The sequence below is a fragment of the Aquidulcibacter sp. genome (assembly GCF_049239865.1).
In the GTDB taxonomy this organism is placed as follows: Bacteria; Pseudomonadota; Alphaproteobacteria; order Caulobacterales; family Aquidulcibacteraceae; genus Aquidulcibacter.
This window is the reverse complement of the sequence record NZ_JBMLTR010000077.1, coordinates 1-51,108: the sequence shown is the minus strand read 5'-3', so window position 1 is coordinate 51,108 and position 51,108 is coordinate 1. Positions and strand designations below refer to the sequence as shown.

Annotated in this window: 50 protein-coding genes, 1 tRNA gene and 1 pseudogene; 39 read left to right on the top strand and 13 right to left on the bottom strand. The window is 57.7% G+C overall.

Annotated elements, in window-relative coordinates; all coding sequences use genetic code 11:
* Positions 1 to 1,013 (top strand): annotated as a pseudogene (locus ACOVRA_RS05530) (hypothetical protein); the annotation flags it as partial.
* A gap of 145 nt (positions 1,014 to 1,158) precedes the next feature.
* On the opposite strand, the gene ACOVRA_RS05525 reads toward ACOVRA_RS05530, so the two are convergent.
* The 3 genes from ACOVRA_RS05525 to aroA form a co-directional block, all read right to left on the bottom strand.
* Positions 1,159 to 1,234, bottom strand: a tRNA-Ala gene (locus tag ACOVRA_RS05525).
* Positions 1,235 to 1,502: 268 nt separating this feature from the next.
* Positions 1,503 to 2,051: a TIGR02300 family protein gene (locus ACOVRA_RS05520; RefSeq protein ID WP_298227094.1), complete on the bottom strand. Its 549-nt coding sequence runs from the start codon at positions 2,049 to 2,051 to the stop codon at positions 1,503 to 1,505.
* Between the two features lie 77 nt (positions 2,052 to 2,128).
* Positions 2,129 to 3,430, bottom strand: coding sequence for a 3-phosphoshikimate 1-carboxyvinyltransferase (gene aroA / locus ACOVRA_RS05515; RefSeq protein WP_421719425.1), 1,302 nt, complete (start codon positions 3,428 to 3,430; stop codon positions 2,129 to 2,131).
* A gap of 176 nt (positions 3,431 to 3,606) precedes the next feature.
* Between aroA and cmk the strand changes: the two genes are divergently transcribed.
* The 13 genes from cmk (at position 3,607) to ACOVRA_RS05450 (ending at position 16,775) form a co-directional block, all read left to right on the top strand.
* Positions 3,607 to 4,239: a (d)CMP kinase gene (gene cmk / locus ACOVRA_RS05510; RefSeq protein ID WP_290802602.1), complete on the top strand. Its 633-nt coding sequence runs from the start codon at positions 3,607 to 3,609 to the stop codon at positions 4,237 to 4,239.
* A 161-nt stretch (positions 4,240 to 4,400) separates the two neighbouring features.
* Positions 4,401 to 6,098, top strand: coding sequence for a 30S ribosomal protein S1 (gene rpsA / locus ACOVRA_RS05505; RefSeq protein ID WP_421719424.1), 1,698 nt, complete (start codon positions 4,401 to 4,403; stop codon positions 6,096 to 6,098).
* A 178-nt stretch (positions 6,099 to 6,276) separates the two neighbouring features.
* Entirely contained in the window at positions 6,277 to 6,573 is a 297-nt protein-coding gene (ihfB, locus tag ACOVRA_RS05500; RefSeq protein WP_290802608.1) for an integration host factor subunit beta, read from the top strand.
* 127 nt (positions 6,574 to 6,700) lie between these two features.
* Entirely contained in the window at positions 6,701 to 7,105 is a 405-nt protein-coding gene (mscL, locus tag ACOVRA_RS05495) for a large-conductance mechanosensitive channel protein MscL (protein ID WP_290802610.1), read from the top strand.
* A 66-nt stretch (positions 7,106 to 7,171) separates the two neighbouring features.
* Positions 7,172 to 7,810, top strand: coding sequence for a phosphoribosylanthranilate isomerase (locus ACOVRA_RS05490; RefSeq protein ID WP_421719423.1), 639 nt, complete (start codon positions 7,172 to 7,174; stop codon positions 7,808 to 7,810).
* A 19-nt stretch (positions 7,811 to 7,829) separates the two neighbouring features.
* Complete coding sequence (gene trpB, locus ACOVRA_RS05485; RefSeq protein ID WP_290802616.1) at positions 7,830 to 9,041, top strand: tryptophan synthase subunit beta; 1,212 nt, start codon at positions 7,830 to 7,832, stop codon at positions 9,039 to 9,041.
* The gene (trpA, locus tag ACOVRA_RS05480) at positions 9,041 to 9,856 is read left to right on the top strand and encodes a tryptophan synthase subunit alpha (protein WP_421719422.1); all 816 of its coding nucleotides are present in this window, start codon (positions 9,041 to 9,043) and stop codon (positions 9,854 to 9,856) included. Before trpB ends, trpA begins: the two co-directional genes overlap by 1 nt.
* Before the next feature lie 11 nt (positions 9,857 to 9,867).
* Positions 9,868 to 10,710: an acetyl-CoA carboxylase, carboxyltransferase subunit beta gene (gene accD, locus ACOVRA_RS05475; RefSeq protein ID WP_290802622.1), complete on the top strand. Its 843-nt coding sequence runs from the start codon at positions 9,868 to 9,870 to the stop codon at positions 10,708 to 10,710.
* 65 nt (positions 10,711 to 10,775) lie between these two features.
* Positions 10,776 to 11,432, top strand: coding sequence for a hypothetical protein (locus ACOVRA_RS05470; protein WP_298227074.1), 657 nt, complete (start codon positions 10,776 to 10,778; stop codon positions 11,430 to 11,432).
* Positions 11,433 to 11,444: 12 nt separating this feature from the next.
* Positions 11,445 to 13,028, top strand: a complete 1,584-nt coding sequence (locus tag ACOVRA_RS05465) for an FAD-binding oxidoreductase (protein ID WP_421719421.1) — start codon at positions 11,445 to 11,447, stop codon at positions 13,026 to 13,028.
* Positions 13,025 to 14,452: an aldehyde dehydrogenase family protein gene (locus tag ACOVRA_RS05460; RefSeq protein WP_421719420.1), complete on the top strand. Its 1,428-nt coding sequence runs from the start codon at positions 13,025 to 13,027 to the stop codon at positions 14,450 to 14,452. Before ACOVRA_RS05465 ends, ACOVRA_RS05460 begins: the two co-directional genes overlap by 4 nt.
* A gap of 31 nt (positions 14,453 to 14,483) precedes the next feature.
* A complete protein-coding gene (locus tag ACOVRA_RS05455) occupies positions 14,484 to 15,662 on the top strand; it encodes a thiolase family protein (protein ID WP_421719419.1) in 1,179 nt (392 codons plus the stop codon).
* 72 nt (positions 15,663 to 15,734) lie between these two features.
* Positions 15,735 to 16,775, top strand: a complete 1,041-nt coding sequence (locus ACOVRA_RS05450; RefSeq protein ID WP_421719418.1) for a C13 family peptidase — start codon at positions 15,735 to 15,737, stop codon at positions 16,773 to 16,775.
* Here ACOVRA_RS05450 and ACOVRA_RS05445 read toward each other — a convergent pair.
* Positions 16,772 to 17,101: a Rieske (2Fe-2S) protein gene (locus ACOVRA_RS05445; RefSeq protein ID WP_421719417.1), complete on the bottom strand. Its 330-nt coding sequence runs from the start codon at positions 17,099 to 17,101 to the stop codon at positions 16,772 to 16,774. The genes ACOVRA_RS05450 and ACOVRA_RS05445 overlap by 4 nt on opposite strands.
* 87 nt (positions 17,102 to 17,188) lie before the next feature.
* Here ACOVRA_RS05445 and ACOVRA_RS05440 point away from each other — a divergent pair, with 87 nt between their 5' ends.
* Entirely contained in the window at positions 17,189 to 18,043 is an 855-nt protein-coding gene (locus ACOVRA_RS05440; protein WP_421719416.1) for a sterol desaturase family protein, read from the top strand.
* On the opposite strand, the gene ACOVRA_RS05435 is transcribed toward ACOVRA_RS05440, so the two are convergent.
* On the bottom strand, positions 18,027 to 19,073 hold the full coding sequence (locus ACOVRA_RS05435; RefSeq protein WP_421719415.1) for a Leu/Phe/Val dehydrogenase: 1,047 nt from the start codon (positions 19,071 to 19,073) through the stop codon (positions 18,027 to 18,029). The two genes, ACOVRA_RS05440 and ACOVRA_RS05435, sit on opposite strands and share 17 nt — an antisense overlap.
* A 188-nt stretch (positions 19,074 to 19,261) precedes the next feature.
* Here ACOVRA_RS05435 and ACOVRA_RS05430 point away from each other — a divergent pair, with 188 nt between their 5' ends.
* From ACOVRA_RS05430 to ACOVRA_RS05410, 5 genes are all read left to right on the top strand, one after another.
* Positions 19,262 to 20,545 carry a hydrolase gene (locus tag ACOVRA_RS05430; protein WP_421719414.1) on the top strand — a complete coding sequence of 428 codons (1,284 nt, stop codon included), beginning with the start codon at positions 19,262 to 19,264 and terminating at the stop codon, positions 20,543 to 20,545.
* Positions 20,536 to 21,558 (top strand): arginine N-succinyltransferase, encoded by a 1,023-nt coding sequence (locus ACOVRA_RS05425; RefSeq protein ID WP_421719413.1) that lies wholly within the window; start codon positions 20,536 to 20,538, stop codon positions 21,556 to 21,558. Before ACOVRA_RS05430 ends, ACOVRA_RS05425 begins: the two co-directional genes overlap by 10 nt.
* Positions 21,551 to 23,017: a succinylglutamate-semialdehyde dehydrogenase gene (gene astD / locus ACOVRA_RS05420; protein WP_421719412.1), complete on the top strand. Its 1,467-nt coding sequence runs from the start codon at positions 21,551 to 21,553 to the stop codon at positions 23,015 to 23,017. Before ACOVRA_RS05425 ends, astD begins: the two co-directional genes overlap by 8 nt.
* Positions 23,018 to 23,035: 18 nt before the next feature.
* Entirely contained in the window at positions 23,036 to 23,932 is an 897-nt protein-coding gene (locus ACOVRA_RS05415; RefSeq protein WP_421719411.1) for a hypothetical protein, read from the top strand.
* 102 nt (positions 23,933 to 24,034) lie between these two features.
* The gene (locus tag ACOVRA_RS05410; RefSeq protein ID WP_290802657.1) at positions 24,035 to 24,688 is read left to right on the top strand and encodes a class I SAM-dependent methyltransferase; all 654 of its coding nucleotides are present in this window, start codon (positions 24,035 to 24,037) and stop codon (positions 24,686 to 24,688) included.
* 8 nt (positions 24,689 to 24,696) lie between these two features.
* Here the strand turns inward: ACOVRA_RS05410 and ACOVRA_RS05405 are convergent, their stop codons facing one another.
* Genes ACOVRA_RS05405 through ACOVRA_RS05395 form a run of 3 tightly spaced genes read right to left on the bottom strand, consistent with a single transcriptional unit; the run spans position 24,697 to position 27,361 of the window.
* Positions 24,697 to 25,368 (bottom strand): class I SAM-dependent methyltransferase, encoded by a 672-nt coding sequence (locus ACOVRA_RS05405; protein ID WP_421719410.1) that lies wholly within the window; start codon positions 25,366 to 25,368, stop codon positions 24,697 to 24,699.
* 8 nt (positions 25,369 to 25,376) lie between these two features.
* Positions 25,377 to 26,195: a CPBP family intramembrane glutamic endopeptidase gene (locus tag ACOVRA_RS05400; protein ID WP_421719409.1), complete on the bottom strand. Its 819-nt coding sequence runs from the start codon at positions 26,193 to 26,195 to the stop codon at positions 25,377 to 25,379.
* Positions 26,196 to 26,239: 44 nt separating this feature from the next.
* The gene (locus tag ACOVRA_RS05395) at positions 26,240 to 27,361 is read right to left on the bottom strand and encodes a DNA cytosine methyltransferase (RefSeq protein WP_421719408.1); all 1,122 of its coding nucleotides are present in this window, start codon (positions 27,359 to 27,361) and stop codon (positions 26,240 to 26,242) included.
* 174 nt (positions 27,362 to 27,535) lie between these two features.
* Here ACOVRA_RS05395 and ACOVRA_RS05390 point away from each other — a divergent pair, with 174 nt between their 5' ends.
* The 4 genes from ACOVRA_RS05390 to ACOVRA_RS05375 all read left to right on the top strand — a co-directional run bounded on the left by ACOVRA_RS05390 (position 27,536) and on the right by ACOVRA_RS05375 (position 30,822).
* Complete coding sequence (locus ACOVRA_RS05390) at positions 27,536 to 28,738, top strand: acetyl-CoA C-acyltransferase (RefSeq protein WP_421719407.1); 1,203 nt, start codon at positions 27,536 to 27,538, stop codon at positions 28,736 to 28,738.
* Between the two features lie 122 nt (positions 28,739 to 28,860).
* Entirely contained in the window at positions 28,861 to 29,397 is a 537-nt protein-coding gene (locus tag ACOVRA_RS05385) for a TlpA family protein disulfide reductase (protein WP_421719406.1), read from the top strand.
* 53 nt (positions 29,398 to 29,450) lie between these two features.
* Complete coding sequence (locus tag ACOVRA_RS05380; protein WP_421719405.1) at positions 29,451 to 30,032, top strand: TlpA family protein disulfide reductase; 582 nt, start codon at positions 29,451 to 29,453, stop codon at positions 30,030 to 30,032.
* Between the two features lie 139 nt (positions 30,033 to 30,171).
* Positions 30,172 to 30,822 (top strand): exopolysaccharide biosynthesis protein, encoded by a 651-nt coding sequence (locus tag ACOVRA_RS05375; RefSeq protein ID WP_290805063.1) that lies wholly within the window; start codon positions 30,172 to 30,174, stop codon positions 30,820 to 30,822.
* Here the strand turns inward: ACOVRA_RS05375 and ACOVRA_RS05370 are convergent.
* Entirely contained in the window at positions 30,813 to 32,138 is a 1,326-nt protein-coding gene (locus ACOVRA_RS05370) for an APC family permease (protein ID WP_421719404.1), read from the bottom strand. The two genes, ACOVRA_RS05375 and ACOVRA_RS05370, sit on opposite strands and share 10 nt — an antisense overlap.
* A 99-nt stretch (positions 32,139 to 32,237) precedes the next feature.
* On the bottom strand, positions 32,238 to 33,611 hold the full coding sequence (locus ACOVRA_RS05365; RefSeq protein WP_421719403.1) for a serine hydrolase domain-containing protein: 1,374 nt from the start codon (positions 33,609 to 33,611) through the stop codon (positions 32,238 to 32,240).
* Between the two features lie 167 nt (positions 33,612 to 33,778).
* Between ACOVRA_RS05365 and ACOVRA_RS05360 the strand changes: the two genes are divergently transcribed.
* Complete coding sequence (locus tag ACOVRA_RS05360; RefSeq protein ID WP_421719402.1) at positions 33,779 to 35,032, top strand: exo-beta-N-acetylmuramidase NamZ family protein; 1,254 nt, start codon at positions 33,779 to 33,781, stop codon at positions 35,030 to 35,032.
* Between the two features lie 50 nt (positions 35,033 to 35,082).
* On the opposite strand, the gene ACOVRA_RS05355 is transcribed toward ACOVRA_RS05360, so the two are convergent.
* Complete coding sequence (locus ACOVRA_RS05355) at positions 35,083 to 35,577, bottom strand: Hsp20 family protein (RefSeq protein ID WP_298227029.1); 495 nt, start codon at positions 35,575 to 35,577, stop codon at positions 35,083 to 35,085.
* A 340-nt stretch (positions 35,578 to 35,917) separates the two neighbouring features.
* Between ACOVRA_RS05355 and ACOVRA_RS05350 the strand changes: the two genes are divergently transcribed.
* The 5 genes from ACOVRA_RS05350 (at position 35,918) to ACOVRA_RS05330 (ending at position 40,883) form a co-directional block, all read left to right on the top strand.
* Complete coding sequence (locus ACOVRA_RS05350; protein WP_421719401.1) at positions 35,918 to 37,894, top strand: hypothetical protein; 1,977 nt, start codon at positions 35,918 to 35,920, stop codon at positions 37,892 to 37,894.
* A 143-nt stretch (positions 37,895 to 38,037) separates the two neighbouring features.
* Positions 38,038 to 38,922: a class I SAM-dependent methyltransferase gene (locus ACOVRA_RS05345; protein WP_421719400.1), complete on the top strand. Its 885-nt coding sequence runs from the start codon at positions 38,038 to 38,040 to the stop codon at positions 38,920 to 38,922.
* A 136-nt stretch (positions 38,923 to 39,058) separates the two neighbouring features.
* Positions 39,059 to 39,724: a hypothetical protein gene (locus tag ACOVRA_RS05340; RefSeq protein ID WP_421719399.1), complete on the top strand. Its 666-nt coding sequence runs from the start codon at positions 39,059 to 39,061 to the stop codon at positions 39,722 to 39,724.
* Between the two features lie 146 nt (positions 39,725 to 39,870).
* Complete coding sequence (locus tag ACOVRA_RS05335) at positions 39,871 to 40,407, top strand: response regulator (RefSeq protein ID WP_421719398.1); 537 nt, start codon at positions 39,871 to 39,873, stop codon at positions 40,405 to 40,407.
* Positions 40,404 to 40,883, top strand: a complete 480-nt coding sequence (locus ACOVRA_RS05330; protein ID WP_421719397.1) for a hypothetical protein — start codon at positions 40,404 to 40,406, stop codon at positions 40,881 to 40,883. Before ACOVRA_RS05335 ends, ACOVRA_RS05330 begins: the two co-directional genes overlap by 4 nt.
* 16 nt (positions 40,884 to 40,899) lie before the next feature.
* Here ACOVRA_RS05330 and metZ read toward each other — a convergent pair whose 3' ends face one another.
* A complete protein-coding gene (gene metZ / locus ACOVRA_RS05325) occupies positions 40,900 to 42,111 on the bottom strand; it encodes an O-succinylhomoserine sulfhydrylase (protein ID WP_421719396.1) in 1,212 nt (403 codons plus the stop codon).
* Between the two features lies 1 nt (position 42,112).
* A complete protein-coding gene (gene ftsY / locus ACOVRA_RS05320; protein ID WP_421719395.1) occupies positions 42,113 to 43,459 on the bottom strand; it encodes a signal recognition particle-docking protein FtsY in 1,347 nt (448 codons plus the stop codon).
* A gap of 208 nt (positions 43,460 to 43,667) precedes the next feature.
* Between ftsY and ACOVRA_RS05315 the strand changes: the two genes are divergently transcribed.
* The 9 genes from ACOVRA_RS05315 to hrcA form a co-directional block, all read left to right on the top strand.
* Positions 43,668 to 44,897 (top strand): NAD(P)/FAD-dependent oxidoreductase, encoded by a 1,230-nt coding sequence (locus tag ACOVRA_RS05315; RefSeq protein ID WP_421719394.1) that lies wholly within the window; start codon positions 43,668 to 43,670, stop codon positions 44,895 to 44,897.
* Positions 44,898 to 44,939: 42 nt separating this feature from the next.
* Positions 44,940 to 45,260 (top strand): 2Fe-2S iron-sulfur cluster-binding protein, encoded by a 321-nt coding sequence (locus ACOVRA_RS05310; protein ID WP_346381248.1) that lies wholly within the window; start codon positions 44,940 to 44,942, stop codon positions 45,258 to 45,260.
* 180 nt (positions 45,261 to 45,440) lie between these two features.
* Positions 45,441 to 45,842: a PTS sugar transporter subunit IIA gene (locus tag ACOVRA_RS05305; RefSeq protein WP_290802985.1), complete on the top strand. Its 402-nt coding sequence runs from the start codon at positions 45,441 to 45,443 to the stop codon at positions 45,840 to 45,842.
* Position 45,843: 1 nt separating this feature from the next.
* Entirely contained in the window at positions 45,844 to 46,125 is a 282-nt protein-coding gene (locus ACOVRA_RS05300; protein WP_421719393.1) for an HPr family phosphocarrier protein, read from the top strand.
* 221 nt (positions 46,126 to 46,346) lie between these two features.
* On the top strand, positions 46,347 to 47,876 hold the full coding sequence (gene ffh, locus ACOVRA_RS05295) for a signal recognition particle protein (protein WP_421719392.1): 1,530 nt from the start codon (positions 46,347 to 46,349) through the stop codon (positions 47,874 to 47,876).
* Between the two features lie 37 nt (positions 47,877 to 47,913).
* A complete protein-coding gene (gene rpsP, locus ACOVRA_RS05290; protein ID WP_290802992.1) occupies positions 47,914 to 48,414 on the top strand; it encodes a 30S ribosomal protein S16 in 501 nt (166 codons plus the stop codon).
* Positions 48,415 to 48,420: 6 nt separating this feature from the next.
* Positions 48,421 to 49,617 (top strand): serine hydrolase domain-containing protein, encoded by a 1,197-nt coding sequence (locus tag ACOVRA_RS05285; RefSeq protein ID WP_421719391.1) that lies wholly within the window; start codon positions 48,421 to 48,423, stop codon positions 49,615 to 49,617.
* 38 nt (positions 49,618 to 49,655) lie between these two features.
* Complete coding sequence (locus tag ACOVRA_RS05280; RefSeq protein ID WP_421719390.1) at positions 49,656 to 50,036, top strand: VOC family protein; 381 nt, start codon at positions 49,656 to 49,658, stop codon at positions 50,034 to 50,036.
* A gap of 57 nt (positions 50,037 to 50,093) precedes the next feature.
* The coding region (gene hrcA, locus ACOVRA_RS05275) for a heat-inducible transcriptional repressor HrcA (RefSeq protein WP_421719389.1) at positions 50,094 to 51,108 on the top strand (1,015 nt) is incomplete at its 3' end.

Genomic DNA, 51,108 nt, shown 5'->3' with positions numbered 1-51,108 from the left:
AGGACATGGACGCCTATGTGAAGGGCGTAATGGAGAAGGTCAGTCTCGATCTCAAGGAGCCGAATCTGGAGTGGGTGGCGGTCAACCATTATGATACGGATCAGCCCCATTCACACGTCATGATGCGGGGCAAAAGGGCCAATGGCCAAGATCTTGTTTTACCCAGATCGTATGTCAGTCACGGCCTACGAGAACGCGCGCAGGAGCAGGCTCAAGCCGTTCTAGGGGACAGTAGCCGCAGCGACGCAGAGAGAGGTCTATTCAACCGAAGTACAGCCAATCGCTGGACTGATATCGATATCCGGCTAACAGCCCTTGCCAAGAGCCATGACGGGCTTTTGCCTAAGGCGGAGCTTGGGCGTCGCGACACCGTAGGAGCGCTTGTGCGCGCCCGTGTAGGGCATTTGGAGAGCCTTGGACTGGCGAATAAGTCTAATCGCGGGGTTTCCTTTGCGGCTGATTTGAAGGCTCGCTTAGACGCCCTGCAGAAGTCGCAAGATATCATGCGTTCGCATTGGGAAGAGAAGCGGGTCGGTGCGGCTCTAACATCGCAAAAGGACCAAGCGGCTCAGCAGGGTCAAACCAACTTCAAGCGGGGCGCTCTAAACCTAGACCGTCTCACGCCTCACGATGTCGAGCTAGCGCGGTTGGGCCAGCTTCGAGGCGACAAAGACGCGGGTGGCTTGCGTGGTGATCCAGATCTTGGGGCACGTGCCGAATTCCTGATCAGCAAGGGTTACGGTATTTGCCAAGGCGAAGGCATCGGCTTCAAGCCTGACGCTTGGGCAAAGCTGCGCGATGCTGACGTTGCTCATGCGCTCGAGAAGGAGCTGGGCATTCCGGGCCGGGCAATCTCGCAAGGCCTAAGCGAGGGTGTTGTAATTGGCACCATCACGACGTCCTTAGGCCAGCAGACTGTTATCGATCGCGGGGTCGGGATTGCGATTGCTCCTGTCAGCAGCGGGCAGGAACTGGCCATGGGTCATGTGATTGGCGCAGGGCTTGAGCGCTAAAGCAAAACAAAAAGCAGTAAAACTGCATATCAAAAAGGCGCAAAACTGTTGCCAACTGATGCCCGCGAATTGCGTTTAGTTGGTATCGATACGGTATCGGCAACTTTTTTCCGGGGCGCTTCGATCCGCTAACCCCTTGTTTTAATGGTGGAGCCAAGGGGAGTCGAACCCCTGACCTCTTGAATGCCATTCAAGCGCTCTACCAACTGAGCTATGGCCCCATCTGGTTTGGATGTTTTGGTCCAAACGGATCGAGTTGTGGGCTCCACCGAACCCACAAGAGCGCCGCGTATAGACGTCTCGGCGGAGGGGATCAAGACGGGCGTCGCAGCGGCGCTGCAGCAAGCGGCGTGCGCGATCGCCACCAGCCTGCATTTCCCGCAATAGAGGTGTCAGAAACGCAAAAGGCCTGCCCTAGCCACATAAAGCGGTGAGGGCAGGCCTTTTTCAATCGCTGCGCGCCGGCGCAGGCAGCGCGGGCTTTAGGTCTTAGCGGGGGTCGACGTCATCATCGTCTGGACCAGGGATATCGCCCAGATCGTCGTCGATTAGGTCTTCGTCATCTTCCAAGAACGGCACTTCATCATCGCCGGCGGTTGGATCATCATCGTCCAATTCCTGCTCAGAGAAGCCTTCGGGCACATCTGCGCCGCCGGTGCCTTGGTTGATCGGGTCGGATTCTTCATCGTCATCGAGTTCGAGTGGGGCTTGATCGACGGCGGCTGCATCGAGCTCTGCCGTGACTTCTTCATGCTCCATTTCGTCCTCGTCCATATCGGGATCGATGACTTTTGCGGGTGCGTCTTCGTCGTCTTCTTCCGCGGCCGCAGCCAACTTGGGATCGAACGCGGTCAGACGTGCTTTGGCGCGACGGGCTTTGACGGCCTCATCATCGGGATCAAACACATTTGCACACTTGGGGCACTCTGCAGGCCGCTTGTGTAAGTCATAAAATTTTGCGCCGCAGGCGGGGCACAATTGTTTTTCGCCAAGGTCAATTTTAGGCACTGTTGGGGCTCCACTGGCCGATCGCCACATTGGGAAGGTAATCTAAGGGCGCAGCGCTTGCCACGTTAGAGGGACGCTGTCAAAACCTATGCTGCAGTCCAATGTATTTAGGCAGAAGATTGCGCGCGCAACTGGCCCAAAACATCGAAGAAAGTGGGGAAAGTTTTCGAGGTACAGGCAGGGTCCTCAATCGTTACCCCTTCATTGGCCAAACCCGCAATCGCCAGCGACATCGCCATACGGTGGTCGTCATAAGTGGCGACTTGAGCAGGCTGGAGTTTGGCAGGCCGGATTAGCAGGCCGTCTTGGCGTTCGTCCAAATCCGCACCCATGGCGCGCAATTGGGTGGCCATGGCCTTTACCCGGTCAGTCTCCTTCCAGCGCATGTGCTCAACTCCGGTAATCAGGACGGGGCTGGACGCATTCGAAGCGATGGCGGCGAGCGTGGGTGCTGTGTCGGAGATCGCATTCATATTGATCTCAAGGCCGTGGAGTTGGGCGGGGCCGGTCACGGTCAGGCCGTCAGCACTTTCTTCCACCTTCGCGCCCATGCCGGCCAAGGCATCGACAAAGAGCGCATCGCCTTGCAGCGCTTGCCGCGACAGCCCGGGGACGGTCACGCGCCCGCCGGTGACGGCGGCAGCGGCAAAGAAATAGGACGCGCTCGACGCATCAGGCTCTACCTGATAGCGCGCTTTGGCTTGATAGGTTTGGCCGGCGGCCACCCGCAATCTCTGCGGCTCTGGTCGCTCAACTTCAACGCCCCAATCGGCCATCATGTCGATGGTCATGGCGATATAGGGTTCAGAAACGATCGGGCCGGTCAGCACAAGGTCGGTATCCGCATTGGCAAAGGGGGCGACCATCAAGGCGGCGCTGACCTGTTGGCTAGAACGCTGCGGGTCCAACTCTAGACGGCCACCAGGAAGGCCAGAGCCCACAAGGCTTAGCGGGAAGTGGCCCGGCGTGCCTTCAAAGCTGATTTCAGCGCCTTGGGCCTTTAAGACATCTAATAAGTCGCCCATCGGCCGCTTGCGCATGGCGGCCACCCCGTCAAACCTTACAGGGGCTAGGCCAAGGGCGCTTAAAGCGAGCAGGAAGCGGGCGGCTGTGCCCGCATTGCCGACGAATAAGTCTGCTGCCCCGCCTTTGGGCGCGGGTAATTGACCGCCACAACCCGCGACTTCGAAGGTTGCTGCCTCTGGATCGTGGGAGACGTCAAAGCCCAAAGCGTTCAGGCAACTGGCGAAAATCCGCGTGTCGTCACTGTCGAGCGCGCCAGTCAAAACTGATTGGCCTTGTGCTAGAGCCGCCAGCAGCAAGGCCCGATTATTAATGCTCTTGGAACCTGGAACCGTCACGGTGCCGCGGGCAGGGGCTTTGAAGCTGGGGATGAACAAGGTTTCCATAAGCGCTTCTTAAAGTCGTGGGCACACAAAATAAAGGCGCATTGCGGCATGCGTGCTTTGCTAAAGCGAGTTCAGGCTCATCGGGTTGCATTTGCTGTTTGGCAGCAGCGGACAAGCTTGATAGGACCACGCCGGAAACCAAGCACCCCAATTCCTAGCCAACGGGCACCCTACATATGATTATTGCTGTCGATGGCCCCTTGGCTGCTGGAAAGGGTACAATCTCTAAGGCATTGGCTGCGCTTTATGGCCTGCCTCATATGGACACAGGCAAGCTCTATCGGGGCGTGGCCTATCGTCTCCTGTCTGCTGGTCACGCACCGCAGGATGCTGATACCGCAGCTGAGGTGGCGCGGAACTTGTCGATGGACGGGATTGAGGATGCAGATTTGCGCACCGCCCAAGTCGGTGCGGCGGCTTCCGTGGTAGCGGCCAACCAAGCTGTGCGGCAAGCTTTGTTCGACCTTCAACGCAATTTTGCTTTGCAAACCGGTGGGGCTGTCCTCGATGGCCGCGATATTGGCACGGTGGTATGCCCTGAAGCCGACATCAAGCTGTATGTCTCGGCCAGCCCAGAAGAGCGCGCGCGGCGCCGCCAGATGGAACTGGAAGCCCTCGGGGAAGTTATCTCCTTTGAGACGATGTTGGCCCAAACCCTCGAACGAGACGCCCGAGATTCAGGGCGTGCTGACGCCCCTTTACGGCCCGCTGAAGACTCCCACTTGCTCGATACGACTGGTCTGAGTATAGAGGCGGCTGTGGATAAAGCCCGATTGATCGTGGAACAGGTGCGTTTGGCCAAAAGCTAGACAAGCTTTCCTCGAAATTCCAACAATCGTGTGATCCACGTTTAACATGCTAAAATGATGCGTTGTAAGACGCGAGGCCCGAAGGCCGCAGGACCTTTCGGGCAAGACCGCCGGAGCCAACCGGCAGGCCTGCTTTCATCTATTCGGAGACTGATACACACATGAGCGACATGCTCCTTAACCCGAGCCGGGACGATTTCTCGGCACTACTAGAAGAATCCTTTGGTGCCCGTGGTGGCTTGACCGAAGGCAAAGTCATTTCCGCAACCGTTGTCTCGATCGAAAACGATTTCGTTCTGGTCGACATTGGTTTGAAGACCGAAGGCCGCATTCCAGTGCGCGAATTTGGTCTTGAAGGTTCGTCCTTGAAGGTCAATGACACTGTTGAAGTTTACCTCGACCGGATTGAGAACGCGCTTGGTGAAGCCGTTGTCAGCCGCGAGAAGGCCCGCCGTGAAGAGGCTTGGGGCCGTCTTGAGAAGCTGTTTGCAACCGGCGAGTCGGTTGATGGTGCGATTGTTGGCCGCGTGAAGGGTGGCTTCACGGTTGACCTCGGTGGCGCAAACGCCTTCTTGCCAGGTTCGCAAGTCGACATCCGCCCCGTGCGCGACGTCGGTCCTTTGATGAATATCGTCCAGCCTTTCTGCATCCTGAAAATGGATCGCCCACGTGGCAACATCGTTGTTTCGCGTCGTTCGATCCTCGAACTCGACCGTGCGGAAGCCCGCACCGAGATCGTTGCCGGTCTGGCCGAAGGCGAAATCCGCGACGGCGTTGTCAAGAACATCACCGATTACGGTGCGTTCGTGGACTTGGGCGGCGTCGACGGTCTGTTGCACGTTACCGACATGAGCTGGAAGCGTATCAGCCACCCAAGCCAAGTGCTGAACGTGGGCGACACGGTTCAAGTTCAGATCGTCAAGATCAACCCAGACACCCAGCGTATCTCCTTGGGCATGAAGCAATTGCTGTCCGATCCTTGGGATGGTGCTGAAGCCAAATATCCAGTTGGTGCACGTTGTTCGGGCGTCATCACCAACATCACCGATTATGGTGCGTTCGTGGAACTGGAATCTGGCGTTGAAGGCTTGGTCCACGTGTCCGAAATGTCTTGGACCAAGAAAAACTTGCATCCTTCCAAGATCGTCAATCCAGGCGATCCAGTCGACGTGATCGTGATCGATGTGGATGGCGACAAGCGCCGCATCTCGCTGGGCATGAAGCAAGCTCAACCCAATCCTTGGGATGCGTTTGTCACGGAATTCCCAGTTGGCTCGACGCTCACTGGCGAAATCAAGAACATCACCGAATTCGGTCTGTTCGTGGGCGTCAATGAAGAGTTGGACGGCATGGTTCACATGTCGGACATCGACTGGAACCAAGCTGGCGAAGAAGCCATCAAGAACTACAAGCGCGGCGACATGGTCGAAGCCAAGGTTCTCGATGTGGACGTTGAGAAAGAGCGTATTTCGCTCGGCATCAAACAAGTCTCGTCTGATCCATTTGCAACCGAGACCTTGAAGCGCGGCCAAACCGTGACTTGCACCGTGACCGAAATTGCTTCGGGCGGTATCGAAGTCTCGATCGGTCCAGACAACATCATGAAAGCTTTTGTTCGCAAGTCGGACATCTCGCGTGATCGTGCAGAACAGCGTCCAGAACGCTATGCTGTCGGTGACCGCGTTGATGCCGTCGTGACGGCAATCGACAAAGCAACGCGTAAAGTCTCGGTTTCGATCAAGGCGCTTGAAATGGCTGAAGAAAAAGAAGCCATTAGCCAATTCGGATCGTCCGACTCCGGCGCATCTTTGGGCGATATCCTTGGCGCAGCACTGCGTCAGAAGGAACAAAACGACTAAACTTGATTGTGGTGATCCAAGATCACCCCAAGCAAATGCAGCTTTTAAGAAAGGCCAGAGCGTTGCTCTGGCCTTTTTTGTTTTCGGTCAAAGACAAATTTCCTTAAGAAGGCTTGCGCATAAGTGGTTTTTTGCTGTTATATGGTCGCAATAAAGTTTAACTGGGGGGCAGACCCATATGTTGCGATCTGAACTTGTTGCTAAATTAGCTACCGAGAATCCGCATCTATTTCATGGGGATGTCGAACGTGTGGTCGATACCGTGCTGGAAGAGATCACCAAGGCATTGGAAAAAGGCGACCGCGTCGAATTGCGCGGGTTCGGAGCATTTTCCGTGCGTTCCCGCGGGGCACGTCAGGGTCGCAACCCACGCACGGGCGAAGGCGTGGCCGTGGATGCCAAGCACGCACCATTCTTTAAAGCGGGTAAGGAATTGCGCGCCCGCTTAAACGGTGGCGTCGATCCCGGCGAATAAGCTTGGGCGCGCAGCTATCCTGGCGCGTTTGCCCGCTCACCTTTTCGATTTTTCCCTCATCAGAGCGCGGCGGACCCTCAAGCTGGGTGCGCCGCTTCGTGCTAATAGTGCGTAGAAGGATTTCAACATGAGCATCGCCGATGAATTCAAAGCCTTTATCTCTGGCGGAAATGTCATTGACCTCGCCGTTGGTGTGGTCATCGGTGCCGCTTTCGGCAAGATTGTTGCAGCCTTTGTCGACAAGGTGATTATGCCGGTCGTCGGTCTCTTGACTGGCGGCGTTGATCTGGCCGGCATGAAGATCGTGCTGCAGGCGGCTGACGAGGCGGCCAAGAAGGCAGAAGTCGCCATCGGCTATGGCGATGTGTTGGCTGCGACCTTGAACTTCGTGATTGTCGGCTTTGTCCTGTTCTTGGTCGTGAAAGCTTACAATCGGGTCAAAGCACCAGCGCCTGCACCAGCCGCACCAGCCGGGCCTAGCCAAGAAGAGCTTTTGGCCGAAATTCGCGACCTGTTGAAAAAGCAAAGCTGAGGTCGGAAGCCCATTTGCCGCAGTGCGTGCTTTTGCTTTGTAGCTGAACGCTCTACATGAGCATTTATGCGCCTTGCTGAAGCCAAAATTTGTGGATTGTCTGACCGCCAAACCGTGGGCGACGCCTTGGCCCAAGGTGCCGCTTTCATTGGTTTTGTGACCTTTCCCAAGAGCCCGCGCCATATTCTGCCAGCCGATGCCAAGCCGCTTGCGAAAATGGCCGCTGGCATGGCGCGGACGGTGTCGGTTGTGGTTGATCCAGATGACGCCTTGGTCGATCAAGTGGTGGCTGATCTTGGGCCGGATTTTCTGCAATTGCAGGGCAAAGAGAGCCCAGAGCGTTGCGCCGCGATCAAGGCGCGCGGCGTCGGCATCATTCGCGCCTTTGGTATTTCTGAGCGTCAAGACCTAGAGCAAATCAAGCCCTATCTCGGCATCGTCGATTATCTTTTATTCGACGCTAAGGCGCCCAAGGGTGCCGACCGCCCAGGTGGGCTCGGCCATGTGTTTGATTGGACAATCTTGCAAGGCTTTCAAAGCCCTGTGCCGTGGTTCCTGTCGGGCGGACTGAACCCTGAAAATGTGGCGGAAGCCGTGCGGCAGACCGGTGCACCTTTGGTGGATGTCTCCTCTGGCGTTGAGCGCGCGCCAGGCTTAAAGGATAGCGCACGGATCGCCAGCTTCATGCAAGCTTTGAACGACTGAGAATGGATCACTAAACAAGATGGACGCACGTAATTCCTGGGGTTCCTATCCCGACGCGCAAGGCCGCTTTGGCCAATTTGGCGGTCGCTTTGTCGCTGAAACCCTGATGCCCAATATCTTGGCGCTGCAGCAAGCCTATGAGGATGCTAAGGCCGATCCCAGCTTTCAGGAGACCTTAGACGTCTTCTTGCGCGACTATGTGGGCCGTCCCAGCCCACTATATTTCGCTGAGCGTCTCACCGACCATTTCGGCGGCGCGAAAATCTATTTTAAGCGTGATGAACTCAATCATACCGGTGCCCATAAGATCAATAATTGCATGGGCCAGATTTTCTTGGCCATGCGCATGGGCAAAACGCGCATCATCGCGGAAACCGGTGCGGGTCAACATGGCGTGGCTACGGCTACTGTCTGCGCCCGCTTTGGCCTGCCTTGCATCGTCTATATGGGCGCGACGGATGTCGAGCGGCAAAGCCCGAATGTGTTCCGCATGAAGCTGTTGGGTGCCGAAGTACGCCCCGTGGATGCAGGCACCGCCACGCTCAAAGACGCGATGAATGAAGCCCTGCGCGACTGGGTCACCAATGTGAAGGACACCTTCTACATCATTGGGACGGTTGCTGGTCCACACCCCTATCCACAATTGGTCCGTGACTTCCAGTCCGTGATTGGCCGCGAAACCAAGCAGCAAATGCTGGAACGCGAAGGCCGTCTGCCGGACGCTTTGGTGGCCTGCATTGGCGGTGGTTCAAATGCCATTGGTCTGTTCCATCCCTTCCTTGAAGACGAAAGCGTCAAAATTTATGGCGTGGAGGCAGCAGGCCATGGCATTGAAACGGGTCAGCACGCAGCCGCTTTGACGGGCGGACGTCCCGGCGTTTTGCATGGCAACCGTACCTATCTTTTGCAAAATGACGATGGCCAGATCATTGACGCCCACTCCATCTCGGCAGGCCTCGATTATCCAGGCGTCGGGCCCGAGCATGCGTTCTTAAAGGATACGGGCCGGGCCACCTATTTGTCGGCCACCGACGATGAAGCCCTCGAAGCTTTCCAGCTTTGTGCACGTCTCGAAGGGATATTGCCTGCTTTGGAGCCGTCGCACGCTTTGGCCCGCGTGGGCGAGATCGCGAAAGACGTCGGCAAGGGTGGTATTGTGGTGATGAACCTCTGTGGTCGCGGTGACAAAGACATTTTCACCATCGCCAATGCTTTAGGGGCGAAGATCTAATGCCAGTCGGACGCCTTTCTAACGCTTTTGCGTGCGCCAAAGCTGAAAACCGAGCGGCCTTGGTGGCCTATGTTATGGCTGGAGACCCATCCCTAGAGGTCTGCGCCGCCATTCTCGACGCGTTGCCGAAAGCAGGCGTGGATGTGATCGAATTGGGCTTTCCCTTTACAGATCCGATGGCCGATGGCCCCTCGATTCAGCGTGCAGGCATTCGCGCCCTGAAAAATGGCACGACTTTGCGTAAGACCATGGCTTTGGTTGAGCAGTTTCGCAAGAACCATCCAGAGACGCCTTTGATCGTGATGGGATATCTCAATCCCGTTGAGACCATGGGCTATGACGCCTTCGCCCGTCATGCCGCCGAAGTGGGCATTGATGGGGCCATCATTGTGGACGCCCCACCTGAAGAAGATGCCGAGTTGCGCGCCGCGATGCAGGCCAGCGATCTGGCTTTGATCCGTCTCGCCACACCCACCACGGACGCCAAGCGCTTGCCTGCAGTCGTCGCGGGCGTCAGCGGCTTTGTCTATTATGTTTCCGTGGCCGGCATCACTGGCGATAAGGCGATTGAGACGGCAGATATCGCCGAAGCCGTCGCCGCCGTGCGTGAGGCCTCAGGCCTACCTGTTGCCGTCGGCTTTGGCATCAAGACGCCAGAAGCTGCCGCCCGCACCGCAAAAATCGCCGATGGCGTGGTGGTTGGCTCAGCGCTAGTTGACGTGATTGCCAGCGCACATGAAACTGGTGGTGACGTTGCGCAAGCCGCCGCCGCCTTTTGTCAGTCCTTGTCGCAAGCCATTGCGCAAGCCCGCTAGGAGCCACACGCATGAACAGCTGGATCGACCGTATCCGTCCGGGCATCAATAAGCTTCTGCAAAAGCGGGAAACGCCCGACAATTTGTGGGTCAAGGACCCCGATAGTGGCGAAATGCTCTATCGGGTTGATCTAGAAAATAGCCAATGGGTCACGCCTTCGGGTCGGCATATGCGGATCGGGCCAGAGCTTCGCTTCCGTTATTTGTTCGATGGCGAAAGCTGGCTGGCCATCGACACGCCGAAAGTGGTTGAAGACCCGCTGAAGTTCAAAGACGACAAGCGCTATGTCGATCGCTTGAAAGATGCGCGCGCCAAGACAGGTCGCGATGATGCGATGGCGATTGGCTATGGCAAAGTCGGCGGCAGTCATGCCGTGGCCTTGGTGCAGGACTTTAACTTCATGGGAGGCTCACTCGGCATGGCCGCAGGCGAGTCCTTCATCAAGGCAGCCGAAGAAGCGCTAGAGCGCAAATGTCCGTTGATCTGCTTTACGGCTGCAGGTGGTGCGCGCATGCAAGAAGGGATTTTGTCCCTGATGCAAATGCCACGCACGACTTTGGCCATTGATGCCCTGCGCCGTGCAGGTCTGCCCTATATCGTCGTGCTGACAGACCCCACCACCGGCGGCGTCACGGCCAGCTATGCGATGCTCGGCGATATTCACATCGCAGAGCCAGGTGCCTTGATCGGCTTTGCCGGCCAGCGCGTGATTGAGCAAACCATTCGCCAGAAACTGCCGCCGGGCTTCCAACGCTCTGAATATTTGTTGGAACATGGCATGGTCGACATCGTGGTGGATCGCCGCGAACTTAAAGCCACTCTGGCACGCATTTTGGGTTTGTTGCGGGCTTAATCGGCTTGCAGTTGGATCCGATTAATTGATATAGAAATATATCATTTGAATGGATCAACGCCGAAGTGGACCTAGCCCTTTTCACGCTCTTACATCTTCTCGTCTTCGTCTATTGGTTGGGCGGAGATTTGGGCGTGTTTTACAGCTCGACCATTTTGACCAATGCCAAGCAATCGTCGGCAGCGCGCATCGCGGCCGCGCAAGTTCTCGCGCAAGTCGATATGGCACCGCGGACGGCGATGATCCTGACCTTGCCAACGGGCCTGACCCTGGCGGCGCTGAAGGGGTGGCTGGTGTTGGGGCCTGTCAGCCTTGCGCTGATTTGGATGGCTGGCTTGATTTGGCTTACGCTCGCTTGGGTGCTGCATGTCCGTCATTTAGGCCCGACCTCCAGTGCGCGCCGAGCGGACCTTTTCATTCGTTGGACTGTCATCGCGGCCTTAGCCGTGCTGGCGCTCGATCTTTGGCCTAATGCACCGGGTTTGCCTCTATTCTTGAAGATCAAATGCGCGATCCTTGCCGCGACCATCCTCTGCGGATTGTTGATCCGCCGCGCCTTAGTTCGTTTTGGCCCAGCGTTTGGCCGTCTGGTGCAAGAAGGGGCTAGCGCGGAAGTCGATACAGAGATCGCCCGGGCCTTGGATGAGAGCCGCCCACTGGTCGTCACGATTTGGCTACTCTTGCTGGCCGCCGCCTTTTTGGGCTTAGCTAAACCGCTTTAAAGGATCCTGATCATGGCTGAACCTGCTCCCATCCACCTGGCTCTGGCCGACCGTCTGGCTCAGCTGATTGGGGCAGATTATGTCGCGCGCGACGAAGATACCCGCAGGGCCATGAGCGAGGATGTTTTCAGCCAAGGCGGTGTGGCAGGCTTGGTCGTCGCGCCCGCCACCACTGAAGAATTAGCGCAAGTTTTAGAGGCAGCTCATCAAGCAGGGGCCATCATCGTGCCGCGTGGTGGCGGCATGAGCTATACGTCAGGCTTTGTCACCGATCAGGCCGGAGCCGTCGTCATCGACATGCGGCGGATGGATCAGATCATCTCGGTCAGTCCCGAAGACATGCTGGTGACGCTACAAGCGGGTGCGACTTGGGCCGCTCTGCAGGCAGCTGTTGCCCCGCATGGCCTACGCACCCCGTTCTGGGGGCCTTTGTCTGGCATAAGCTCTACCATTGGCGGCGGTCTGTCACAATTGAATGCCTTTTTTGGCGCTGGCATTTGGGGCACGACGTCGGAAAGCGTCACGTGCATCACGGTAGTGCTGGCTGATGGCAGCATCTTGCGGACCGGCAGCGCGGGGACCACGGGCGGCAGCCCCTTCTTTAAACATTATGGACCGGACCTCACGGGCCTCTTTTGTGGGGATTGTGGTGCTCTGGGGATCAAAGCGGAGATCACCTTGCGCCTGATCCCGGCCCCATCGCATGAGGCGCACTTAAGCTTTGCGATGCCAGATCTGGTCACAACTGCGCGCGCGACAGCCGCGCTCGCCCGTACCAATCTGGCCAGTGAAGTCTGCGCCTTTGATCCCAATCTCGCCAAAATCCGCATGCGGCGCGCCAGTCTGTTGCAGGACGTCAAGACCCTGGCAGCGGTCATTGGTGCGCAGAAAAACATGTTTGAAGGGGTCAAGCAGGGTGCCAAAATGGCCTTGGCCGGGCGCGGCTTCATGGATGATGCGGGCTATACGTTGCACGTCATCACCGAGGGGGCGTCTCAAGCCCAAGTCGAAGAATCGGCTCGAACTTTGCGCGACCTGATCAAGGGTCAAAGGGGTCGGGAAATTGAAAACACCATTCCCAAGGCGATGCGCGCAGCACCCTTTACGCCGCTCAACAATATTCTGGGTCCAGACGGCGAGCGCTGGGTGCCCATCCATGGCATTGTGCCGCTGTCACAGGGAGAGGCCTGCTGGCAGGCGCTGGATGACTTATTTGCCGCCTATGGTCAGGACTTTGAGGCGCGGGGCATGACGAGTGGTTATCTGGTCACGACAATTAGCACCACTGGCTTCTTGATTGAGCCTGTCTTCTTCTGGCCCGACGCCCGCTATGGCATTCACGAGACAACGCTGGAGCCTTCTTACTTGGCGAAGGTGCCAAAGCTCCCGGCCAATGCCGACAATGCGGCCTTGGTGGATGAAGTGCGTGGCAAGATCCTCGATATCTTCGAGCGCTTTGGCGCAACGCACTTCCAAATCGGCCGCACCTATCGGTTTGCCCAAACGCGTGAGTCGGTGACTTGGGCGCTTCTCAAGGCGATTAAGGCCCACCTTGATCCAGATCATCGCATGAACCCCGGGGTATTGGGCCTATGAGCACACGCGACCTAGACGTTAAAAATCCACGCACGGGCCGAGTCGATCTTACGATTGAGGCGGCAGACGAAAGCGCCGTTCAGGCCTTGGCATCACAGGCTCGTGCCGCCCAGAAAGCTTGGAATGCTTTGGGCCTTGAAGGCCGCGCGCAAGCGCTCTTGGCTCTACAGGCGGCCATTTCCCGCCATTTTGACCCCATCCACGCCGCGCTGGCCGACGATACGGGGCGGAGCAAGATTGCCCGGCGTGAGATTGAAGGTGCCTTGGCAAGTTTAGGCGGTTGGGCCGCTCAAGCGCCGCATCTGTTGCCGACGGCTTGGACCGATGGGCGCTTTGATCCGCGCATGGCCCATGCGACGCAATGGGTGCCTTATGCGCTGGTTGGGGTTATCAGCCCATGGAATTTTCCGCTGACCTTATCGATGATCGACACCATCCCCGCCCTATTGGCAGGATGCAGTGTCATCATCAAACCGTCGGAAGTGACCCCACGTTTTGCTGCGCCCTTGCGCGCCGCAATTGCTGAGGTCCCCGCCCTCGAAGGTGTCCTTCAACTGGTGTTGGGGGATGGGGCGACGGGTATGGCCTTGATCAATGCCGTGGACGCCATCTGCTTTACTGGTTCTGTCGCCACCGGCAAGAAGGTTGCCGTCCAAGCCGCAGGCCGCCTGATCCCATCCTTCTTGGAACTGGGCGGCAAAGACCCTCTAATCATCACCGAGACAGCTGATCTGGACCGCGCCGTTACAGCGGCATTACGCGGATCAGTGTTGTCGACAGGCCAAGCCTGCCAATCGATTGAGCGCATCTATGTGGCGCGCACATTCTATGACGATTTTGTCGGGCGTTTGGTGGTGGCGGCCAAAGCGGCGCGCTTGAACCAGCCAGACCGCCAAGTGGGCGAAATTGGGCCGATGATATTTGGCAAACAGGCCGATACCATCGCCACCCAATTGGCCGATGCGGTCGCCAAAGGCGCGAAGATTCTGACCGGGGGTGTGGTGGAACATCATTTGGGCGGTGATTGGATCGCGCCCACGGTGGTTGTGGATGTGGACCACGACATGGCCCTCATGCGCGAGGAAACCTTTGGACCTGTCATGCCTGTGATGGCCTTTGATACGGTCGAAGAGGCAATAGGCCTGGCCAATGATAGCGAGTATGGTCTATCCGCCGCTGTGATCGCTGGCACCTTAGAAGAGGCCGAAGCCATCGGCCGCCAGATTGAGGCGGGTGCCATCAGTTTGAATGATGCAGCTTTGACGAGCCAATTTTATGAAGCGGAAAAGCAGAGCTTTAAAGCCAGCGGCCTTGGAGGCTCTCGCATGGGGCCTGCTGGCTTCCAACGCTTCTGCCGTCGGAAAGCCTTGATCGCCAATAGGGGTGACGTGACGCCTTTGAGTGCTTATTCTGAAGAGACGTGACACTACTCCCAAGCAAAGAAGGAAATACCCCATGCAAGACCCCGTCGTCATCGTTGGTTTGGCCCGCACGCCCATGGGTGGGCTGTTGGGGGAGTTGAGCAGCTTTAGCGCCAATGAGTTGGGTGCGGTCGCCGTCAAGGCCGCGATGGCCGAAGCAGGCGTGGCGGGCGAAGATGTCGACTGGATCTTGATGGGCAATGTATTGCCGGCGGGCCAAGGCCAAGCCCCCGCCAGGCAAGCGGCCTTGAAAGCGGGTCTGCCTTTAAGCGTTGAGGCGACGACGCTAAACAAGATGTGCGGATCTGGCATGCAGGCCACAATCATGGCGGCCAATGCGATCAAAGCAGGCGAAGCCAAAATTGTCATCGCGGGTGGGATGGAGAGCATGTCCAACGCCCCTCATTTGATGAAAACCCACCGAGGCGGCATGAAATATGGCCATGACCGCATCTTTGATCATATGGCGCTGGATGGCTTGGAAGATGCTTATGAAGGCAAGCCAATGGGCTTTTATGCCGATCAAGTCGCGGGCGAGTATCAATTCACCCGCGAAGCCCAAGATGCTTATGCGCTGGAGACGTTAAAGCGTGCCCAAGCAGCCACCGCTTCAGGGGCCTTTGCCCGCGAAATCGCACCCGTCACCGTCAGTGGGCGCGGGGTCGACACCGTGGTCGACCGCGACGAGCTGCCTGCTAAAGCCCGGCCAGACAAAATCCCCAGCTTGAAGCCGGCCTTTACCAAGGATGGTACGGTGACGGCGGCCAATGCGTCCGCGATTTCAGACGGGGCGTCTGCCCTGGTCCTGATGGCAAAATCTGAAGCCGAGGCGCGCGGCCTGAAAATCCTGGCCGAAATTGTTTCAAGTGCCGCCCACGCGCACGAGCCCGCCTATTTCACCACCGCCCCCGTCAAAGCCATGCAAAAGGCTCTGACCAAGGCTGGCTGGTCGATGGCCGATGTCGATCTGGTCGAGATCAATGAGGCATTCGCTATTGTGCCGATGATCGCCATGAAGGATTTGGGCATTCCCCATGAGAAGGTGAATGTGAATGGCGGGGCATGTGCCTTGGGTCATCCGATTGGCTCGTCTGGGTCGCGCATCATTGCGACTTTGATTGCAGCGATGGAGGCGCGCGGGGCCAAGCGTGGGCTGGCCAGCTTGTGCATTGGCGGGGGTGAAGCCACCGCCATCTGCCTTCAACGCACCTAAATCATCGAAAATCTGGCACATCGGCTAGACAGCAGCGCAATTGCGCGCTGATATTTGCCGATGACGTCGCCGATGCGCTTTGGACTTTGTTTGGGCTTGGGCCTGCTTGCGTGCTTAGCGCCGCCCTTAAGTCTGCCTGTACCCGCGACTGCTCAGACCTATGGCTATCAGCCCGCCAATCCGCGCGCGGCACAAGAGCGGCGTGAGCGCGAAGCTGCCCAGAAGGGTAGCGTCATTGTCGCTGAACCCTATGGCCCGTCGGAGAGTTTGCGGCAGGCCCGCGCCATGACCAGCGCGCTGGGGCGCCTGAAGCCAGAGCGTAAGGGGGTGGTCGACGTTTATGTGGTCGCCGTCGGTATGGATAGCGACGGCGTGTTTGGACGTGAGACCGCCGAAGCCGCCCGCGTGCTTGCGAGCCGCTATGACGCCGAAGGTCGTGTCATTGTCATGGCCAATGGCAAGGGCGCAAATGGAACTGCGAGCGATCCCGTCGTGCCAGATGGCAACCCGGATCATCTGGCCCAAGCGCTAGGCCATGTGGCCGAAGTCATGAACAAACAAGAAGACGTGCTCGCGCTGTTCATCACGACGCATGGGCATTGGAATACGGGTTTGAATTACCGCGATGGTGAGCGCGCGGGTGGCAATATCGCACCGGCACGCTTGGCCGCCCTCCTCAATGAAGCCGGCATTAAGAACCGCCTTGTCATCTTGTCAGCCTGCTTTTCTGGCATTTTTGTGCCGGCTTTGCAGAATGAATCCACCATTACCCTGACGGCGGCATCGGCTGAAAAGCCCTCGTTCGGCTGTCGGGCCGAGAATGACTGGACGTTTTTTGGCGACGCTTTGATGAATCAAGCGCTTCGCCAGCCCGTGCCTTTGCCGGATGCCTTTGCACAGGCCCGTTCCTTGATCACGAAATGGGAAGTGGCGTCGAGACTGGATCCATCAAGTCCGCAGATTGACCTTGGCCCGCAAGCCATTGCTTGGATGGACAAGATCGATGCCAAGGTTCCTAAAGTGGCGGGGCAGCCAAAGGGCATGCCCGCCTTTGGGGCTCCACCGCCCCCGCCGGAGAAGGTAAAGCCAGCGCCGTTTCTAACCAAGCCCTAAGCACGCGTCGCAGGACCAATTAACCAGCTGTCGCCTTCTGCCTGAACCGGCACAGGCGTTAAGCCCCGTCCTTGGCCCGGCCCCCCTAAACAAGCGCCCGTCTTGGGATCAAACACGGCCATGTGTGCGGCGCAGATTAGGCCGCCGGTCTCACTGCTGAGAAATCGTCCGTCAAATGTGTCTAAAGGCCAACCCGCATGGGGGCAGCGGTTCTCAAAGGCTGTGACTTCATCCCCGCGCCGGATTACAATTAGTCGTCGCTGGGCACGGCCTTCTGTGACGTCTAGCCCGAGGATTTGGCCGTCTGCCAAGTCTGATTTTCGCAAAGACGCTAACGGCGGATTAAGTGTCTCTGGGCTAAGAGTTTCCCTTGTCGGCACAGGAGCCATCGGGTCCGTGCGAGAGGAAGCGTCATGTTGAACGACATTTTGAGTTTGCCCTTCGTCTATCCGGCCGTCTGGCTCTTGATTTGTGCCTGTCTGTTCGGCTTCCTGCAAAGTATCTTCCCTCTCGATCCAACGCCCCGTCCGATCCGACGCGATATCTGGATGGATATTGGCTATTGGATGCTGGGCCCTGCCGCTTATGCCTCGATCGGCGGGCTTTTGATCAGCGGTGGCTACATCGTCCTCTTTGGCGGTAATATGGACGCGGCAGTTGAATGGAGCAAGACCGGTGCGCCTTGGTTGGCGGATTGGCCATTGTGGCTGCAGGCCCTCGGCGTCTTGATCGTCACAGACATCTCGCTTTATTGGACCCACCGTCTGTTTCACAGCAATAGCCTGTGGCGGTACCACGCGATCCACCACGCGCCGGAAACGCTAGACTGGCTGCATTCGGTACGCTTCCATCCGATTAATCTCATCTTCCACAGCATTTTTGCCAATGCGGTGGCGCTTTGGATGGGTTTCCCGCCTGCCGCTGTTGCCGTGCTGGCACCGTTTAACGTCCTTTACTCAACCATGGTCCACGCCAATTTGAACTGGACTTTCGGACCCTTGCGTCATGTGTTCGCAAGCCCGGTTTTCCACCGCTGGCACCATACGGGCGCAGACGAAGGTGGGTCGAAGAACTTCGCTGCGACCTTCTCTTTCTTGGATCACATGTTTGGCACCTTCTATATGCCAAAGGATGTGAAGCCGATGAATTTGGGCCTGACAGATCGGGACATGCCACCCAATTTACTCGGCCAGTGGCTCTATCCCTTCATGCCGTCTGAACCACAACAGGCAGAGCCCACGCCAGTTAAGCCTACGACCGTCCAATAAGGCGCTGCGCCATCCGGTCGGCGACGACATCTGGCGTTAGACCTTCATCGGCAGCCTCTTCGAAGATTTGCTCAAGCGTCTTCGGGATGCGGTGAATATGCTCGACCACTTTGGTCGCGTCATACGTGCCTGAAACCTCATAGGACACATTGATGATGCCGCCGGCATTGACGACATAATCGGGCCCATAGAGGATCCCGCGCTCTGCAAGCGCTAGGCCGTGACGAGGCTCTGCCAATTGATTGTTAGCCGCGCCGCAGACAATTTTGGTGCGTAGCGCTGGGATGGTCGCATCATTCAGGATGGCACCGAGTGCGCAGGGGGCCAGCACGTCTACATCGGCGAAAAGAACCTCCTCGACGCTGACGACCTGCCCACCCGCTGCAACAGCCGCCGCTTGGGCACGGGCAGGGTCCATATCTGCGATGATGACTTCTGCGCCTTCTTGACCCAATTGTCGGGCAAGGTCCGCGCCAACTGCGCCGGCACCTTGCACCGCCACGCGCACACCGCGCAGATCATCTCGACCCATAAAGCGTCGCACACATGTTTTAATGGAGAGCAGCACGCCGAGCGCCGTCATGGGTGAGGGCTCACCGCCAAAGCCTGCTTTTGGATCGCGGCCAAAGACATGGCTGGTCTCAAGTGCGATCTCTTCCATGTCAGCCAAAGTCATGCCGACATCTTCTGCCGCCAAATAACGCCCCGACAGGCCTTCAATCGCACGGCCTAAAGCCCGCATCAATTGGGGTGTTTTGTCGGTCTTAGGGTTGCCAATCAGCACCGCCTTGCCGCCGCCCAAGCTCAGGCCTGCTAGGGCATTCTTATAGCTCATGCCGCGAGATAGCCGCAGCACATCGGTGAGCGCATCGTCCATATTCGAATAATTGGCCATGCGGACGCCACCGGCTGCAGGACCCAGAAATGTGTTGTGAATGCCGATAATCGCGCGCAGTCCCGTTTGATGATCATGGGCAAAAACAATCTGCTCATGGTGGTCAAACTCGACATGATCGAACACTGCTGACATCGCTTTACGCCTTCTCTGGGTGCGCCGGATTGTGCACGTCTGCCCCCAAACCATGTCGACCAACTCTGGCGAGACACAGATAGAACGGGGCAGGGGCGTGGCGCTGCGCGCGGCTTTCGACTACATCTGAATTTTGGAAGCAACCTTAGTCTGCACTTCCGGCGGTATTTTTGTGAAGGAAGATCAAGATGATCGCAAATCTGATTTTTGATCGCGAAACCCAGCAAGCGCTCGATGCTGTCGTGACTGATCGCGCGATCTGGAAAGCCAGACTTGAGGATTGGTGCAGCATCAACACAGGCTCCCGCAATCTTGAGGGGCTGCAGGCATTTTTAAGAAAGCTCGAAGCAAGCTTTCAGGCCTTGCCTGGCACCTGTGTGCGGCGGCCGCTCCAGCCAGAAGCGATCATCAATGCCCAGGGCCAGGAGGCAGAGCACGCTTTAAGCGATTCCTTGCATGTCATTGTCCGGCCAGAGGCCCCAATCAAATTGGTGCTGACTGGCCATTACGACACTGTCTTCCCAGCGCAATCGAGCTTTCAGACTGTGTGCGAGATTGAGCCCGGCGTCGTCAATGGGCCCGGCGTTGCGGATATGAAGGGCGGCTTGTGGGTGATGTTGGAGGCGTTGAAGGCGTTTGAAACGCTGCCGTGCGCCTCGCAAATTGGCTATGAAGTCCTGCTCAGCCCTGATGAAGAAATCGGCTCGCCGGGCTCTGCCGCTTTGCTGCACGAAATTGGTGCCCGCAGCGATGTTGGTCTGACCTATGAGCCCGCACTTGCCGATGGCTCAATGTCGGGCGCGCGCAAGGGCTCGGGCAATTTCTCCCTGACCGTGCATGGCAAAGCCGCCCATGTCGGGCGCGCCCATCATGAGGGTCGCTCCGCGATCGCCGCAGCAGCTCGCTTTGTAGCCGGCTTGGAAGCGCTGAACGGCAAAGCCCTTGGCGTGACGTTCAATACCGGTCGGGTCGATGGCGGCGGACCGAACAATGTGGTGCCAGACCTTGCAGTGGTCCGCTTTAATGTGCGCGTCCCCGATGCAGAAGCGGCGACTTGGGCGCAAAGTGAAGTGGATGCTCTTATCGGTCAGTATCTGTCCGGGGGCGGGATCCATGCCCATCTGCACGGCGGTTTCAGCCGCCCGCCCAAGCCGCGCACACCCGCGCAAGAGTTGGTGTTCGCCCAAGTTGCTGCCGCTGGCAAAGCGGTGGGGCTAGAGCTTGTCTATAAGGATACGGGTGGCGTGTGCGAAGGCAATAATCTCGCCGCGTCGGGCTGCGCCAATGTTGACACGCTGGGACCGCGCGGTGGATTGATCCATTCTGATCAGGAATTTGCCATTCTTGACAGCTTTCCAGAGCGCATCAGGCTGTCTTTGGCTATTTTGGTAGGCTATGCCACCCAGCAATTGGATGCCAAAGCCCCACGTCGCTTGCTGGCACAGGAATTGGGAACAAATCCATGCTCGTAGTACGCCCCGCGCGGCCAGATGATTTTGACGCCTTTATGGGCTTTGCCCGCCGATCTGGCCCGGGCTTTACCAGCCTGCCGGAAGACGAGGCCCTGTTGGCGAAGCGGCTAGAGAAAAGCCTCGCCACCTTCTCGTCAGATGCCCCAAAACCGGATGGGGATGGCGGAATCTATCTGTTGATGATCGAAAGCGCGAAGGGCGGAAAGCCTTTTGGCTGTGCGGCGGTAAAGACCAATATTGGCCGCGACGTGCCCTTCTTCAATTATCGCATCGTCACCTATGGACAAGCTTCTAAGGCTGCCAACCGCCGCTTTGAGATGCGGGCTTTGACCATGGTCAATGACTATACCGGCTGTACCGAAGTTGGCACCTTGTTCCTCGAGCCAGAGCGGCGCGGAGATGGCGCGGGTAAATTGTTGAGCCTGTCGCGCTTTATGTTGATGGCCAGTTCGCCAACCCGCTTTCACGGCACGGTGGTGAGTGAGCTGCGCGGTGTGGTACATTTGGATGGGCGCTCCCCTTTCTGGGAAGTGGTGGGCCGTCCCTTTTATCGTATGGACTTTGATGAGGCGGATAATTTATCGGCCACCAGCGATAATCAATTCATCATCGATCTGTCGCCCAAGCATGCGATTTATGTCGACCTTCTCCCCGATAGTGCGCGCGGCGCAATTGGCGAAACCCATCCTGATGGCGCTCCGGCGCGGCGTTTGTTAGAGCGCGAAGGACTGCGCTTTGAAGGGGTGATTGATATCTTTGACGGCGGCCCACTTTTGGCCACACGTATCGAAGATACACGCACGGTGCGCGACTCCCTTGCTTTGCCATTCGTGGCCGGTGACGCCCATGGCGAAGAACGGGCGATGTTGTCAAACGACCGGGTGGACGGATTTCGCTGCACCTTGGTGCCAGCCCGGATCACGCCTGACGCGGTCATTGTGGCCCCGCAGGTTTTGGAAGCTTTAGAAATGGAAGACGGCCAGATCGGCCGCGTGCGGAGTTTTGATGTCTAACCAGTCTCACGGTGGTCTGTATCTCAACGGGTCTTGGCAAGCCGGGCTTGGCCCTCATTTCACCTCGATCGATCCCGCTAGCGAAGAAGTGGTGTTTGCCGCCCATGCCGCCACAGGCGCTCAAGTGGAACAAGCCGTGGCAGCAGCCCGTGCCGCTTTCCCGGCTTGGGCCAAGACGTCGCGTGCCGAACGCATCACAATCCTTGAAGCCTACAGCCGCGCGCTGCAAGCAAGAGGCCCTGCCATCGCCGAAGCCATCTCGCGTGATATGGGCAAAGCATTATGGGAATCGACCGCCGAAGTCAGCGCCATGGTTGGCAAGATCGCGATCTCCGTGCGCGCCTATGAGGAGCGGACTGGGGTTAAGAGCGAAGCAGCAGCCTTTGGCCGCACCGCGTTGGACCACCGCCCTTGGGGCGTGATGGCGGTGCTTGGCCCATTCAACTTCCCTGGCCATTTGCCCAATGGCCACATTGTGCCAGCGCTTTTGGCTGGTAATACGGTCGTGTTTAAGCCCTCAGAGCTAGCACCATCAGTTGCGGTCTTGATGGTGGAAGCGTTTGAAGAAGCGGGTCTGCCCGCTGGCGTCCTCAATGTCGTCATGGGCGCGCGCGATACGGGTGCCGCCCTGTTAGCCGCTTCAGGGATCGATGGCGTCTTGTTTACCGGCTCTGCCACCACAGGCACAGCCATCCACCGCATGTTTGGCGGTCGCCCTGAAGTTATTCTCGCCCTTGAAATGGGCGGCAACAACCCGCTGATCATTTGGGATCCGGCTGAGATTGAGGCCGCAGCAGACCTCATCGTCCATTCTGCTTTCATCACCAGCGGTCAACGCTGTTCGTGTGCGCGCCGCTTGATCCTGCCGGAAGGCCGCTTTGGCGATCAGGTGTTGGAAGCCACACAGGCCCGCATCGAGCGTATGGTGTTGGCACCGTGGAATGCCGAGACAGCACCCTTTATGGGGCCGGTTATTCACGCCGGGCAAGCAACACGCGTTGGCCATTTTGAAGCTGAGTTGCAAGCCTTGGGCGGCAAGTCTCTCGTTAAGGCCCAAATTGGGGTTGAAGGCCCAGCCTTTGTGCGTCCGGGCATGATCGATATGACCCACGCCCAAGAGGCTGAGGATGAAGAATTGTTCGCCCCCTTCGCGCAGGTGTTCCGGGTGAAGACGTTTGAACAAGCAATAGAGCGGGCCAACGCCACGCGCTTTGGTCTCTCGTCCGGACTGGTCAGTGATGATGCCGCCTTGTGGGAGCAAGCGACGCTTAATCTGCGTGCGGGTCTGATCAATTGGAACCGACCCACGACTGGCGCGTCTTCCGCTTTACCGTTTGGCGGACCGGGTCTTTCAGGCGACGGCCGCCCCAGTGCCTATTACGCAGCTGACTATTGCGCCTTCCCCGTCGCTAAGCAGGAAGCGGACCGGGCAGAACGTCTCAGCGCTCCCGGCCTTTAACTGAAACGGACAATTATCATGACTTCGCATACTATACTGGCTGCCTGCGCTTGGGCTTTCTTGGCGGTGGCAGGACCTGCCGCAGCCCAGACCGCCTCCGAATCTACCCCGGCCGGATCGGCGGTATCGCTTGTTGAGCGCATTTCGATGGAGGAAGTCAGTCAAGAGATGGCGCGTCGCCTGTCGGCTTTGCCGGGCGTGCGCGGGGTCGAGCGCATGGATGGGCAGGTCAATAGTCTGCGGGTTGTCACCCATTCAGAAGTCAGCGTCCGCCTCGATACGTTACAGGCACGCGTCAATCTAGCGGACGCCAATCCAGAGGCGGAATATAGCCGTTTTGAAAGCAATGTCCGCAACCTTCTCGAGCGGCAGGACCCATTCAAGCTCGAGCAATTGCGCGTCGTGATCCGCACGACCGAGGCGATCAATACGTTTGAAGTGCAAACAGCTGTTCTTGGTCAGCGCAATTCGGTGGTCCGCCGCCCATTTTCTGAAGGCCTCGAAGAGGTTCTCGTGGGCGACACGCCAACGACGATTGCCCTCATGCCAATTGGTCGGCTGAACGATTTACAATTAGGCGCAACCCAAGCGTTTGACCGCGCTCGGGCCAATACGTTGAAAGAATTGACCGGCGTCAAATGGACCGTCAATGACGGCTTGTTGGAAGCCGACCCAGACCAGCCTTATGCAACCAGCCTTTTGGCCCTCGACCAAGTCTGGACCACAATCCAGAAGCAATTGGGTGGCCCTTTAGCAGTTGCTGTGCCCACCCGCGATACCTTGGTAGTCGGACGCGCCGACCGCGCCCGAGACATGACGCGTCTCGCGACCATTGCGGCCACTGGTGCCGACAATTCGGGCAGGCTGTCTGGTCGGGTTTTGGTCCGTCAGGGCGCAATTTGGGTCGCCCGATAGAGCTTTTCACACAATTGGTTTGAAACTTGCTTGTTTCTGCGAGAGACGGCGTGGCCTCCCACATTGGGACGGCCTGCTCGTGTGTGTGGGACGGACGCAAACATGGATCAATCCAAAGGTCGGACAGGCGAGCGGTTTCAGTGGGAAACTGGCAATCTCGCGTTGACGTGGCTTCAATTGCACTTGCGCCCGGGTATGCACACGCTGGAAACAGGCTGCGGTCAGTCCACTTTGGCTTGCTTGCAGGCCGGTTGTATCCATGAAGCCATCACGCCATCTGCCGATGAAATCGCCTCCATCCAGCGGGTCGCCGATCAACGCGGCCTTGATCTGAGTTTGGTGCGCTTTCATCACGGCTTCAGCCAAGACATTCTGCCCCACTTAAAAGGCCATGAAGATTTGGATGTGGCGATCATTGATGGCAGTCACGGCTTTCCGCTGCCCGGCGTCGATTGGCTTTATATGGCCCCGCGCTTGAAGGTAGGCGGCAAAATGTTGATCGACGATGTCGACCTTTGGACTGGCAAAATTCTATTAGATGTTTTGCGGCGTGAACCAGGTTGGCGCGTGAATAAAGTCCTGCACGGGCGGACAGCCATTGTTACCAAGATTGCCCCATTTGTCGCCCGCGACTGGCGGCAACAACCGACTGTGGTCGCGCGCAGTTGGTTGCCACAAGCTTGGCGTAAGTTCATCACAAGCGTTCAAATGCTGGTTGATCCGATGGAAGTGACAGCCGCGAACGACCGAAGCTGATCGAAGCTTTAGGCCTTCGTCACCAGCAAGAGACCATCGCCAATGGCAACCATGACTGCGCGCACGCGAGGATCTTCTTTTGCGTGTGCGGCGAGCTCCCGCAGGGCTACAGTCTCGATGCTCTGATCGCTAGGGTCAGCGACGGCGCCGCTCCACAGCACATTATCAAACAGCATAACCCCGCCTGTGCGCAGAAGCGTCAGGCCCTTTTCGTAATAATCGAGGTATCCGGGCTTATCGGCGTCGACAAACATAAAGTCGATCTTGCCCGCATAGCCTTCATTGGCCAAAGCGGTAAGGCTGTCGCCAGCGGGCGCGATGCGCAGGTCGATCGTGCTTTCAACACCGGCTTGATGCCAATAGGTTTTGGCCAAATCGGTGAATTCCTCAGAGATGTCGAGCGCGAAGAGTTTGCCGCCTGGCCCTGCATTCTGACGCAAGGCAAGGGCGGTCACCAAAGCCGAATAGCCTGTGAAAACACCTACCTCGACAGCTAATCGCGCATCCAACTGACGGATCAGAAAGCTCATAAAGGCACCTTGTTCGGCGCTGATTTGCATCATGGCTTTAGGGTGGCTGGCCGTTTCGGTCCGGCAGGCCGTTAAGGCGGGATGCTCCGCTTGGTTGACCTCGGCCAGATAGTTGATGATCGGGGCGCTTAAGGTGAATGATGACGACATATCTGCTCTTATCGCTTTTCTTTGGCGGCTTGCAAAGCCCAACGGACGCTGAGCAGGGCTAAAATCAGGATTAAAACCAAGGTAAAGATGGGCGAGCCGTAAGAATCGGGGCCTACCCCAGCCCAGAAGCTGTTGTCCTTTTGAAACCGAACGGCATCCCCAATCCAACAGGTCTCTAGCCAAGTCCAGCCAGCGTGGCCAGCAATCGCTGCCCAGATGCCCCCACGACCAAGGGCGAGAAACCCGAGTGCCGCTCCAAAGAGGGCGGAATTGGCGATATGCCAGATCGAGTTGTAGCCTTGAAGGGTCTGCAAGACACAGAAGGTCAAGGCCGCAACGACAATGCCTGCTAATGGGCCAAAAGCTGCATGTCCGCCGCGTTGGGCAATACCTCGAACCACGACTTCTTCGGCCAAGGCATGGATGAGGATAAAGGGTATGGGGATGATGAGGGCGGCCAAGGCAAATGCACGGGCTTCGAATGCGCCCGCCTGCAAGATCACAAGACCTATTAGAGCCAGCCCCGGCAAAGCACATCCGACTAACCAGCCCAAGCAGAGCCCAATAGCAGGCGACCCCCATAAGGGCGGTGTTTGCTCTGGCAGTCGGCTCAGTTGTCGCCAGAGGAAAAGCCCCGCCAAGCCAAGCGCCAAATTGAGTGGCTCTCGGAAGAAGTCTGGGGCACCAGCTTCGGTGATCCAGAACGATAAAAGGTGCGAAAATTCGCCCGCGCTAAAGGCTACGACCACCGCCACACCCGTTGCCAGCAACACCAAAAGCGTGCGCTTGATCATGCTGGATTTCTGAGGAGAGGCGGGGTCAGTCATCGCTTCTCTCTAAGGCGCGCCTTCACCTAAAGGCAAGCAGATGATCAGGATCGGGAACAGGCCACCAAGGGTGCCAAGAGTTGCTCGCTCAACCAAGAGACGACAGGCACGGCAACGCCGTCGCCGGCAACCTTCAGACCTGCTAAGGTTCCCTTTGGCAACTGATAGCTATCGGGTACACCCATCAGCCGCATGGCCTCGCGCGGGTTTATGGGGCGTATTTTAAGGTTTCCACCCTCTACCACCAGCCAGAATTGGCGAGACGAGCCACCCGCTGGGGTGCGCAAGCAGCCGACTTTTCCGTCAAAGCGGATTTCGGCCCGCTGCTGCTTTAGACCATCTTCCCGACGGATCCTGCGATACATGGTGCCGATATGGCGGCCAGGCGTTCCTAAAAGCGCATCCAAGCGTCCACGATGCTTATCGCTTAATTGCTGCTGGAAGATGGTGAGCTTGTCTGCTTCCCACCAACTCGTGTCAGTCGGGTCGAGAATATCGGGTAAACTGACTGATGGCTTGGGAGGTGACGGCACAAACCACTTCAATGCATTTGGCAGAGCCGCTTGGGCTTTCAAAATGGCTGGTGTTTGGAAGACGCAGGGCCGGTCATGATGGGACAGGAGCGCGGTCGGGATTTCTAGGTTCTGGCGAACGGCAATGATGAAAATTCGGGATCGTGATTGTGGCAGGAACCAAGCTGCGTCCATCTCAAGGCATCCCGCGACATAGCCGAGACCGCTCAAAGAACTGAAAATGGCGACCAAGTCTCGCCCGCCGTGCGAGCTCAACAAGCCTTTAACATTCTCTAGCACCACCACTTCGGGCGGATCACCGCGATCGCGCAATTCGGCTAGTCGCGCCATAAAGGCAAAGAGCGTCCCCGATCGGCCGCCCGTCAATCCGGCCCGATCCCCCGCGAGTGACAGGTCCTGACACGGAAAGCTGGCCCAGGCCAAGGCGGGGCGCGGCGGGAGATCATCAACCTGAATATTGGCCACATCGCCTTCAACCAGACCGTCAGCCCCGAAATTATCCCGCCAAGCCTTACACTTCATCGCATCCAAATCATTTGCCCAAGCCACGTCAAATCGCGCACTTAGGCCAAGCCGAGCGAGCCCACCCCCGGCGAAGAATTCAAGCGCAATGGGCTGATCGTGAGGGGGCAAGGACGGCTCTTTCCATGAAGGCTTTGCCCGATCTCAACATGATTTGATCTCAATTTCTGCTTCCTGCCCCAGCGTCACTGCGAAATTAGGGCTTTCCATCCCCGACACAGACGCTAAGAGACCTTTAGAAAGCCGGATGAACCGGTGTGACAGGAAGTAAAGGGAGCCGCCACTATGCGTGAAGCCGTAATCGTATCCACCGCCCGTACAGGCCTTGCCAAATCTTTGCGCGGCGGGTTCAACATGACCCATGGTGCTGCCATGACCGGTCACGCCATTAAGCACGCGATTGCCAAGGCTGGCATTGAGCCTGGCCTGGTAGAAGACGTCTATATCGGTGCGGGCCAACCTGAAGGCGCAACGGGTGGCAACGTCGCACGCAATGCCGCCATCTGGGCCGGCTGCCCCGTCACCACTTCGGGCACCACTGTTAACCGCTTCTGCTCGTCGGGCCTGCAGACCATTGCGATGGCCGCCAACTACATCACCCAGAGCGGCGCCGATTGCGCCATCGGCGGCGGCGTTGAGTCGATCTCGCTGGTGCAAATGGGTGGTTCGATGAATTTGTCGCACTATCAAGAAGAGCATCTGCTCAACATCAAGCCAGCCTTGTGGATGCCGATGATTGAAACCGCCGACATCGTGGCGCAGCGCTATAATGTCAGCCGCGAGTATCAAGACGAATATGCGCTGCGCAGCCAACAGCGCATCGCAGCTGCGCAAGCGGCTGGCCTGTTCAAAGACGAAATCGTCCCGATGGCTACCAAGATGAAAGTCGTGGACAAGGCAACCGGCGAAACCACGATCAAAGACGTGATCGTCGACCGCGACGAATGCAATCGTGCAGACACCACTTTGGAAGGCTTGGCTTCCTTGAAGCCAGTCCGCGGCCCAGACAAATTCGTCACCGCCGGCAACGCCTCGCAATTGTCAGACGGCGCGGCAGCTGTCGTGCTGATGGAAGCTAAGGCTGCGCAATCGCGCGGCGTAGAAGCGCTTGGCCGCTTTGCTGGCTTTGCGGTTGCAGGCTGCGAGCCCGACGAAATGGGCATTGGCCCTGTCTTCGCCGTGCCCCGTTTGCTGGAGCGTCATGGCTTGAAAGTGGACGATATCGACCTGTGGGAGTTGAATGAAGCTTTCGCCAGCCAGTGCCTCTATTCGCGCGACCGTTTGGGCATCGACCCTGAAAAGTACAATGTGAACGGTGGCTCGATCGCCATTGGCCACCCATTCGGCATGACGGGCACACGCTGCACCGGCCACATCCTGTTGGAAGGCCGTCGTCGCAAGGCAGCTGGCCAGAATGTGAAGTGGGGCGTTGTCACCATGTGTATCGGTGGCGGCATGGGCGCTGCAGGCTTGTTCGAAATCTACTAAAGCTTCGCCCCGGTTCAACGGGCAAGTTCGGGCGGCGGTACGGTTTAGACTGTGCCGCCGTTTTCATGTCCGCTTAAGCGATGTCGGCTAATTCTACCCCAAGAAAGAAGGTGTAGTTACGGATGGATCGGCGCACATTTACAGTCTCAGCTCTTGGCGCTCTTACCTTGGCAGGTTGCCGAGAGGACCCCGCTAAAGCTTTGCACGGGCAACGCCTACCGTCCGTTCCGGCAAGCCTGATCGACGGCACGGGCATAAATCTCGCCAGTTTGGGCCGCCCAGCCGTTATTCGCTTCTGGGGGCTGTGGTGTGGGCCTTGCCGGATTGATGAGCCGCATTGGGATGAGGCCGTGCGCGCTTTAAAGCCACTGCAAGGGGCAAAGCCCCGCTTTGACCTCTTCAGTGTTCATATCGGCCTCGCGCCCAAGGATGGGCCCAGTCTGCCGGTTTGGGCAGAAAGCCGCGCTTCAGACGTGGCCATTCCGATTGTCGATGATCGCACCCAGCGGCTTACGAAGTCGATCGGGGTGCCTGGCACGCCACTGACCTTGCTGGTCGACGCCAAAGGGCAGGTCATCGACCATGCTTGGGCGTTTAAATCGTCGCGCGGTGCTGCAAGATTTGTAGGCAAAGTACGCGATTTTGTGGGATCAGCCTGAGCTCATGCCTTGGCAAGGCACGTCACTTCGATCACATTGGGCACATGAACACGATGACACGCAGAGACACCCTGACAGGCCTTGCGGCCGGCACCATTGCCAGCACCGTCGCGCTAGAGGCAGAAGCTCAAACGGCACCAGCCGCACCCGTGGATCGTCGACCACGCACCTATGATCTGATTGGGCAAGCGGCACCTGCGACAGACCTTGCGCGTTTTGGTGGTGGCCGACTGACGCAGGCCGACTTCTTGGGCAAGACCACGATTGTTCAGTTCTGGGGGATATGGTGCCCGGATTGTTTGGCCGATGTAGATGATGTGGCAGAGCTTAATCGCCTGATCGCACGCGACCGCAAACTCCAATTCATTGGCATTCATACACGTGGGCGCTATGGCCGCTGGGGTGGTTTGGCCCCATTCTTTGCCGAAAAGGGCTATCGCTTCCCTGTCGCGATTGATGATGACAGCGCGGCTTATAAGGCTTGGGGCATCAAATGGGTGCCGAGTTTTGTGATCGTTGGCAAAGATGGCATCATTCGCGATTACACAACCGATTTGAAAGCCGGCTCTGGCATTGGGGTCCAAGGTCTGCTCGACAGAGCCAAAGCGGTTGCGAAAATAAAAGGACGCGCTTAACCACGATTGCTAACGCAAACGTGAAGCCTAGCCCCTATAATCCGGCCTTATGTCTGAGAGTTTGTACAGGCCCGGCCCTTGTTCTGCCCAAATTGCGCCCGACATACCGGGGCGAGCGCCACGCGGGCTGCCGATTGGAATGACGAACGTGCGAGCTGCCCTGCCGCCTAAGACATCTGACTTGCTCAAAGAGTTGCACGACGCCTTTCCGGGTGAAGAGCAAATCGCTGTGCGCGACGTTTTGGCCCGTCTGGATGGCCGTGCTTTTGGCCTGCTTCTTCTAATTCTGGCCCTGCCGAATTGCATTCCCAATGTGCCCGGAATCTCGACCGTTTTTGGCATTTTGCTGGTGGCACCAGCCCTGCAGATGATTTTTGGGGCAGGCACGCCTTGGATTCCCAAACGTATTGGCGATCTGAAAATTGAGCCCGCGACCTTTCGCAAATGCATCGACGTGTCGATGCCGACTTTGTTGAAGATTGAAAAGCTGGTGCAACCACGCTTTCAGTTTTTGACTCAAAAGCCTGTCACCATTTGGTTCGGCATTCAGACACTCATTTTGGCAGGCATTCTCACCTTGCCGATTCCCTTGGGCAATTGGCCCCCAGGGATGAGCATTGCCGCGCTGGCGATTGCTCTCTTGCAACGTGACGGCCTGATGGCTCTGATCTCGTTTGGCTTCTTCTTGTTGAGCTTGGCGGTCGCACCCCTCGGTATCGGCATGGCGATTGCCGGCCTAGATTGGTTAGTTGGCGTCGTGTCCAACACTATTCATGCGGTTCACTTCTGAGGCTTGGTGATCACCGCCAGCACGACCCCGACCCCAACCACCGCTAATCCAAACAACGCGCCAATCTTCACATAGTTCAACGATGACCACAGCATCAGTGCACTGCTGCCTGCAAACACGAGCGGCAAGACTGGGTAGAGCGGTACTTTAAAGGGCCTTGGCTGATCGGGCATCTTTCTGCGCAACACGATGACCGCCAAGCCACTCGCTGTCAGGAACGCCCAATAAACGGGGGCGGTATAGTCTACCAGTGTTGAAAAGCCTTGATACAGGGCACCCAGAACAACGAGGCCAACCGACACAATCCCTTGTGCGATGATGGCGTTGGATGGAATTCCACGTTGACCGTCCCAAGACCCAATCCAGTTCAGGCCAGTACGTTCACGGGCGGCGGCATAAGTCGTGCGCGCACCGACAATGATGGTTCCGTTGATGGAAGTGATGGCCGCAGCTGCTACCGCAATCGCCAAGACGATCCCGGCTTGCGGGCCAAAGGCGCGCGCCATCAGGTCGGCGGCCGGTGCCTTGGACTGCGCGAGGCCTTCAATACCCAGCCCCCGCAGCAAGGCCCAATTGGCCATCAAATATAACAGGGTGATGATTACGACCGACCCTAAAAGCGCCTGCACCATTCCGCGTTCAGGGTTTTTAATCTCGGCCGATAAGGTCGACATTTCACTCCAGCCGCCAAAGGCCAACAACACAAAGACAAGGGCATAGCCTAAACCTGCCGCATTCGGACTGTGCCCTTGACCGGTCGTTGCTGGTGCAATGGCGGAAACAACCAGCCAAGCTGCCGCCGCAGCCAGCGCCAACAGGCCGATCACTTCGAGGCTGGTGATTGCGTAGTCGGCACCTTTGCCGCCAGTGGTGCCGCGCAGATTGAAAAGGGTCATCACCACCACACTCACCAAAGCGAATAGGGCGGGCCCATTTGGGCCTAAGTTCCAAACCAAGTTGAGATAATCACCAATCACAAAGCCCAAAAGGGCGATGGAGCCTGTGTTGATGATTGAAAATCTGGCCCACGCGAAGGAGAAGCCAAAACTTGGGCCATAGGCTTTGGTCAGGAAGTAATAATCGCCGCCGGGGCTGGGATAAGCGGTTGAAAGCTCGCCATAGCAGAGCGCCCCCATCAAGGAGATCAGCCCACCAATGATCCAAACGCCATAGACGGCCCAGACGCTGCCGGCGTTTTCAGCAACCAGAGCTGGAGATTTAAAAATGCCCGCGCCGACTACCATGCCGACTGCGATGAAAATCACATAGGGGACAGAAAGGTGGCGGGTCGGGGTCGCGGCATGAGGATCGTGCATGACGCGAGTGTGTCGTCCGAAAGGGCGGGGGTCAATGATGTGGGCGACAAGAGCCGCAGGTTCCGCTGCCCTGCACTTAGGGCAGCGGAAAGCGCGCGATTATTGGACGGGCTGCCCGATGGCTGCCCGGGCTGCATTGACTTGATAGGTGCGCAAATAGTCACCAAGAACTTGCGTCATGAGCACGCCAGCTTCTTTGGTTTGTGGATTGGCCCAGAATTGGGTGCCGGCTGCACCGCCCCAGAACATGGTGCCGACAGGCGCGCCGCTGGGGTAGAGATTGGAGTCGACGACGGTGCCAAAGCCCAACCCATAGCTATAGCCCTGCTTCACCAAATTGGCGTTGGCTTTTGGGCCCAGTTGGTCCTTGCCCATTTCGGCAATCGAGGAAGCCTTTATGATCCGCACCCCGTCTAGCTCGCCTTGGCCTGCGATCATGCGTGCAAAGCGCACATAGTCACTCAAGGTGCCGACCAGACCCGCACCGCCAAACTCGATCCGCGCGGGCTCTAAGAAGGGGCTTTTGGCTGGTGGGTCACCGGGGCGCAAGGCTTCGTGCATGGGCACGTCCTTGAGGCTTTTGACATAGCTATCAATGCCGCCTGTAGCTGGCTTGATCTTTGAAACGGCGAAATAGACATTTGCCAGGTTTTCTTTGTCCCCTGGCTGAACTTGAAACGCCGTATGCTTCATGCCCAAAGGCGTGAAAATGCGGTCCTTAAAGAAGGTGCCAAGGCTTTGGCCGGACGCCACTTCAACCACACGGCCCAAGACGTCGATCGCAATGCCATAGGTCCAAGTTTCACCCGGTTGGTTGGTGAAGGGGGTGGCAGCAACCCGGTCTGCCAAATCCTGCAGGTTGGCGACTCGCGGACCCTTGAAGCCAGGCACAGGCTCGGAAGGGGCGCGCTCAATGCCATTCATCGCATATAACCGCTCAACCGGCTTGGTCGGGCCCCACCAAGGAATGCCGGCCGATTGGCGCATCAAGTCGCGCACCGTTAACTGGCGGACCGCTGGCTCTGTCTTCAAGGTCTCCAGCGTGTCGCCGCTGACATAGACCACGGTCTTGGCAAAAGAGGGGATATAGGTCGACACAGGCGCGTCGAGATCCACTTTGCCCTCTTCTACCAACATCATAATCGCCACAGCCGTGATCGGCTTGGTCATAGAGTAAAGGCGAAACACCGTGTCTGGCGTAATGGGCTTACCCGTTTCGACATCGGCCAAGCCGACATAGGTCGACTCAATCCGACCGTAGGAATCCACCAAGGCTGCTGAAAAGCCGCTGGCTACTTTCTTGTCGACGCCATCTTGTAACACCGTCCGCATGGCGGCGACGCGTTCTGGCAAGACCGAGGGCGGCGGGGTGGCAACGCTGGCACTCGGCGATTGGCTTGTCGCGCACCCACTGAATGCCAGCAGACTGGTGCTGATCGCCAAGGCGGCAAAAATCGGTTTTAGCTTGAACATGTAGGCGCTGCTCCCAGAAACGTGTTGTTTTGCGATCTTGTTTTGATAAGGCAATCATCTGTTTAATTGGGCGCTCTGGTCAAGGGCACGCCGACTAATTGACGGCACATTCAACAGACAGGCCAAGCGCCAATGTCCGCCTTCCAGCTCTAGAGGGATTTTTGGGTATGAATCGTCGCATCATTCTTCAATCAGCAGCTATTGGTGCCGCGTCTCTGATGCTGCCGGGGTGTGCGGGCAGTGGGGTGTTGCGGCAGCGTTATCCCCGCCGTCCGCGTGTAAAATTAGGGATCGATCAATTGGTCCAGTCGGGCTTTGCAGCCTTGGACGGCCAGCGCGTTGGCTTCATCACCAATCAGACGAGCGTCGATCAAGCCGGAACCATGTCGCGCGTGGTGCTACAAAGGGGCTTAGGGCCGCGTCTGACCGCCTTGTTTGGGCCAGAACATGGGCTGGATACGCGCGCGAAGGCAGGCGACCACGTGGCAAATGCGCAAGATCCGATCACGGGCTTGCCAGCCTATTCCCTCTATGGCGAGCACCGAAAGCCCACGCCAGCCATGTTGAAAGACGTGGATGTATTGGTGTTTGATATTCAGGACATTGGGGTGCGCAGCTACACCTATATCTCTACTATGATCCTTGCGATGGAGGCTTGTGGCGAAGCCGGTAAAGCCTTTGTCGTGCTCGACCGACCAAATCCCCTCGGTGGCATACGGATGCAGGGCCCGCCCTTGTCACCGGGCTTTGAATCCTTTGTCAGCCAGGTGCCAGTGCCCTATCTGCATGGCCTCACCATCGGTGAATTGGCGAGGATGGCCATAGCGAAAGGCTGGGTCGCCAAAGCCCCTAAGCTGACGGTCGTGCAAATGGCGGGCTGGGAGCGGCGGATGAATTGGGCGGATACGGGCCTTAATTGGGTGGCGACCAGCCCGAATATCCCAACTTGGGAATCGCCCTTTTATTGCGCCACGACGGGCATTTTGGGCGAGCTGAAGCAGGTGGATATTGGGATCGGTACGGCAAAACCATTCCATTATGCGGCAGGGCCGGGCATTGATGGTGCTACCTTAGCCGAAAGCCTAAGCCAGCAAGGCTTCCGCGACATCCAGTTCAAGCCCTATCAGAGCCAAGTGAAGCCGGGCTTTGGCGGGGTGGAGCTGATCATTGATCCAAGGGGGCAGACGGACCTGATGGCCGTTGCGATGGCCTTGTGTGCAGAGGTCGTCGCACGTTCGGCCAAGGCACCCTTATCGGGCAGTACAGCTTCCACGCGCAGCCTGTTCAACAAGGTCTATGGCAGTGAAGCCTTGTGGTCGGCACTGGAGGCGGGGGCGCCTTGGCAAAAGCTCGTCGCGGATTGGCAGGGGCCTTTAGAGCAGTTCAAAGCCGATCGCGGGCCGCATCTCATCTATCGCTGAATTTGAAAACCTGATGGGCCCAGATAAGGCCCATCAGGCAGCTTGGAAGATTAGGCGGCTTTGCCAGCTTTGGCTTCGCCTTCGATCAGCGGCGCGTCATTGGCACTGGAACTCGCACTGGCAGCGCCAACTTGGATCGCAATCTTGCGAGGCTTTAGGGCCTCTGGCACTTCGCGCACCAAAGATAGGCTCAACATGCCGTGCTCAAGATTGGCACCGGTCACGCGCACGTGGTCGGCCAATTGATAACGGCGTTCAAAGCCACGTTCGGCAATTCCGCGATGCAGGAAATTGCGGCCTTCTTCACTCGAGGCTTTTTTGCCGGTGACGGTCAGAAGACCCTCTTTCAGCTCAATCGACAAGTCTTCGGGGCCAAAGCCCGCCACCGCCAACTCGATGCGATAGGCGTCTTCGCCAGTCTGCTCGATATTGTAAGGGGGCCAGCCCGTTGCCGTATCCAAACGGGCACCGGTTTCGATCAAATGGGCCATCCGGTCAAAGCCGACGATGGTGCGATAGAGGGGGGTTAAGTCAATCGTACGCATTTTGTCCTCCTAGAAGCGACAGGTTCACCACGCGGAAAAAGGGCCGCGCACCCAGCGAACTCCACTGTCTCACGCAGACTTCCGCTTGCTCTCTAGAGCCAAGTGGAGGGCCGCGCTTATGAGCCCGGTGGCGATCCATGCGGCCCGTTTGTTGGCACCGCACAGCCTAGTTGGGAGTGCGTTTTTGACTGTGCAAGGGGCAGATGTCCAAATTCTGACAGGAGTTTCATGTCCTTGAGGCTTGAGCCCGTGGCGTAAACTAGGATAGGCTAACGCTCTTGAGTTTCGCTTTGGCTCACTTCAAAGCTGGTAGCCGGTAGTCAAAGGGAGAAAGAGGCGCATGACATTTCGCGCTTGGGCACTCGCCGGAACTGCCAGCATCATGGCGTTAAGCGGAATTGTGTCAGCCCATGCGCAAGTTCCCGACCAGCAAGTTTCGGAAAGCCAGCCGACGACGGGGCCAACCTCTGTGTTTGTGCCGCCGGCTAATCCCGTTCCGCCTTTAGACGAACGTGCACGTGAAGCATTGCGTCGGGCGGTCAAGGGTGACCAGCGCATTGATGCTCAGCGGGATCGTTGGCGCAATCCAGAGGCGACCTTACAGTTTTTCGGCGTGCGCCCGACCGATGTAGTTGTTGAGATTTGGCCAGGCCAAGGCTGGTATTCCTCGATACTCGGTCCTTATTTGAAGCAGGGTGATGGTAGGCTAATCGTTGGTCACTGGGATGCCGCCGCGTCCAACTCCCAAGTCGTTCGTCAGATGGTTGACGCATACCGGGCGCGCTTCGCTGCCGACCCAGGGGTCTATGGCAATGTCAACGTGGTGCCTTTTGGTCCGCGATCCATGCCAATGGCACCGCCCAATAGCGTCGATAAGGTTTTGACCTTCCGCAATATCCACAATTGGATGGCGCAAAGCTGGGCCGAGAAGGCGTTTGCCGACTTCTACACCGTCTTGAAGCCCGGCGGCATCCTTGGAATTGAGGAGCATCGCGGCCGCACCGACGAGCCGCAGGACCCCTTGGCGCGCGACGGCTACGTGCGCGAGGATTATGTGATCCAATTGGCGCGTGAGGCAGGGTTTGAGTTTATCGGCGGGGCAGAGATTAATGCTAACCCTGCTGACACTAAGGACCATCCATTTGGCGTTTGGACCTTGCCGCCGGTATCGCGGACCTCGCCAATCGGCGAGAAAGATGACCCGGGCTTTGATCGCAGGCGCTATGATGAGATTGGCGAAAGCGACCGCATGACCTTGCGCTTCCGCAAGCCCTTGGATGCAACCGGTGTTGGCTTGGCTTCTTCGCGGCCAACAGCCGACCAAATCCCTGTGACCATTATTCCTGGCCCACCACCACCACCTCGCCGTGGCCGTCGTGGGTCGCCGCCACCGCCACCACCTCCACCCCCCGTTGTGGCAGGTGTCGAAGCCAAGCCGGATGCGGCAGGGGTGGCACCTGCGCCCGACCCTAAGCCGGGGGCTGCTGTTACGCCAACTACTGGCCTTCGCCCTGCGACCGAAGAACCGCAGGCCAAAGCGCCGTCACCGCCCGCGCCACCCCCGCCGGCCAGTCGGCGCGGGTCAAACACCAAGGCCCGCACAGCGGCGCCTGCCCCGGCTCCTAGCGCGGCCTCAGTGCCAACTGATGCGGCCTCTACCAAGCCGGTCGGTGACGCACCACCGGCTGATGCGACGCCCGATCCTGCGCCAAAGGCAGCCACTGAACCTGTTGCCACGGCTACCCCAACGCCTTTGCGTCCGCGTCAGCGCGGCGCAACACCCGCAACGCCAAAGGCTGGTGAGCCAAGCACCGCGGCGAGTTCGACGACAGCTAAGCCCAAGTCCGGTGGCTCTGGTTCGCGCGATGCCGAAGCAACGCCCGCGCCCAGCCCGTCCACGCGGTCACGGACGCGTTCCGGCACAGCCTCTACCCCTGCCGAGGAAACGAAAACCAAATCAGGAACGGCTGCAAGCCGAAAGAAGGCAGAAGAGGAAGCCCCGGCTACCACAAACCGTCGCAGCTCACGTCGTCCAGCCGCAGAACCCGCTGAGACCAAGGCACCTGCTAGCAAGTCTAAATCCAAGGCCAAGACAAAAGCGGCGGATACCGAAACGACGCGCCCTGCCTCGAGCCGGAACAGAAACCGTCCTGAAACCAAGGCTGAGCCCAAAAAGAAGTCGTCAAGTACGGCGGCACCCAATAGTCGCACCAAGGCAGCGCCAAAAGCTGCCCCAAGCAAGAAGTCCGCGCCGCCTGCTAAGTCTAGTCCCAACAAGCCGGACTGGGTCGTGCCGCCGAAGAAGAAAAAAGAATAGGCACGTGGTCTCACAAGTCCGTGAATCTCGCCGTGCGGCCTCGACATTTCGGGCCGCTTAGGCGACATGGCACGCATACGATAAGCCCGACTCATGGAGCGGCGCAGGTCCCTGTGTCGCCGGTCGGTTGAAGGAGACAGATTATGCGTAGTGCCCGAAATTCCTTGCTTGCGGTCAGCGCGATCGTCATCGGTGCTTTGTGCGCCACCCCCGGCATGGCTGGAACTGCGGCGGCTAAGCCAAAGGCCGCGGCACCAGCAGCAGGTATGACTGCGCAGGCCGTCGTCGATGGTGCGTGGCGGACTCCAGAAGACCGGGCGCGTGATGGCGTTCGTCATCCCGTCGATTCCTTTGCCTTCTGGGGCATTAAGCCAAACATGACTGTGGCTGAGATCCGGCCAGGTGCGGGCTATTGGACCGATCTATTGGCCCCTTATTTGGCCGCAGGCGGTGGTAAACTGATCGTCACCTCTGGCGACCCTGACAAAATGAGCGATGCGCAAAAAGCCGGTCGTGACCGCTATTTGAAGCGCTACCAAGATAATCCATCCCTTTATGGCACGTTGGAAGTTGGTGTGTTTGCTGCCAATTCGGACAAATTGCTTGCTGCACCAAATAGCGTCGATCTGATCATCAGTTCACGGAACTTCCATGGCTTTGTGTTGCAGAACATCAAGGATTATGCGCTGAAGTCCATGTATAGCGCACTGAAGCCCGGCGGGCTGGTGGCGATTGAACAGCACCGCGGTGACGCACGACGGCCACAAAATCCCGCCTCGGGCTATATTCGGCAGGACTGGGTGATCGCGCAAATGCGTCAGGCCGGTTTTGAATTTGTTGCGGCGTCTGAGCTCAACGCCAACCCGAAGGATACCAAGGATCATCCATTCGGGGTGTGGACCTTGCCACCCACCTTGCAGACCGCGCCCAGTGGCCAGCCGGCTAATCCAAATTTCGACAATGCCAAGTATAAGGCTATTGGCGAAAGCGACCGGATGACTCTTCTTTTCCGCAAGCCTGCCAAATAAGATTACTGACCAGATGAGGGGCCTTCGCGATAAACGCGGGGCCCCTTTGCCCATTCACGAAACTTCTACTGTCTTCAATCGACGACTTACCGAAATTTAAGGTGACAGACATCTACAGCATGCGCAGGCTGTTTTGATGACATTACCAGCCAACGCTACCCTTCTTGGATTCTCGCTTGCAGCACTCAGTCTGGTTTTGACTGCCAATGCACAAACCGCGTCTGGCGAAGGTGTTCGCCAGGTGCCGGTTAAAAAGCTCTTCCCCTATTATGATCTCTATCTCGGCCTGCCACCACAAGACCGTGACGGTTTCTATTTGGAATATTTGATCCAGTCCTCAGGGGCGAATGTCCGTCCACGCATGTTCTATGCTTTGGGTTCCGTACGCACGCCTGTACAAATTGATTCCAAAGGTAAAATCTTGAATATGCCAGATTTGGCTATGCTCCGACAGGGCAAGTTAGAGGTGCCCGCCTCTGCGCCGCCCGGGCGCATTGTGCTGAATTTGGAGCCAGTTGTTCCTTTGGGCCGCACCATTCCAACAAGCGCGGTTTCTAATTCAGTGACGGACTATGCGAAAGCCATCGGGCGTGCAGGCCCACTGGCCCTAGCAATCCCGAAACTCACCGGGATTGCGTTCAAGGGCGTCCCCGGAGGGCAGGCTGTGTTTGCAGACGGTCGGAGGGTTTCTTTGCCGATTGAAGCAGGCATTCCCGTCTTTCGGCCTAGTCATGCGACCATGCGAGGTGCAGTCAGCCTTGAGTTTCCTGCGGTCCCAAGCCAAGCCGAGTTTGCACGCTGATCAGTCAACATAGGTACTGAACGCAAAAAGCCGCATAATTTAGCGAAATTGGCGCTATTTTGCAGATACTGGTAACATCCATTTAACTATCTTGCGACAAAGCTTGATTAGTTTTTACCATCGGTGGATGTCCGGAACCCGATTGAATGCCAGGCTTAAACTCTCTTCACGTACTGGTAGTCGATGACAATCCCCATATGCGGTCGATTGTCGTGGCGATTTTGCGTGGGGTTGGGATTGGGATCGTCAAAGAAGCCAGTGACGGCGCAGATGCGATGGAAGTCATGCGCGCGGGCGTGCCCGATATCGTCATTGTCGATTTGAACATGTTTCCGATCGACGGACTGGAATTCACGCAGATGATCCGCACCGCCGTCGATAGCCCGTTTCCCTTTGTGCCCATCATCATGATGACAGGTCATACCGAGCGCACAAAAGTCACGGCGGCACGAGATTCAGGTGTGAATGAATTGGTGGCCAAGCCCATCTCTGCGAAAACCTTGCTCGACCGCATCGTCGCCGTCATCGATCGCCCTAGGTCGTTCGTCAAAACGGCGACCTATACCGGGCCATGTCGTCGTCGAGGCACTAGCGGCAAAGACTATGTTGGCAAGCTTCGTCGTAAGTCGGACAATCAAGCAAAGAACGCACAAACTAACGAACCGAAAGAAGAAACAGCATGAACGCGGAGACCCCTGTAGAGCTGATTGCGCCAAGTTTCCGTCTTCAGCGGAAAATGGGTGGTCCAGCTTCGCGCATGCTGACGCCTGAAGCCTACCGAAAGGCCAATGCGGCATTGGAAGAGGTCATTCCCCCGATCGATGATGAAGTGCGTCGCTTGTTGCAGGAATTGCAAGACGCCCTGCAGGCCAAGCAAGCTGGCGGGCGCGACGTCATGTGGAATAATGCCCATGAAATTCGTGGGCTGGCTGGTACTGTCCGTAAAGTCACGTTGGGCCAGGCAGCCAATCTGATCTGTCACTACCTCAATGACACAGCCGCTGACTTCATCCCAGATCAGGGCGTGATGCAAACTATTGTCGTGGTGGCACATCAGGCCCTGCGCGAGGATGCCGACACGGATCCAATGATCAAAGTGTTGGTGCAAGATGGCGCGCGCGCCGTTCTTGCCCAGCGTCACCGCGAAGGCCGTGATTAAACGACAGTCGCGGCGCTTAGCCTAAAGCAGCATTCAACGCCGCTTCCACATCCTTCACCAAGTCTGCGCTATCCTCGATACCAACCGAGAGACGGACAAGACCGCTCGTCACGCCCAACTCGGCCTGAACTTCGGGGGCGAACGAGTAATGCGTCGTCGTGGCGGGATGAGTCGCGAGGCTCTTTGAATCGCCCAAATTGTTGGAGATATCAACAATTTGTAGCGCGTCTAGAAACGCGAAGGCCGCCTGCTTGCCGCCTTTGAGTTCAAAAGCCAGCAAGGTTCCGCCAGACTTCATTTGCCGGCTAGCGAGCGCATATTGGGGATGGTCGGTCCGGTGCGGATAGCGCACATAATTGGTCGCCGGATGGGCTGCGATAACATCGGCCAAACGTGCGGCGCTCGCACTAGCCCGCTCTACCCGCATGGAAAGCGTCTCAAGGCCCTTTAGGACGTTCCACGCCACAAAGGGCGACATGGCCGGGCCGGTATGACGCAGATAGGGGTCAATATGCTCTTCCATAAAGGCGGTTGAGCCGAGGATGGCTCCGCCCAATGTTCGCCCGGCACCATCCATATGCTTGGTTGTGGAATAGACCACGACGTCCGCGCCTAGTTCGAACGGGCGCTGGAGAATGGGCGAGGCGAAGATGTTGTCGACAATCAGCCTCACGCCACAAGCTTTGGCCAAGCCGGCTACCGCTGCAATGTCGCTGACGTCCAAAGTCGGATTGCTGGGGCTTTCGAGGAAGAAGGTCTTTGTGTTTGGCCGGATGGCCGCCTGCCACGCCGCAACATCGGTGGAATCGACCAGCGTAAATTCAATGCCATAGCGCGGCATGAAGGTTTCAATCACCCAACGGCAGGACGAGAAGAGGGCTTTCCCCGCCACCACATGATCTCCTGCGCGCAAGGGGGCAAGCAAAGCGGCAGTCACCGCTGCCATGCCGCTCGCCGTTAGTCTGCAGGTCTGTGCGCCATCAATGGCGGCCAAGCGCTCTTCCAGCATCCGGTTTGTCGGGTTGGCATAGCGGCCATAGAGATAGCCGGGTGCTTCGCCCTTGAAGCGGGCCTCTGCCTCACTGGCCGAGTCATAGACAAAGCCAGAGGTCAGGAAAATGGCTTCGCTGGTCTCTTTGTGCTGAGAGCGCGTCAGGCCACCGCGCACCAGAATCGTGTCGGGACTAAGCTGTGGGTGGGCGGAAGGATCGTGGGTTTCGTCAGTCATCTTATAAAGTCCTCAGCCCAACGAGGGCATGGGCAAATGCATCGGCGGAAAAGGGTTGTAGGTCATCGGCTTGTTCGCCCACGCCGACAAATCGGATCGGTAATTTATGTTTCTCGGTCACGGCAACCAAGACGCCGCCTTTAGCGGTGCCATCCAATTTGGTCATAACTAGGCCAGTGATACCGGCCGCATGGCGGAAGGCTTCGGTCTGAGAAATGGCATTCTGACCGACCGTGGCATCCAGCACCAACCAGGTCTCGTGTGGGGCATCGGGGTCCACCTTGCCGATCACGCGCACGACTTTGGCCAGCTCATTCATCAGTTCGGTTTTGTTTTGTAAGCGTCCAGCGGTATCGATCAGAAGGACGTCAATCCCTTCGGCCTTGGCACGGGTTAGGGCGTCAAAGGCGAGGCCAGCGGCGTCTGCGCCTGTTTCGCGGGCGACTACGGGCACATTGGCGCGTTCTCCCCAGACTTTGAGCTGCTCTACGGCTGCGGCGCGGAAGGTATCGCCTGCAGCCAACATCACCTTGTGGCCAGCTTGGCTCAGATTGTGAGCGATCTTGCCAATCGTGGTGGTCTTGCCAGAACCATTGACGCCAACAAACAAGATCACGCGCGGTCCAGCGGCACCAGCCGGTTGCTCAAAGGGTGAGCTATCGGTTTCAAACGGGCGCAAGATGGTGGCAATTTCATCCGCCAAGGCCTGCTTAATTTCTTCCGGGCTGATGTCTTTGCCGAAGCGGTCTTTTGAGATGCCAGCGCGAATGCGCGCCGATGCACTGGCTCCCAGATCGGCCGTGATTAAAAGCTCTTCCAGCTCATCCAGCGTATCTTGATCCAGCTTGGCCTTTGTGAAGACCGCTGTGACCCCTTCTGCCAAGCGCGAGGAGGAGCGCTGTAGCCCATCGACCAATTTGTCGATGACGTCTGCAGGCATTGGCTCTGGTTCAGGCGCTGGAACCGCAATGGCATAGGTCTGACGGACTAGGCCATCAGATCCCAGTTCCTCAATCGCGAGGCTCGCCAATCCATCCAGTTTGGCCGCCAAGGGCAAGCCGCCAGCGCGCGCGGTGATGAAAACCAGCTCTCGGTCCGCCTTGGGCTCGGCCAACAAAGTGACGCGCACGGCCGTCTCATCATAATCGGTGGTGACACCGATCACCCCCGTGATGCGAGAGGATGCCTCTTCGACGATGGGGCCGATTTCGCCTTTGAGTTTGTCGGGGTCGAAAGCCGTCGCGACAAAGCGTGCCGCCGGCACGCCCGGGCTGCCAGCCTGAGGCTCAAGCTTAGGAGCCGTTTCGGCCTCAAGCGCCTGATTTTTCTTCTTACCCCAGCCAAACATGGCAGCAAATCCCTCTGTGGCCAAGCAGCGAAAACCCTTGTTGCGGCCTCAGCTTAGACTTAGCGGAGGCAAGAGGCAGACGGAAGACGTGAAGTGCTTTTGTTCGGCTTCACAGCACGCGTCAGACATTCTATGACATCCGGGCACGCGGCTCTTTTTCGTCTGGGCCTAGAGCTGAAGCTACTGGCCAAGAGATGGATTTTCAAAAATGCTAAGCCGGATCGTTATTGTGGGTGCAGGCCAAGCCGCGACGCAAGCCGCAACCAGTCTGCGGGCAGGGGGCTATAACGGCCAATTGGTGCTGTTGGGCAACGAAGGCCTTCTCCCCTATCAGCGACCGCCTCTATCGAAAGCTTATTTGTCGGGCGCGATGGGTCTCGACCGTGTGATCTTGAAGCCGCTGGAAGCTTGGGCGGAAGACAAGGTCGAGGTGCATCTTGACGCAGAAGTCACCCGACTGGACCGGGCAGCCAAGTCGGTGACGACAGCCAATGGTCAAACTTTTGCCTATGATAAATTGATCCTAGCAACTGGCTCGCGCGTGCGCGCGCTGCCCTGTCCGGGGGCAGACCTTGCCGGCGTGCATTATCTGCGTAGCATTGCTGACGCCGACGGTCTGGGCCAAGAGTTGGGGGCTGGGAAGCGATTGGTTGTGATTGGCGGGGGCTATATCGGCCTAGAGGTCGCAGCTGTTGCCCGAAAGGCTGGGCTTGAGGTTACGATCTTGGAGGCCGCCCCGCGCGTCTTGGCCCGTGTCGCGCCGCCTGTCATTTCAGATTTCTTCCAGAAGCTCCATCGCGACGCTGGGGTCACCATCCTGACGGATGTGAAAGTCACCGCCCTCGAAGGCACAAAACACGTGACTGGGGTCGCGTTAGCTGATGGTCGCAGCATCGCCGCCGATCTTGTTCTGGTTGGCATTGGGATCATCCCGAACGCGGACTTGGCGCGGGAAGCTGGACTTAAAGCTGAAGATGGCATCGAAACGGATGAAGACGCCCGTACCAGCGATCCATCCATATTCGCGATTGGTGATTGTGCCAGCAGACCTCTGGTACATTATGGCCACCGTCGGGCGCGGCTCGAAAGCGTCCATAATGCGTTGGAGCAAGCCAAACTGGCTGCGGCGGCGATCTTGGGTCTGCCCCGGCCCGTCGAAGAAGCGCCTTGGTTCTGGTCGGATCAATATGACATCAAGCTGCAGATCGCGGGCCTTTCAACAGGGGCAACTCAATCGGTGGTGCGCGGCGATCCGTCGCAGAAACGCTTTGCCGTTTTTCATTTAGACTCCGAAAATCGGCTGCTTGCGGTGGATGCCATTAATGCGCCGCCTGAGTTTATCGTTGGCAAGCAGGTGATTGCACGGCATGGACAGCTTGCGCCCGCGCGTTTGGCTGATATGTCTGTGTCGATGAAAGAGATTGGGGCCAGCGCATAAGCGCCAACCCTAACCAGAAGCTCAAAGGGAACACAAAGCGTCATGGCGAAAGTCACATATATCGAACATTCCGGCACCGAGCATGTTATCGAAGTGCCAGTCGGCACCACCATCATGGAAGGTGCGGTCAAGAATCGTGTGCCGGGCATTGATGCCGATTGCGGCGGTGCTTGCGCCTGCGCGACCTGCCACGTTTTCGTCGATGCCGCTTGGATCGAGAAGACAGGTAAGCCCGGCAGCATGGAAGAAAGCATGTTGGATTTCGCCGAAGGCGTGACCCCTTTGTCGCGTTTGTCCTGCCAGATTTCGATGACGTCTGACTTGGATGGCATCGTTGTGCGTTTGCCGGCAGCCCAACACTAAGGTTTGATGCTGGCGCACAGCGCAGCAGTCTATGAAATTGCGCATGCCAAATATGCGCAGACACATGCTGGGCGATAGGGGAATGGCCTCGCCAAACCCCGCCGCACCTCTATAGTTTCCAAAATTGGCTCAAGGCTGCGATCATGCTGTGCCTTGCCAAGTAAGCAGGATAGGGTCTGTATGATCGGCGTTGTTGTGGTCAGTCACGGCTTTTTGGCGCGAGAGCTTATTCTGGCGGCAGAGCATGTGGTTGGGCCCCAGACCAATATGCAGGCCATTTGCATCGGCCCTGACGACGATATGCAGACACGGCGGGACGATATTCTCGACGCTTGTCGCAAAGTCGATGATGGATCTGGCGTGATCATCCTCACCGACATGTTCGGCGGCACGCCATCAAACCTCGCGATTTCGATTATGAATCGCGGCGAGTATGAGGTGATTGCAGGGGCTAATCTCCCTATGCTGATTAAATTAGCTGAAGTTCGTGGCCGCGAAAGCTTGCCGCGGGCCGTTTTTGCTGCACAAGATGCTGCCCGGAAATATATCGCTGTGGCGTCATCCTTGTTGGCGAGTGGCTAAAATGACTGAACGCGTGTCGCGGACCATCGAAATCGTCAACAAACGCGGATTGCATGCGCGCGCTTCGTCCAAATTCGCGCTACTCGCGGGCGAATATGCCGATAGCCGGGTGATGGTCGGGCGCGAGGACCAAGAAGTCGATGGCGAGAGCATCATGGATTTGATGATGCTGGCCGCGGGCATTGGCTCTGAAATCACCGTCTCGGCCGAAGGTCCTCGCGCCGAAGCCGCCCTCGACGCATTATGTGAGCTGGTCGCCAGTCGATTTGGTGAGGGTGAGTAGCCTCCTATCCGCCCTTCCCACCCCCCCAGCCCTTGCTCTTTGCCACCTACTCGGCTATAGGCCCCGCTCTTCCGCGCAATCAAAACGCGCGCTCTGATCCACACGGTCCTGCACGAACTGAGCAATCGGGGGCAAAGCAGATGGGGTGGACAGGGTTTCCCCGTCCGACGTGATCGTCCGGCGGGGCGTTTTGCGTTGCGTGTTTGCTTTTGGAACCACGCATGTTTGACGCGCTAACAGAACGATTGACGGGTGTCTTTGATACGCTCACCGGACGGGGTGCGCTGTCGGATAATGACGTGGATTCCGCCTTGCGTGAAGTGCGCGTGGCGCTGTTGGAAGCCGATGTGGCGCTGCCCGTCGTCAAAGCTTTTATCGCCAAAGTCAAAGAAGAAGCGGTGGGAGAGCGCGTTATCCGCGCCGTGAAGCCCGGCCAGCAAGTTGTCAAAATCGTCTATGATGCGTTGGTGGAAACATTGGGCGGCACTGGCGGCCCTGTTGATCTGATGCTCAACCAAGGCCCGCCCGCGGTCATTATGATGGCAGGTTTGCAGGGTTCGGGTAAAACCACCACGACTGCCAAGCTCGCTTTGCGTATGCGCACCCGCCTGCGCAAGAAGGTTCTGGTCGCCTCGCTCGACGTGCGTCGTCCTGCCGCGATGGAGCAATTAGCGGTTCTGGCGCAACAAGCCGAAGTCGACAGTCTGCCCATTATCGCTGGCCAATTGCCCGCTGAAATCGCGCGCCGGGCCATCACAGCGGGTCGCTTGGGCGGCTATGACGTGGTTTTCCTCGATACCGCTGGCCGGACGTCCATCGACGAAGATATGATGAGCGAAGCGGCAGAGATTGCACGCATCGCCAGCCCGATTGAAACCCTGCTGGTCGCAGATAGCTTGACTGGTCAGGATGCGGTCGAAACCGCGCGTCGTTTCCATGAGCGTCTGCCGCTGACTGGTATTGTTCTGACCCGCGCCGATGGCGATGGCCGTGGTGGTGCCGCGCTATCGATGCGCGCGGTGACCGGTCTGCCGATCAAATTCTTGGGCATTGGCGAAAAGATTGATGGCCTTGATGCCTTTGATGCCCAGCGTATTGCTGGCCGCATCTTGGGCCAAGGCGACGTTGTCAGTCTGGTTGAGCGCGCTGTTGAGAACGTCAAGCAGGATGAAGCCGAAAAGCTGGCCGCCAAAATGGCCAAGGGCAAGTTCGATCTCGACGATCTCGCCATGCAATTGCGTCAAATCCAGGCGATGGGGGGCCTCGGCGGTGTGATGGGCATGCTGCCCGGCGCGCAAGCTGCCAAAAAGGCCATGGAATCTGGCGCTGTTTCGGACAAGGGCGTCAAGCGTCAGATTGCCGTCATTCAGTCCATGACCAAGCAAGAGCGGGCCAAGCCCGATCTGTTGAATGCCAGCCGTCGCAAGCGGATCGCAGCGGGTGCAGGCGTCGACGTCTCGGAAGTCAACAAAGTTATCAAAATGCATCGCTCGATGTCGGACATGGTCAAGGCCATGGGCAAGGGCGGCATGAAGGGCCTGATGGGCAAGATGGGTGGCATGTTTGGGGGCAAAATGCCGCCGATGGATCCTGCCGCTCTACAACGTCTCGGCCAACAAGCGGCTTCGTCCGGCGGCGGTTTACCCGGCCTGCCTGGTCAGTCGCCTCCACAAGGTTTGCCCGGTCTGGGCAATACGCAAAATCCCGGTGGCTTTACGGGCCTACCAGGTCTCCCATTCGGGAAAAAGTAACGCAGAAACGACACATACACTCTGAAAGGTAAGTCTCATGTCCTTGAAAATTCGCTTGGCCCGCGGTGGCTCTAAGAAGAAGCCAGTTTACCGCATCGTGGTCGCTGAAGCCCGTTCGCCACGCGACGGCCGCTTCCTCGAAAAGATTGGTAGCTACAACCCAACTTTGCCTGACGACAATGCAGGCCGTTTGGTCATCGACGCTGAGCGCGCCGCTGAATGGATGAAGAAGGGCGCGCAACCAACCGACCGCGTCGCGCGCTTCTTGGCCGCTCAAGGCGTTGGCACCTATGTCAATGGCAACAACCCAAACAAGGGCAAGCCAGGCCAAAAGGCAACTGAACGCGCCGCTGAAAAGGCTCAAGCCTTGATCGATGCGCAAGAAGCCGCTGAGCGCGCAAAAGCGGAAGCCATCGAAGCTGCTGCACAAGCAAAGGCCGACGCGGCTGCTGCAGCTGCTGCCGCTGCTGAAGCCGCCGCTGCACCTGCTGAAGAAGTGGCCGCTGAAGAAGTCGCTGCTGAGCCTGCAGCAGAATAAGCCAGTATGAAGCGCCTTGCTGAAACGCTAGGTGCTGTGGTCGCCCGCCGGGATGCCCCCGGCGGTGCGGCCATTTTGTTTTCTGGCCAAGACATTCTTTGGTCCGGCACGGCGGGCGTCCGTGATGCCTCTCGTGCAAGCCCACTCCTTTTGACCAGCAAGGCGCGGGTCGCCTCCATCTCGAAAGTGGCCACCGCGCTTACCCTGCTCAAGCTCGTGGAAGCCGGTCAGATCGATCTGGACCGAGATATCTCTGACGCATTAGGCTTTCAGCTCCGCCATCCAAAGTTTCCAAAATCCCCCATCACGCCACGCATGATCCTGTGCCACACGGCCGGCATTCGCGATGGTGAGAATTATCGCGGGGTCGTGGGAGAAACGCTGGAAGGCTTTTTTGTTCCCGGCGGCAAAAACTGGAATGACGGGAAACATTGGGCAGACATGGCCCAACCTTTTGGCTTTTTTACTTATTCCAATTTGGCAATGGGGCTGTTGGCGCAGGCTTGTGAGCATGCCGGTGGCGACCGCTTTGACCGTTTAGCGCAAAAGCTTGTCTTTACCCCGCTAGGGATCGACTGTGGGTTCAATTGGTCTGGGATCAGTGATCAAGCCGCCCAAGAGGCAGCAACCCTTTATCGCCGCAAAGCGGATGGTGACTGGGAAGTTCAAGTCGACGGGGCTCCCGCCACCTTGCCGAGACCAAATATCGCCACCGACGCTGGCTTAAGTCTGAGTGACTATGCTCTGGGCAGCAATGGCCTACTATTCTCACCGCAGGGCGGCTTGCGGGCCAGCACATTGGACCTTTCCCGCATTGGCATGGCGTTAAGCGGAGCGGTAGCCTTGTTAGAGCCCGCGACCCGCGCCTTGGTCTTAACCCCGCAATGGACCTATCGGGCAGACCCCTTGAATGGCGATACGTCGGGCGGGGCATTCCAAGGCTTTGGGCTTGGTGTCCATCGTTTGATCCCCGGCGAGCAATGCCCGGTTGCAGGTCTTAAGTCTGAGATGGTCGGCCATTATGGCGAAGCTTATGGCCTGTTAGCAGGCCTGTGGGTGGATCCTGTTTCAACGCGCGGCTTCGCCTATTTCATCACCGGCAGCCTTTATGGTCCTGCTGCTGGGCTAAGGTCGGGCGTCTACCGGGTCGAAGAAGAAATGATGCAAGCTGCGGCGGAAGATCTGGGACTTGTTGATCTCTAAATCTGAGATAGTCTGCCTCTAAATATGGGGTATTGGCCATGTCTTTAGGCGCAGACTTTCAAGTCATCAATTTCATCCAAACCCGTGACCGACCCGCTGCCGTCGCCTTTTACCGCGATGTCTTGGGCCTAACCTTTGTGATGGATGACCCATTTGCGAGTATTCTGGATCAGGATGGGACAGGCTTGCGCATCACCCAGATTGAAGGATTTTCGCCCAGTCCTCACCCGGCGCTTGGCTGGCAGGTGAGCGATATTCAAGCCAGCATCCGCGCGCTGACTGCACACGGGGTCACGATGAAAATCTATGAAGGCTTTGGCCAAGACGAGATGGGCATTTGGCACGCACTGGGTGGCACCGCCAAAATTGCCTGGTTTGAAGATCCTGATGGCAATTTGTTGAGCCTTACTCAAGTTTGAAGCGCGCATTTCTGGCTTACCTTTGCGTCCGGTCCCGCTTCACGCTAAACACGCCCTATGAATTCAAGTCCGCCCCGCCCGACGACGCTCGCTGACCTTGATGCCCGTGCCCGCGATATCTTTCGCGATATCGTCGAGACTTATCTTGAAACCGGTGAGCCGGTCGGATCGCGTACCTTATCGAAGCGCGGCATCGGGCTATCTCCGGCATCGATCCGCAATACCATGGCTGATCTAGCCAGCCTCGGTCTTTTGGACGCACCCCATTTAAGTGCCGGGCGCACACCCACGCATACCGGCCTGCGCCTCTTTGTCGATGGTCTATTAGAGATTGGTGACTTGGGCCGGGAAGAAAAGGCCGAGATCGATTCAAGATTGGCGGCGGCTGGTTCGGATTTGTCCAGCGCCTTGTCTGAAGCCTCGCTTCTGTTGTCGGGCTTAGCGGGGGGTGCGGGGCTCGTAACAACGCCGACGCGGGAAAGCCCGGTCAAACATGTAGAGTTTGTGCTGATTGGGCCCGGCCAAATCTTGGTCGTATTGGTATTTGACGACGGGCAGGTTGAGAACCGTCTGGTTCAAATGCCTGTCGGTCTCACGCAATCGCAGCTCCAAGAAAGCACGAATTTCTTGAACTTCCGCTTGAAGGGCAAAACCTTATCGGAAGCTGCAGCACAAGCGGTGGATGATGCGCGCCATGCTGAGGCGACCCTTGATAAGGCGGCGGCGAGTCTTATTGAAGCCGGTTTTGCCGAATGGTCTGGCGATGACCCAATGGCTGGGCGAAAACTGATTGTGCGGGGGCGCGCCAACTTGTTGGCCAATAGCCAAGCGGCGGGCGATCTTGAACGGGTGCGCATCTTGTTTGATGACTTGGAGCGCAAGCGCGACCTGATCCACGTCTTGGATGCGGCGCAGGAAGCTTCTGCGGTAAAATTGTTTATTGGTGCAGAAAACCCCTTGTTCTCCATGTCTGGTTCGGCTCTTGTCGCGGCCCCTTATATGGACAGTCAACGCCGAGTGCTTGGCGCACTGGGTGTGATCGGGCCAACCCGCTTGAATTATGCCCGCGTCA

Bases quoted from the DNA above. Each gene is read 5' to 3' on its own strand.
- ACOVRA_RS05520 (WP_298227094.1), bottom strand. From the start codon at position 2,051: ATGTGGCGATCGGCCAGTGGAGCCCCAACAGTGCCTAAAATTGACCTT.
- aroA (WP_421719425.1), bottom strand. From the start codon at position 3,430: ATGGAAACCTTGTTCATCCCCAGCTTCAAAGCCCCTGCCCGCGGCACC.
- cmk (WP_290802602.1), top strand. From the start codon at position 3,607: ATGATTATTGCTGTCGATGGCCCCTTGGCTGCTGGAAAGGGTACAATC.
- rpsA (WP_421719424.1), top strand. From the start codon at position 4,401: ATGAGCGACATGCTCCTTAACCCGAGCCGGGACGATTTCTCGGCACTA.
- ihfB (WP_290802608.1), top strand. From the start codon at position 6,277: ATGTTGCGATCTGAACTTGTTGCTAAATTAGCTACCGAGAATCCGCAT.
- mscL (WP_290802610.1), top strand. From the start codon at position 6,701: ATGAGCATCGCCGATGAATTCAAAGCCTTTATCTCTGGCGGAAATGTC.
- ACOVRA_RS05490 (WP_421719423.1), top strand. From the start codon at position 7,172: ATGCGCCTTGCTGAAGCCAAAATTTGTGGATTGTCTGACCGCCAAACC.
- trpB (WP_290802616.1), top strand. From the start codon at position 7,830: ATGGACGCACGTAATTCCTGGGGTTCCTATCCCGACGCGCAAGGCCGC.
- trpA (WP_421719422.1), top strand. From the start codon at position 9,041: ATGCCAGTCGGACGCCTTTCTAACGCTTTTGCGTGCGCCAAAGCTGAA.
- accD (WP_290802622.1), top strand. From the start codon at position 9,868: ATGAACAGCTGGATCGACCGTATCCGTCCGGGCATCAATAAGCTTCTG.
- ACOVRA_RS05465 (WP_421719421.1), top strand. From the start codon at position 11,445: ATGGCTGAACCTGCTCCCATCCACCTGGCTCTGGCCGACCGTCTGGCT.
- ACOVRA_RS05460 (WP_421719420.1), top strand. From the start codon at position 13,025: ATGAGCACACGCGACCTAGACGTTAAAAATCCACGCACGGGCCGAGTC.
- ACOVRA_RS05455 (WP_421719419.1), top strand. From the start codon at position 14,484: ATGCAAGACCCCGTCGTCATCGTTGGTTTGGCCCGCACGCCCATGGGT.
- ACOVRA_RS05450 (WP_421719418.1), top strand. From the start codon at position 15,735: ATGCGCTTTGGACTTTGTTTGGGCTTGGGCCTGCTTGCGTGCTTAGCG.
- ACOVRA_RS05440 (WP_421719416.1), top strand. From the start codon at position 17,189: ATGTTGAACGACATTTTGAGTTTGCCCTTCGTCTATCCGGCCGTCTGG.
- ACOVRA_RS05435 (WP_421719415.1), bottom strand. From the start codon at position 19,073: ATGTCAGCAGTGTTCGATCATGTCGAGTTTGACCACCATGAGCAGATT.
- ACOVRA_RS05430 (WP_421719414.1), top strand. From the start codon at position 19,262: ATGATCGCAAATCTGATTTTTGATCGCGAAACCCAGCAAGCGCTCGAT.
- ACOVRA_RS05425 (WP_421719413.1), top strand. From the start codon at position 20,536: ATGCTCGTAGTACGCCCCGCGCGGCCAGATGATTTTGACGCCTTTATG.
- astD (WP_421719412.1), top strand. From the start codon at position 21,551: ATGTCTAACCAGTCTCACGGTGGTCTGTATCTCAACGGGTCTTGGCAA.
- ACOVRA_RS05415 (WP_421719411.1), top strand. From the start codon at position 23,036: ATGACTTCGCATACTATACTGGCTGCCTGCGCTTGGGCTTTCTTGGCG.
- ACOVRA_RS05410 (WP_290802657.1), top strand. From the start codon at position 24,035: ATGGATCAATCCAAAGGTCGGACAGGCGAGCGGTTTCAGTGGGAAACT.
- ACOVRA_RS05405 (WP_421719410.1), bottom strand. From the start codon at position 25,368: ATGTCGTCATCATTCACCTTAAGCGCCCCGATCATCAACTATCTGGCC.
- ACOVRA_RS05400 (WP_421719409.1), bottom strand. From the start codon at position 26,195: ATGACTGACCCCGCCTCTCCTCAGAAATCCAGCATGATCAAGCGCACG.
- ACOVRA_RS05390 (WP_421719407.1), top strand. From the start codon at position 27,536: ATGCGTGAAGCCGTAATCGTATCCACCGCCCGTACAGGCCTTGCCAAA.
- ACOVRA_RS05385 (WP_421719406.1), top strand. From the start codon at position 28,861: ATGGATCGGCGCACATTTACAGTCTCAGCTCTTGGCGCTCTTACCTTG.
- ACOVRA_RS05380 (WP_421719405.1), top strand. From the start codon at position 29,451: ATGACACGCAGAGACACCCTGACAGGCCTTGCGGCCGGCACCATTGCC.
- ACOVRA_RS05375 (WP_290805063.1), top strand. From the start codon at position 30,172: ATGACGAACGTGCGAGCTGCCCTGCCGCCTAAGACATCTGACTTGCTC.
- ACOVRA_RS05370 (WP_421719404.1), bottom strand. From the start codon at position 32,138: ATGCACGATCCTCATGCCGCGACCCCGACCCGCCACCTTTCTGTCCCC.
- ACOVRA_RS05365 (WP_421719403.1), bottom strand. From the start codon at position 33,611: ATGTTCAAGCTAAAACCGATTTTTGCCGCCTTGGCGATCAGCACCAGT.
- ACOVRA_RS05360 (WP_421719402.1), top strand. From the start codon at position 33,779: ATGAATCGTCGCATCATTCTTCAATCAGCAGCTATTGGTGCCGCGTCT.
- ACOVRA_RS05355 (WP_298227029.1), bottom strand. From the start codon at position 35,577: ATGCGTACGATTGACTTAACCCCCCTCTATCGCACCATCGTCGGCTTT.
- ACOVRA_RS05350 (WP_421719401.1), top strand. From the start codon at position 35,918: ATGACATTTCGCGCTTGGGCACTCGCCGGAACTGCCAGCATCATGGCG.
- ACOVRA_RS05345 (WP_421719400.1), top strand. From the start codon at position 38,038: ATGCGTAGTGCCCGAAATTCCTTGCTTGCGGTCAGCGCGATCGTCATC.
- ACOVRA_RS05340 (WP_421719399.1), top strand. From the start codon at position 39,059: ATGACATTACCAGCCAACGCTACCCTTCTTGGATTCTCGCTTGCAGCA.
- ACOVRA_RS05335 (WP_421719398.1), top strand. From the start codon at position 39,871: ATGCCAGGCTTAAACTCTCTTCACGTACTGGTAGTCGATGACAATCCC.
- ACOVRA_RS05330 (WP_421719397.1), top strand. From the start codon at position 40,404: ATGAACGCGGAGACCCCTGTAGAGCTGATTGCGCCAAGTTTCCGTCTT.
- metZ (WP_421719396.1), bottom strand. From the start codon at position 42,111: ATGACTGACGAAACCCACGATCCTTCCGCCCACCCACAGCTTAGTCCC.
- ftsY (WP_421719395.1), bottom strand. From the start codon at position 43,459: ATGTTTGGCTGGGGTAAGAAGAAAAATCAGGCGCTTGAGGCCGAAACG.
- ACOVRA_RS05315 (WP_421719394.1), top strand. From the start codon at position 43,668: ATGCTAAGCCGGATCGTTATTGTGGGTGCAGGCCAAGCCGCGACGCAA.
- ACOVRA_RS05310 (WP_346381248.1), top strand. From the start codon at position 44,940: ATGGCGAAAGTCACATATATCGAACATTCCGGCACCGAGCATGTTATC.
- ACOVRA_RS05305 (WP_290802985.1), top strand. From the start codon at position 45,441: ATGATCGGCGTTGTTGTGGTCAGTCACGGCTTTTTGGCGCGAGAGCTT.
- ACOVRA_RS05300 (WP_421719393.1), top strand. From the start codon at position 45,844: ATGACTGAACGCGTGTCGCGGACCATCGAAATCGTCAACAAACGCGGA.
- ffh (WP_421719392.1), top strand. From the start codon at position 46,347: ATGTTTGACGCGCTAACAGAACGATTGACGGGTGTCTTTGATACGCTC.
- rpsP (WP_290802992.1), top strand. From the start codon at position 47,914: ATGTCCTTGAAAATTCGCTTGGCCCGCGGTGGCTCTAAGAAGAAGCCA.
- ACOVRA_RS05285 (WP_421719391.1), top strand. From the start codon at position 48,421: ATGAAGCGCCTTGCTGAAACGCTAGGTGCTGTGGTCGCCCGCCGGGAT.
- ACOVRA_RS05280 (WP_421719390.1), top strand. From the start codon at position 49,656: ATGTCTTTAGGCGCAGACTTTCAAGTCATCAATTTCATCCAAACCCGT.